Raw genomic sequence first — 57,671 nt, 5'->3', positions numbered from 1 at the left:
GGGGGAGCTCCAGCTCCCCTGATCGGAAATCGTGTCACCACTGGTTATAGAGCATATTCCTGATTTGTCAGGCTTTTACCGGTGTGTTGCGAGAGTTGCCGACAGACGCTCAACAACTTGCGCTTCAACGGCGCCTTCGTTGTCAACGTCATGAAACACCGCGCCACTGGCGGTGTATTCGCCTTGAACGCAACGGTAAACCGCCACGACGCTACCGGGGCCTGCGCCGGTGTGGCCGCTCAATATCAGGCCGCTGCTCACGCCACCCTGCATCAAGCCGAGTCCATAACCGGGCGATGTCCATGGACGTCCGGCAAGCGGTCCACCGAGTGCATGCACCGTTCGCATCTGACGTAAAAGTGAGTCGGGCAGAAGTTGACCGGCCATCAGGCGATCCAGGCACAGGGCGGCTTCTGCGAGCGGGCCTGTAAGCAAGCCGTGATAGACCCAACCCGGGTCATAACCGGATGTGCTGCCCATATTGACGTTCGCCAGATCGGCGCAGGTTTTTGCCAGGCGTACACGAGACAAGCCGAGGGGGGCGAAAATGCGCTGGTTCAAGGCTTCTTCGAGGCTGAGGCAGGTGGTGCGCTCAATCAATCGCACAATGTACAGATAACCGACGTTCGAATAGCGCCAACCGTCCCCGGGCGCGTAGCGCAATCGGGAAGCGTCAAGGCGTTGCAACATGTCTTCGGCCGACCACGGGGTTTCATGGCGGGCAACGGCAGCGTGGTAGTCGGCCAACTCGCCGTAATCGGCCAGGCCTGCCTCGTGCCGCAGCAATTGGCGCGGGGTGAACGGGCCTTCGGGCACGGTGCGATCAAGATCAATCAGTTTGTCGCGCACCAGCGACAGCGTGGCAGCCGCGAGCACGGTTTTGGTGAAGCTCCACCAGGGCACCGTGGTATCAGGCTGTTCAGGCGAAAGAAGGCAACCATTCAATACAACGGAAAAAAGCATGAGTCGCCTCAGGTGGGCACAGGGCACTCAATCTGCATGGCCTGTCTGACATCGGTCAAGCGTGAACCAGTGCAATCGTAAAAGAGACCACGATCATGCACGCAAAAGCAAAATTGATATTCATGAAGTTTCCATCCAAAGCATGAGTGACGGCGCCATTTTGAACAGGTCACAGAAAAATAAAAAATTCGGCGTAATGATTTGAAAAATCGAAAAAAATGATACCTGGGCGCGTTCGCCTGGCCGCCCGTTTGTGTTTATCCAACGCTTTGGTTAATCTCGCATAAACGCGCAATTTCACGCATAAACGAGCAAAAACATGCATGACAATCATTCTGCCGCCGAACTGCCGTCAGTGCGCCGGCAAAAAATCCTGTTGATCCTCGAGCGTGACGGCAAAGTCATGGCCTCGGAGTTGAGTCAGCATTTCGCGGTATCCGAAGACACCATCCGCCGCGACCTGGCGGAGCTGGCCAGCACCGGCCTGGTGCAGCGGGTGCACGGCGGGGCGTTGCCGCGACCCAAGGACACGGGCAAGGACTACTTCACCCGGATCAGCGAGACCGACGAGGTAAAAACCCATCTGGCGCAATTGGCCGCGCGACGGGTGCAGGACGGTCAGATCGTGGTGTTCGATTCCGGCACCACCACCTTGCAGATCGCGCGTTCGCTACCGGAAGACATCGTCATTACCGCGATCACTGCATCGCCGATGACGGCCATTACCTTGTCCGAATACAAGGGCATCAAGGTGATCCTGGCCGGCGGCCAGCTCAACCCGGCGACGATGTCGGCCAGCGGCCACGAAACCCTGCGGCTGCTGGCGGGGATCAAGGCCGATTTGCTGTTTACCGGGGTTTGCGCGATACACCCGCAGGTGGGTCTCAGCTCACTGCATTTTGATGAAGTGCCGGTGAAGCAGGCGATGCTCGACTGTGCTTCCCATGTCATCGCCGTCACCACGGCGGACAAACTCGGCGCGGTGGAACCCTTTGTCGTCGCGCCTTGCAACCGCGTGCATACGCTGATCACCGAGCGGCATGTGGCTTCGGGCAATGTCGAGGATTATCGGGGGCTGGGGATTGAGGTGGTGCAGGTTTGATCGTTTTTTGCTGGCGGGTGTATTGAATGTGCCGGCCTCTTCGCGAGCAGGCTCGCTCCCACAAGGGTTATTTGCCGGCCTCGATATTTGAAGTCGACATCAATCCCTGTGGGAGCGAGCCTGCTCGCGAAGACGCCAGCCCAGGCAGCACCCATGCTGAATGTATTGGCCAGTAACCTCAGCGCAACCGCTCAAGCATCTGGTAGTACCACATGCCCGCGGCGAGCATCGGGTTGCCCAGCAGGTCGCCCATGGGCACGCGGATGTGCTGGCAAGCGGCGAAGGTGTCGAACTGCTCCAGTTGCCCGGTGATCGCGCGGCCCATGATTTCACCCATGATGTGGGTGGTGGCGATGCCGTGGCCGGAGTAGCCCTGGCAATACCAGACGTTGTCCGACAGCTTGCCCAGTTGCGGGATGCGGTTGATCACGATGCCCATCGCGCAGCTCCACTGGTAATCGATGGCCACGCCTTTGAGCGCCGGGAAGGTCTGCTCGATGCACGGGCGCAGCTCGGCGGCGATGTCGCGTGAATCCTTGCCGCTGTAGTTGGCGCCGCCACCGAATAACAGGCGACCGTCAGCGGTCAGGCGGTAGTAGTCGAGCACGAAGCGACAGTCATAGACCGCCAGGTCTTCGGGGTTGATCTGTTTGGCCAGGTCGCCCAACGGCGCGGTGGTGACGATGCCGCCCATGGCCGGGAAAATTTTGCCCTTGAGCTTGCCCGGCTCCAGCTTGTGGTAGACATCGCCGGCCAGCAGCACCTGGTTGGCGTCGATGTGCCCGTGGGCGGTGCGTACGCCTGGCGTCGAGCCATGAATGATCTCCAGCACTTCGCTGTTTTCGAAGATCAATGCGCCCAGGCTTTCGGCCGCGCGGGCCTCGCCGATGCACAGGTTGAGCGGGTGCAGGTGCATGTTGCGGGTGTTCTTGATCGCACCGTGGTAGAGGTCGCTTTGCAGCAGGTCGCGTACCTGGCTGCGGTCAAGCAGGCTGACCTCGTCGCCCATGCCACGATGCACCGCCTCGTCGTAATCCTTGCGCAAGCCGACCATGTGCGCAGGTTTGTACGCGGCGTGCAGGTGGCCGTGCTTGAGGTCGCAGGCGATGCCGTATTTTTCCACGCGCTGCTGGATGATCTGGTGCCCGCGCCAGCGCAGGTTCCAGATGAAATCGTCGACGTCATCACCGATGGTGCGGCGCATCTGTTTGCGCATGGCCTCATCGCCCGACAGGCTGCCGGTGCCCCAGCTTAGCCGACTCAGATAATGTTGACTTGCTGAATAGTCAACAGTGGCATCGAGGGAGCGCCCACACCATCTACGCCGTTTGCGCTGGAGTCTCGGCTACCTCACTATGGTTTCTAATATCGGCATGAGCTATGTCGACGCTGGCGCCCCCTTTGTCACTTGGTGATATAGCCATGCACCAGATTTAATTTGACCGCAGGACAAACGATATCGTATTGATATTTAGGTCATGAACTCACACCTGTATGGCGCCACCCTTGATCACTCTGTCGTGTGAGTTAACGAGTTTGAGAAACCAAGATTCTCAAACCTGACCGCGTGTTTGGTGCTCAGAGGCTCGATAGGCGGTACGCCGAGGAGAAGCGTGGCCACTCTGATCAACGTGAGTGGTACCTTTGGGGCAACGAGCGTGGGTTCAGGAGGCGTCCCAAGGCGGTCCGCTCATGCCTCAATGCCTGTCGGGAGTAGACGTTTGTGATTCACTTCGAGAGCCGTGATGAAAGGTAAGCGCAAAGTCAAAACGAAAAAATGGCAGGTCGCTGAGCAGTTCAAGGCCGCGGCGCAGGCGGCGCTCAGGGCGCGCTCGGCACGGGCGAATCGATTCTTGGACGCCGCCCTGTTGGCGGGTAGAGACTTGGAGCCGGTCGGATTGCTGGCGGGAACCGGCCCGCGCCTTTCGTCCCATTTCACCAGTGCAGGCGACCAGTAGAAGTTAGTCCCAGGTACTGGCAACGTAGCGTCCTCCATTGCAGGGTGCGTTGCGCTTTGCTCAATTGAGTAGAGAGCAGTCGCTTAGTGCCTTGTTGCTGCTCAAGGTGGACGCGGAGTTGGTCGTGTTGTTGGGTGACAGCCCGCAGCTGCTTGTCGAGTTGGTGCGCGTGCTGTTGTTTGGTCGTGAGCTGCTGGATCAACGCTTCATTGTCACGCTTGAGCAGGACGAGCATTGCCTAGCTGGCCGTGTTTTGTCCCTGCACGTGACGCACCTTACCATTGCGTCACTGCAGCTGATGTTCGTTTTGCCACTTCAGTTGCTCGCGCAGTGCCTGACCCGGGTTCCGGTATTGCCCAGTTGCACCCGCACCGCATCGATGTTCGGATGCTGCCCCGGCTGCGCAACACCGTGCAGGTATCCTGTACCAGCGCCTTGTAAATGCCACCGCGGGCCATGGTCCACCTTCCGACATTTTCGTACTGTGTCACGCATCATGTAATTACTGGCTATGAACCCATCCCTGGTTGTTATGTCGCAGACGTTTACTGGCCCGGGGTAACTCCGGGGTTACCCCGTGTCAGGCGGTTTTTCATCGTATTGGCCGTGAAAAACCGTACACCGGCCCCCGTCGGGCAAGGGGGGGGCTGTTGTCCAAAATACGGTCAACGTGTCCGTGTTCAGCGGCGGTGTTGCACCGTCGGCGTGTCGATTCGTCGACCACCCAGCTCAGGTTGGAGGTGGCTGGCGAAGCCGTTTATAGGGAATTATAAGGAACTATAGAGTGATTATAGAGCGAGGCCCGTAGAGAGCTGCACGGCTACAGCCACGGGCCTAACCGAGCGATGTGGTCCGTATTTTTAGCGATACACCAATGGCGCCAGTCGTGTTAATCACACCGGTGAGGTGGCGGCACACGGCGGTTCATGCATGCAGGGCGCGCGCTCCCGGCCCGACCGAAGGGTTTCTGCCGGCAGCGGGGCCCAACCTGTGGTCGCTGGCAGATCGCGTTTTGCCCAAGTTCCGAGGCCGCGTGGTGCGGCTTGGCTGTTTCGGCGATCTGCCGCCCGTCAGTCACCCTCTTGCTCCTCCACCTTCCTGTTTCCGCCAGTGCAGGCAACTAGCCGCGGCCAGGTGGGGTTCCCAGGCCACCATCACGCACCGGCTTACCTCCCAAGCGACCTCGGGACTAGCCATCCAGTTGCCCCGCCACCTCTTCTTCCGCCGCGCCGCGCACGCGCTCCGGTGTCGATCGCAGCAGGTCTTTCGGGCGGTTGCCGCCCAACAAGTGGTTGCTCGAGGCGAACCAGAACGCCATGCCCCAGCCGTCCTTTTTTTTGCTCAGCACTTTGATCACCGCGCCGAATTCGGCGGTGGGCCGCCGCTCCGTTGCATCGCCAAACGCGAACACTGGAAAGTACTCTTGGCGCCGGTCGCTCACGCTGATGAGACGGCCGTCGCGCAGCCACGCCCGAAGGCCGGCTGCGAGCGCTGCAGGCTCGAGCCCGGTGAGTTGGGACAAGCCCGCCGCCGTGACCCAGTCGCCGTCTTGCAGGATCAGCTGCCGCGCCTCTGCCAGCATGGCCGCCTCCCTGAACAACGTGCGTGGGTTCAGCGTGCCGGGCGCGCCGAGGCCTGAGGTAGTTTCCTCGGAATCGTCCGCTGCCTGGGGCAGGGCGCCGAGAAATACACGGTTCAAGACCTCGAGGCAATCGAGGTACACCTCTGTTGCGTACCCGCTCATTGCGGGCAGTTCGATGTGGAGGTGGCTGCCGTCCGCCTGTTCAGGCGTCAGCGCGTGCCCGTCTGAACCGCGGTAGACTTCGATTTTCGTTGCAGACATGCTGCCTCCTAAAACACCGGCGATGAGGTTTACCGATCGTATCGAACGATAGGCGTTTTGCCGTGCCGGGTGCGTTGGCGCTGACGCCAGGTCGACCAAGGCCAAAGCGGCGAATCAGTGGGCGGTGGTCCCTGACCCTGACGTTAGCCGGTGTCGGGTCGATATGCCCCTACCGCTGACGCCGCCACCGCTGGTGCGCACTAGGGAATCACCCAGGCCAACGAGGCGAACCACCACCGTTCGCTCGCCATCGACGCCGGGAAAGCGTCTATGGATGTTACTGCGTCAGTCGCGGGCACGACGCTCTTTTTGTCACCGTCCGACTGACGCCGCTTTTTATCGAACTGGGCGCCTCCATCCGCTAGCGCGACCGATTGGCCACTTTGCGGGGCGCATGATGCTTGACGAGCCAGTGGGGCGTTTGGGAGGTGTTGGGCTCGCGGTGGGCGTCGGGTGGCGTGGCCATACGGTGTTTGATACGCTCGGAAGGCGAGCGAAAAAATGTGAAGGCCGTGAGTCTTACATGTGTGGCACGCAGGCCGGTAAGCCGTATGGTTGCTGAGTGTGCTCAGAATAAGATGTGAAATAAAATGTGAAGGGTGTGGCGGCACCGAACCACTGCGTTCGTCGACATGACACCGAACGAGAGGGTTCGTTTCAGCGCCAAATTCGTCCGAAACCATGGCGGGTATTCCAGTAGCCTTCGCGGTAGCCCGACCATAGCGTCACCAACCACTTCATTGACCGAATGCCTAGGATTCTAGACGCAACGACAGGTTTAACCCGGTAACGTCTAGAATGCCAGGCGTTATCCGTCCGCAGACTAGGTGTCGTTACCCCAGGTGTTGGGGCGTGCCGTCGGTGCGCAGAGGTCGCCGCATGGCGTGAAAAGGCTACTCTGTATCGAGATCTGGTCAGGGGTATCTGGTATGCGCACCTCCTACAGCAAAAGCCAGGCCCGGCGTCAGATGCGTCGCCTGCTGGTGTTGGTTGCACAAGGGCAGAGGTTCGTCATCACCCAGCAGGGGAAAGCGGCTTGCCTGCTGGTACAGGTCGAAGCACCAGGGAGTACACCTTGAAAAGGTGACTCGACAATCCTTAACCCTCAAAGGGCTGCGTCTTGATGGCTGCGCAACCCCTCCGCTGCACGTACGCTGATCAGCCATCAACAGTCAGTGCAGGCGTAGATCGAGGGCGAAGCCCATCGAGTCCTGCGGAAAGAGCCAAGATGGGCACGCACCGATTTTGTGAGGGGCGTGGCCCGTTTGGCTGACAGCCTCTGGGACGGCTGAGGGGCGACTCGCGTCGCCCCATGGTCGAGGACCATTGCATTACCCCACCCAACCTTAGGGCAGCCCACTTCATGCAAACTCCCAACCTTGAACAACTGCTCACCCAGACCATTGAGGTCGTTATTCGCGCCGGTCAGCTGCTGATTGCCGAGTGGGCGAGAGTGGACGGGCCACGGGGTCAAGGTGACAAGGCCGCCGTCGACGAAGAAATTGAACAGTTCTTACATCGACACCTGCTGACGCTTCTTCCTTGTGACTTCTGGGGAGAGGAAACCGGACATTGTCTGACCGGTCATCCATGGTGCTGGGTCGTTGACCCGAACGACGGGACGGCGGACTTCCTCAAGGGGCTCAAAGGCTCAGCCCTTTCCATCGGTCTGTTGCACAAACAAACGCCGGTATTAGGTGTGGTGTATGCCCCCGTCACCGTGGAGGGCGTGCCGGATTGCATTGCTTGGGCCGAAGGGATGGCCGAGGTGAGCCGTAATGGGCTGCCGATCGTGTCACAGCTTTCTATCAAAACGTTGTCGAGCGACGAGTTCGTGATGGTCAGTGCCGCGGCGATCAATAAACCTGAACTTAACCGCGAGCTCTGCCAACCCAGCTCTTTTGTGGCAATGCCATCCATTGCCTATAGGCTCGCCAAAGTCGCCGCCGGGGAGGGGGCCTGCGGTGTTTCGCTCTATCCAGTTTCTGCACATGACGTGGTCGCCGGCCACGCCCTCTTGAGAGGCGCAGGCGGCGTTTTATTCGATGAGCGAGGACAACCGATTACATACGTTACTGAAGCCCATATGCAAACGGTCTCACAACGCTGCTTCGGTGGTTCAGTGTCGGCGTGCCGCCTCTTGCTGGCCCGTGAGTGGGATCGTATTTTCACGTAATCCCCAACCAACCCGTTGCCCAGCTTATTCGAGCAACTGGTATCGCTTGTATTTGACCGCTGCAGCGGCACACAGTCCGCGAGCGTCCGACCGGAAATCTCGAATGAAACTTCCTTCCTGGCTAGAGGACGTGCCCACCAGGGCAGGTGCGTTCGGGTGACCTGTTGAATCAATCGGCGTTTCCGCTTTAGACGACGTGTAAATGTCGGAACTGGCGGCCGCGGCTAGCAGTGGATTTTCAACCACCTCTCCTTTGCATGCTGGCTTAGCCTCTGCGCCTACGGATGCCTTGGAACAAGGTGTTAACCGCCTCGATATCTCGCAACAGCTCGTCCGGTTGCGTAACAGCACGCTGCTGACCGGCCGCATGTGAATGCGCACGCACATTGCGGCAGCACCTATCATGCAAACGCTGCACTTCGCGGAATTCAGCCTCCTGCACGACCATCACGCCATCAAGCCGGCCGACCGAGATACCTTCGCGGAACCGCATTACGGTTCCGTTTAGAATTGTGTCCTCAATTCCAACTTCTAGCGTAACGCGAAGGTCATCGTACGCATTGCGGACCGCAATCCGCTCGTCATCCCCAGGGGGGTTATTGAACATAGCTGCAATCCGCTGCTGGTCGGCACGATGTTGTCCAATGCGTTCATTATGCCTTCGCATGTCATAAGGCAGTCCGGCATCAATGTAGCCAGGGCCTTCTGCGCGATAGCTGATCGACCTCACTTCAGGGACCAGCTGGGCATCTTGGCTCAGCGCAATCAACTCCCCAAAGAACACCGCATCGTGTGTGAACACAATGACTTGCCGGTTGGCGGACTCCTCAACGATCCGTCGTGCAACAGCGGTTCGATGATTGTGGTCAAGGCTCGAAACCGGATCGTCGAAAACGATTCCTGAGTAGGACCCTGACTGGTGGAGTTCCGCGAAGAAATAGGCGAGGGCACACATGCGCTGCTCCGCCTCACTAAGAACAAGATGCGGATCTAGCCGGCAATCGTGAAGTTGGACTCCAAGGCGAACTGAGCCTGCGTCACCGGTTGAACTGACCCTCGCCCTGATGTGGTAAAGATCCAACCCACTGAGTTCATCGTTCATCCGCCCGGCCAACGCCTCACTGACGTAAGTCCTCGCGAGCTGACCTGCAAGCACGCTAATCGAGCGCGTATTACCGATATCATCAAAGCAGTTCTGGAGCTTTGCCCTGTGGGCAAGATTCTCGATCACCTGGGCGATACCTTCGATATGCTCGGAAAGTAGCTGCCGTGCGTCCAACTCTTTTAGGCGAAGCCGCTTGGCCGATAGGGCTTCCGCATCGAGGTTCGCGCGCAATCCGGCCGCTTCGGTGCGAAGGCTCTCCGCAATTTGGCGGAGCGACGCAGTCGGGTTTGCGCCGCGATACGCTGGCCGGTCCAACCATTCCCCGTTGGCAACGCTAGTTCTGAGCCACTGAAGTCGAGCAATCAGGTCTTCTTGGAAGGTCCGGATCTCATCAGGCAGCGTTGCTATGCGGCCACGCAAGCTTTCCATCATGACAGGGGGGACGATGAAGGTGACGATCGCCAATCCGACATCGCGTACCGTCTGCTGCCAGACGTTGCGTGCGACTTGAGCGGCTTCAGCTGCCCTGTCCCGAATATATTGATCAAAGCGCTGCAATCGATCCTGCGCCGCATGAGTTAGCTCCTGCTGGCAAAGCACGCATACTGCATTCTCTTCTGTAACCGGGAAGGCTTGTCCCGGATACGCGGTAGTGGTCGAGTATTCGCGTGCGGCATTGAAGAGGAACGACCACGGGCCCTGCCCCGTTCCGGGCAGCAGCGGCGTAGCATCATCCGTCTGCAGCAGGGCAGATGCGGTGCTCTCGGCCGCTTCAGCTTCAACCAGTCTCCGATGCACCAACTGCGCGGCGCCGAGCGCATCATCAGACACGACGCCAGCGGTGATGGCGATGCTGTTGCACAACTCATCGATCCTCGTCGCGGCATTGTCGAGGTTCATCGCCTTGGCGCTAGGGTCCGCCTCGCTAATCTCCTGAGGAAGGCGCGCGTGTTCTGCTTGCTCATCCTGAGTGAACGTGGCCAGGGCGCGCGCGCGCGTCAGATTCGTGGCCGGCCCGATCGGATGCACTGCTTGGCCGGCCTCAGTACCGGCAGGGATGACATTGAACGGCGTAACGTCTGTGGCCAGACCTGAGATTTCTGCCTGAAGCCCTGGGCGTAGGGCCTGATTGAGGCCGTTGGCCAGTTGCTGGAGGTAGGTTAGGGCGGACGGTTGAAATGCGGCTGCCTCTTTCGACTGGAGGTAGTGGCGCGCGCAGTCGCCGTCGAACACGGAGATGCCTCTGAGTTCAGTCCGAGGGACATTACCGCGTTGACCGCTCCAGATAGCCTGCTCGGGGGCGCCGTCCAACTCAAAGTCGATAGTGGCGCTCGGTGTAAGCTGCTGGAAGTCTGGGGCATAGGCGTTCGCGTAGACGGTGCCCGGGCTCCTAGCTCGGCACGCCTGCTTCAGCACGCGCGCATAGCCGGATTTACCGGTGCCATTGCCACCGTAAGCGACGGTGAGCCCTCGCAACTGGAATTCCAGAGTCTGGTCGCTCGGGATTTTTCCAACATTCATCAGCGTATGTAGGGACGTGAGAACGACGGCCCGGTCCCTGTTCGCCTCGGCGGGAAAATGCTCTGCGGCGAACCTGATCGGCTGCGGCGCAGGCTCTATTGTGCTGCGGAGTCCGTGATGCTGTTTGGCGAGGTCGAGAATTTCGCCAAGGTCCGCTTCGCTCCAGCTTCCCTGAACACACAGGCGCCGTAAGGCGTCCTGCCTCCATGGTGGCAACCTTTCCGCCCATGCCAGCACTTCCTCGTAAATAGCCATCTCGACACTCCATATCGGCAAGGGGAAATACACACAGGATTATCACTATGCCATCAGACGAAGGGTCCCATGTGGAGATCTCATTTTCGTTGCGGCTAGCTCAGCATTTACCTCCTTGATTTTTCATGGCAACCAAACTTGGCGAAGCCTCCAGAGCAGCTTGAATATCCGCCAACGACTGCTTCTGGTCGAGGCTGTGTAAAAACGGTTTAGAGCAGGTTTGACAGTCAGAACCAGAACGAAAATCGCGTTCTATGCAAATTTCAGGTCCGCTGATTCACCAATCATTGGCAGATTTTACGTAGCGACGCAGACTTCAAAATAATGTCTGCGTTTTTTTTACACAGTCTGGGCCGAAAGTTGCCGATCAAGCACACAGCTACGCCGGAGATCATTTCCAGATTAGGTGATAGATAGTTGCTAAGGATAAATATTGGGGGATGTACAGCACGTCGACTTCAGCAAGAGTGTCAGCTCGTTCACGTCATCAAGGCCTAAGCCTAAGCTCGCAAGTAGTTCCGGTAGCAAATCGACGATCACGTCGCCACTTCCATCTGTTGTGTCTTGGCACCTGGCTGTCCAGCGTTGGCTGTCATTTATGATCTGACTCACGCTCCTTTGAGTCTGTAGGTGCGATTGCGCTTGATGCTTGGTTTTCGAAGTCTATCCGAGACAAGAACGCTAAACCCAGAGATGCCGGGGGTAGCGTGGAGGGGTTGATTTCTTTGTTTTGATTCTGAAGATAGAATAAAATACTGTATAAAGAATTGTGCAGAATGATTCGACTGCTAGTCGTGCCCTATAAAAACAAAAAACGGTAACCGCTATGTCATTCCTGAAAGGCTTCTCAATCGGCGCCAAGCTCCTCGTGCTTCCTTCCTTATTTGTGCTCGCACTGCTAGTCGTCTCGGGCCTGGCCTATCAAGGGCTGGCCAAGCAACAAGCTGTGATCGAAGAAATTGATCAGTTGCGGTTCCAGCAGTATCGCCAGGTACTGGAAACCGCAGCGGCCTCGCAGGCAGCAATGGTCGGCGCCTATGCCATAGGTGCACGCATCCTGGAATCCAATGGGCAGGCGTCTGCGGAGGAGCTGGAATCCTATCTGGAAGATATGCAAGCCAGTGTCGACGACATGCGGGCCGGACTGGACAAAGTAGCCCGTGAGACGCGTTTGGGTGATGAGGAAAAAGAACTTTACCGTGCAGTGCAGGACCAGGCCGCAGTGGTCGGTGAGGGGCTGGCCGAGTTCAAGCGCACAGCCTTGAGCGATCAGATCCAGGCTGCCTCGTTGCTGGGGCGAGTGCGCGCCGACAACAATGGTTTGCAAGGTCAATTCAATCGGCTGCTGGGACTTCAGGCAGAGCTCACCTCCGGCGCTTTTGCGGAAGCTGGTGCCACACAACGGCAGGTGTCACGAATGCTGGTCGTGGTGCTGCTGACCGCCACCGTACTGGCGGTGTTGGTCAGTCTACTGCTGCGCGCCCAGATCATCCGACCCATCCGGGAAATCGAGCAGGCGTCTATCGAATTGCGCGATGGTGACCTGACCCGGCGTGTAAGGGTGATGGGGCGAGATGAAGTGGCCCGCACAGCTCAAGCGTTCAACGAACTGATTGATAGCTTCCAACAGGCTATGCGCCAGGTTGCCGGAGTTGCGGCATCGGTCGGCGTCTCGGCCGAAGAACTGGTGGGGACCTCGGCGCGTGTTGCAGAGAGTTCCACGGCACAATCCGGCGCGGTGGGTGCCGTTTCGATGACCATCGAGCAGATGAGCAACGGGATGGCGGCCATTTCCAACCATGCAGAAAGCCTTCGCAGTTGTGCTGAGGCCAGTTTGCGCGGCACGGAGGATGGGCATTTGGCACTGTCTCGACTGCTCGAGAAAATCGAAAGCGTACGCTATGCATTTACAGCTATTCGCGGTTCGGTGGGCGATTTCGTCGAAAGTACTACAGCAATCACTGCCAGTATCGCTCAGGTCAAGGACCTTTCCGCGCAGACCAGTATGTTGGCGCTCAATGCAGCCATCGAGGCGGCGCGCGCCGGAGAGAGCGGGCGCGGTTTCAGTGTAGTGGCCGACGAAGTGCGTAATTTGGCGCAGCGCTCGGCGACGGCAGCCAACTCGATTAATCAATTGACGTTGAAACTGGAGAGCCAGTCCGAGACCGTCGATGACGCGTTGAACGCGGGTACAGTGGCACTGGATGACAGTGGCCGACTGTTGAGTGAGTTGGAAAATACCTTGCAGCAGGCGACCGAACTGGTGGGTGACTCCACGCGTGGGGTGGATCGGATTGCCGATGCGGTGAGTGTGCAGAGCGAAGGCGGGCGGGGCATCGTGGCCAACGTCGAGCGCATCGCGCGGATGGCTGGGGAAGGCGATGCGATCACCCATCAGGTTTCCGGGGCCGTAGTTTCTTTGCGCGAGCTGTCCCATGAACTCAATCTAGCGGTGGGACGTTTCCGCTTCGAGGTCTGACCTAAACGTCGGTGATCAGGTCGTTGTGCTTGCCTGGTTCTTTGGTGTCTTGAATATCAGCAGCAACGGTATGACGCCAATGGATAACCACATCAACAGCTTGAAGTCATTCAAATAGGCCACCCAACTGGCCTGCACGGTGATCATGCCGTCCAGCGCTGCACGCCCGGCGGCGGTGAGTGGATTGAGCTGGTGGCTGACAGGCCAGGCATCGAACAGGCGGTTGAACGGCGTAACGTATGCGCCGATTTCGGCATGATTGATCTGAGTGTTTTGTGCCAACAGCACGGTCACGATCGAAATGCCGACACTGGAACCGACGTTACGCGACAGGTTGTACAGGCCGGTAGCATCGCCACGCAAATGCGGGGGCAGCGTGGTGAAGGCTATGGTGGTCAACGGGACGAACAGCAGGCCCAGGCTGGCGCCCTGGACAAAGCCCACGTAGACAATCGTGTCGATAGAAACTGCTGGCGTCCAGCCGGTCATCATGTACATCGACCAAGCAGACAGTATCAGGCCGCAAAACAATATCCAGCGAATATCGACTTTGCCGATGATCTTCCCGGCAACGAACATGCTGAGCATCGTACCCAGGCCGCGCGGCCCCATGACCATGCCAGCGGTGAGCACCGGATAGCCCATGAGGGTTTGCAGGTAGGGTGTCATCAGCGCCAGCGAGGCCAGGTACGTGATGCCGATGATAAAGATAAACACGACGGCTACCGAGTAGTTGCGGTCCTTGAACAGCTTCAGGCTGATAAAGGGTTTGTCGTGGGTGAAGGTGTGCACGAGGAAAATGTAGGTGGCTACGGTCGCGACCAGTGCTTCAAGGATGATTTCCCCAGAGTCGAACCAGCCCAGTTGTTCGCCGCGGTCGAGAAACAGTTGAATCGCCATGATCGCCACGCTGAGCGAGCCAAACCCCAGCCAGTCCAGGCGTGCCGTTGTGTCGGCCGGTGTTTCCCGGACAAAGCGCGTCATGCCGATAAAGGCCAGCAAGCCGATGGGCAAGTTGATGAAGAATACCCAGCGCCAGCTGAGGTGTTCCGTCAGCCAGCCGCCGAGCATCGGCCCCAGAACAGGGCCGACCATGACCGAAACCCCAAACAGGGCCACTGCCGAGCCCCGGTCTTTAAGAGGGTAGATATCCAGCAAAATACCTTGCGACAACGGTACCAATGCCGCCCCTGCCAGCCCCTGCAGCAGGCGGAACAGGATGATTTCTTCCAGGGAGCGAGCGATGCCGCAGAGCACGGATGCCAGTACAAAACCGAAGATCGACCACAGCAATACACGCTTGCGACCGAAGCGTCGGGCAAGGAATGCCGAGGGCGGCGTCATGATGGCTGTCGCCACGATGTAGGAAGTCAGGACCCAGTTGATCTGATCGGCGCTGGCCGACACGCTTCCTTGCATGTAGGGCAGGGCGACGTTGGCAATGGTGGTGTCCAGCGCTTGCATGACCACTGCCAGCACCACGCAGAGTGTGATCAATATCCGCAGCGGCGAAGGCGGCAGTGGTCCGGTCACTTCATTCATGATGGAGGGCAAACAGGGCGGCCAGCGGTTTTGGCAGGCCACGGGCTTTGCCGGTATCGATATCGACCACGGCACTCATGCCATGGCGCAACGCTGGTTTGCCGGCGGTGTCGTCGATACGGATGCGTACCGGAATGCGTTGCACGACCTTCACCCAATTGCCCGTCGTGTTCTGTGCCGGCAGTAGCGAGAAACTGGCACTGGAAGCCGGGCTGATGCTGTCGACGGTGCCATGCCAGGTCACACCGGGGTAAGTGTCCACCTCGATGGTGACCCCTTGGCCGACCTGGGCGTTGGTCAGTTCTGTCTCTTTTGGCGAGGCGGCCACCCACAAGTGATCGCTGGAGATCAGGCTGAAACCTGATTGGGGTGGTTGCAGGAAGGCACCCACTTGCAACGCGTCAACGTTGGTCACGACGCCGTCGAAGGGCGCAGTCACGACGGAGTTGCGCAGATTGCGCTTGGCTTCATTCAGTGCCGCCAGCGCTTGCAGGTAAGAAGGGTGTTGCTCGAGAGGTCGGTCCAGCCGCCCGCCCAATTGGGCCAACGCGGCGGCGGCCTGGGCCTTGGCTATGGCAATCTGCTGGCGGATATTGTCGAGGTCACGATGAGCGTCGTCGTAGAGGGTCTTTGACACCGCGGCAACACTGACGAGTTTTTCCAGTCGTTGGAAATTGGTCTGGAAGTACGGGAGCCTGGCTTCCGCCTGGGCGATCTCAGCCAACGATTGGTTGTAGCTGGCCTTGAGATAAAGGATCTGGTTGCGCGCGTTTTCCAGTTGCGCCTGGGTGCTGGCCACGGCGATTTCAAAGGGTTCGGGTTTCAGGCGGAATAGAACCTGGCCCTTGCTCACGGCTTGATTATCAGCCACTTCAATGGCCGCGATGATTCCGGACACATCGGTGGAAACTCCCACCCGGTCAGCCTGGATGTAAGCATTGTCTGTGCTCACCGTCTGACCGCCAAACACATACCAGGCGGCACACGCCACGACGGCAATGGGCCCCAATGCAAACAGGCCGATACGCCAGCGTTGCCGTGTTGGCTCGGTCGGTTCTTGTGCATGCCCATCAGGGGCTGGGGATTCAGGTGTCTGCGGCGGTTTTTCCAGGGGATCGAGCGGTCGGGCCTCGGCGTGCACGGCAGGGCGCTGGAGTGTGGGCTCAGCCATGTTTCACCTCGCCTGCGCAGCCTGGAGCCTCATCCACCGGCTGGCCACAGGCCGTCAGCAGGTGTTCACGCATGCGTTCGAGGTATTGCAGCAATTGGTCGTGCTCCTGAGTGGAGAAATCCGCCATGGTTTCCAGTCGGGTCTGCTCGCCGATGGTGCGCATGAATTGCAACAGCGGATGCGCCGCGGGGGTGAGGAACAACAGGGAACAACGGCGATCCGTGGGGTGGTTGCGGCGCTCGACCAGGCCGCGCTCCTGCATTTTGTCCAGCAAGCGCACCAGGGTGACCGACTCGATTTCCAGCAGGTCGGCCAGGCCTTTCTGGTGAATGCCTTCATGGATGGAGAGCTTGGCCAGGACTTGCCATTGCGATCGCGTGAGGTCGGCTGCGCGTGCCCATTGCTCAAAGCGTTTACGCATCAGGCGGGCGACGTCATGGAGGACAAAGCCAAGGGTGGATTGGGACATGGTCAGCGCACCTTGAGGTCAATGAGCATGCTCATGGTAATCAGGCTTATGGATTGTCCGCTAGCGGTTTTTCATAAAAAATTGATCAGTATTAAAAATACTGTGCATAAAAAATCAAAAAACAAACTAAATATTCAAGGTTTATGGCTTTTACTCCGTACATATGGGCGTTTGCATGCTTTTGTTCTTGGGGTGAATTAATGTGAACAAAAAATAGATAAATGTCTATTTATGTTTGATCTATCTCCATCGGGGCGCTACCGTTAACGCGGACCGCGTTCAACGCATTTGCCCAAAAAACACAACAACAACAACGAGGCAGCTCGATGATGACTCCAGGCTGGTGGGCCATGGCGCTTTCCGAAGCCGTAAACGATCAAACGCCATTGGCCGTGGCCTTCGCTGGCGAGGAACTGGTCCTGTTCCGGGATGCCTCGGGCCAGGCCTTTGCCCTGGAAGACCGTTGCCCGCACCGACGCGTACCGCTGGCCCTGGGGCGGGTGGTGGGGTCCGGTTTGCAATGTGGTTACCACGGCTGGACCTTCGATGGCGCCACCGGCAGCTGTTCGCAGATTCCCAACTTGCATGCGGGTGAGCGCGTACCTGCCCGCTATGGTGCGCGAGCCTTTGCGGTCAATGAGGCGAACGGTTTTATTCATGTGTGGTTGGGCGAGGGCACGCCGCAAGGTGAATTGCCCAGCAGCGATTACCAACCGAGCGGACGCGAATTTACCGGCGCCACGATCGTCAACATGGAACATGACCAGTACCTGGCGGCGATGCTCGACGGTCCGCAGTGCCTGCTGGAGTTTTCCCATGTGCGCATGACCGACTTTTTCCTTGGCGATCTGCGCATTGAGCAGGGGCGCATGGTGTTGGAACGTGGCGCGGTGTGGAGCACTCAATTTCTGCCTTCGCAGTTTGTGTTGGATTACCCCTTGATTGTGCGCACTGCCGTGGCGTTGCAGGGCGGCATGATTTGGGTGGATCTGCTCAGCGAGGAAGAGTTGCCGCTGATCACCTTGATGATCTCGACGGGCGCCAATCGTCGCGGTACCACCAGCCTTTGTTGGCGTGGTTACGTGCATCAACAGGTACCGGCCAAAGCCCCTTTGCGCTGGCGTCTGGCACGCCTGCGCAAACAGCCACCATTGAACATCAATAGCCTGATTGACGGTGCGGCCATCGCAGCCTTGCTTGAGGCGTCGTCCCGCGAACTACGCACCCTGCGCCAGCCACACCTTATTCCCGTCAGCGCTGTCGTCTGAGCCCAGGAGAACTGACCATGCATGCCGTGCCTTCTTCCAATGACACCCTGCCAGGCAAAGTGCGGGGCGACTGGACGCCGGTCAATTATGACCTGCGCGACACCTGGTTCCCGGTGGCCCATAGCCGTGACCTGAGTGCGCGGCCGATCCGGCGCATTATTCACGCACAGCCCTACTACCTGTGGCGGGACAACGGACAGCCGGTGGCGGCTGAGTTTCACCCCCATCGGCCGGACAAGGCGCCGCAATTGACTGCGTTTACGGGAGGGCGGGGGTTTTACCCATTGGTCGAGCGTTATGGCTACATCTGGGTCTGGTACGGCAACCCGGACGCGGCCGACGCGCTGTTGTTGCCACACATTCCGTTTCTGCCGCTCGATGGCAGTCTGCCCGGCTATACCCAACGCACTGTGCGTTTTGACGCGACGTCGGCGCTGTCAGTGGAAAACCTGATTGACCTGACCCATGCCGACTTCCTGCACGCCAATACCATTGGCGACGGCATCAGTGAGTCGGATGTGGTGGAGGTGCAATGGACCTCCGAAACGGTCACCCGTACCCGTACGGTCGCGCAAAAATCAGTAGCGCCGATCATGCGCTGGGTGGGCGGTGTGCGCGCCAAATACCAGGACTTTCGCGCCGTGCTGCACATTCATTTGCGCAGCAACGTGTGCATCTCCTATCCGCGCTTTCGCCCCGGCTATGACGTGCCCAACCTGCAACCTTTCCTGCCGGTGGGCAAACACCGCTCGCGCTGTGACGTCACGTTCAATACCACCGCTGCACCCGCACCGTTCCGCTATGTGATGCCACGCATCAACTACATCATCCAGCCACAGGACAACTCGGTGGTGCGTCCGCAGAACCAACGTTACTTCGAGGCCGGCGAGCGTCGTGACCTGCATTCGCGTTTCGATACGCCGGGTACGCGTTATCGCTACCAGATGGAGCAATTGGCCGAACGCCAACGCGCGGGACAGTTCGCCTACGGCAGCGATGCCGAACCGGGTCGCAATATCAGTGCCTTGCTGGGCATGGATGACTGACGCACAAACACGAGGAATATCGAATGGATCTGGGCATAACCGGGCGCACGGCAGTGGTGTGTGCTTCTTCACGAGGGCTGGGCAAAGCGTGTGCGCTGGCCTTGGCGCAGGAGGGTTGTGACGTGCTGATCAATGGTCGCGATGCAGCGACCCTGGCGCAAACCGCCCAAGACATCCTGCGCAGCACCGGTCGACTGCCGCGCACGGTGGTGGCCGATCTGTCCACGGCTGAGGGGCGTGCGGCGCTGCTGGCCGCACGCCCGCAAGTCGACATTCTGGTGACCAACAACGGCGGGCCTGAGCCTGGGTGTTTTGAAGACTGGGATCATGCGGCCTGGCAGGCTGCCATCGAGGCCAACATGCTCTCGGGCATCTTGCTGATTCAGGCGGTGGTGGGTGGTATGCGTGCGCGAGGTTTTGGTCGCATCGTCAACATCACCTCGGCAATGGTCAAGTCGCCACGTTTGCCCTTGGGGTTGTCCACCGCAGCGCGAGCCGGGTTGACGGCCTTTAGCAAAGCCTTGTCGGTGGAGGTGGTGCGCGACAACGTGACCCTCAACAACCTGCTGCCGGAGCGCATTGAAACCGATCGCCTGCGCTACATGACCGAGCAGGTGGCCAAGCACCGCCAACTCAGCATGGAGCAGGCACGGGCAGAAATGTTGAGGCCGATAGCGGCGCGACGATTCGGGCAACCGAGTGAGTTGGCCGCCGCCTGCGCTTTTCTGTGTTCGGTGCAGGCCGGCTATATCACCGGGCAAAATCTGCAGGTCGATGGCGGCAGTTACGCCGGTTTGATGTAACCGCCTGCACGGACCTTCCAATCGGCAGGCGGCACTTCGCTGGCGTCGAAATCCAGCTCGACTTCAACCCCATTGGGGTCCTGCATGAACAACTGCCAGGTGCGCTGGTCGCCGGGTGCCCGAATCACCTTGAAGCGCACGCCATGGTGTTCGAGGTGTGCCCACATCGTCTGCAAGCCCTGGGTATGGAACGCCATGTGGTCGAGCACACCCCGTCGCGGCTCTGGCATCCGGGTTACGCCCACCACATGCAGTACAGGTTGACGACTCGCGTATAGCCACAAACCGGGGACGGGAAAGGGTGGGCGTGGCCCCTCGACCAAGCCTAGCACTTGAACATAGAAATCACGTGTTGCGTCCAGTCGGTCGGTGACGATGGTGAAGTGGTCCATGCGCAGGATCATGACGAGGTCCTTGGTCAGCTGAAGTGTGTATGTGAACAAATTCCAGATTGGTGTTCATTTCAAGACTTATGGTTCTATATTCGGAATTCTAATCTAGCTTTGGAATTAATGCGCGATGGCTTAGGGTGACGCCATGGATGCGTTCTGCAGCTCTGCTGCAGAACGCGATGGGCAGAACAGACACTCGAAGGTGCTGCATGAGCCAGGCAATCCTTGAAGGTATCCGCGTTATAAGCCTGTGTTCCGGCATTGCCGGTTCTGCTGCCGGGCTCCAGCTGAGCGAAGCCGGCGCTGAAGTGGTGATGGTCGAGCCACTGATCAACCCCGCCAGGGATCAGCAGGCACTGTTTGCCGCGCTCAATCGCGGCAAGCGCAGTGTCACGCTCAACCTGGAAAACGCCGCCGATCGCCAGCAGTTGCAGAGGCTGCTGGCTAGCGCCGATGTGCTGCTGCACGACTTCACGCCTGCGCAGGCGCAAGTCCATGGACTGGCGGACGAACAGCTCGCTGCAGACTTTCCTCGCCTGGTCATCTCCGCCATCGGTGGCTGGCCGCAACGTCATGCGCTGGCCAATGCGATTCCCCACGAGACGTTGATCCTGGCGCGCTTGGGCCTGCTGGACGAGCAACCGGCGCATCGTTCTGGTCCGACCTTCGTGCGCATGCCTTTTGCCAATTGGCTGGCCTGCTGGCTGTGTGTGATCGGGGTGATGGCGCGACTGCTGGCGCGTCAGCGTGATGGAAGTGGTGGCATTGCCCATACGAGTCTGGCCCAGGCCGCCCTGGTACCCATGACCATGCATTGGAACCGCGCCCAAACACCGACACCAGCCTTCGCCAAGGGCCTGGATAAACACATTCCGATTCCGTTGCACCAATGCGCCGATGGGCGCTGGTTGCATGTGCACTATTCTCCGGACAAATCACCCTGGATGACCGCAGCGCTGAGTGAACTCGGAGAAACCGAAGTCGCCCGCCTGAACGCGTTATGGCCCCCCAGCCATGTGGCGCCCAACTTCGGTGCCAATAAGGCGATCATTTCCACTCGGCCAGCGCAGGATTGGGTCGAGCATTTCTGGCAGCACGATGTTGCCGCGCAGATAGCGGCACCGTTTGGCGATATCTACTTGGACGAACAAGCCCGCGTGAATGGCTATGTGGTTGAAGTCGACGATGTGCAGTTGGGCAAGACCCTTCAGCCAGGGGCGGCCTGGAAGGTCCAGCCACCTGCGCGAACCGGCGCCAGTGCGCCGCTGATGGGGGAAGGGAACGCGGGACTGTTCGATGCAGTTGTCGAGATTCAGGCTCCGCAGTCGGGGGGCCGACCCGCGCCCTTGCCACCCTTGCATGGCCTGAAGGTGCTGGACCTCGGCGCCTACCTGGCCGGCCCGTTTGCTTGCATGTTGCTCGCGGACCTGGGGGCTGAAGTTATCAAGGTCGAAGCGCCCAAAGGTGATGCAATGCGACGCCTTGAACGGATTTTCAGTGGCACCCAGCGCGGCAAGCTGGGCGTGGCGTTGCAGTTGGGTGATCGGCAAACCGAGCCCGCTATGGAAGCGTTGGTGCGTTGGGCCGATGTGGTGCACCACAACATGCGTCTGCCGGCCGCGCGCAAACTCAAGGTCGATTACGACAGCCTCAAAGCGCTTAACTCGAAACTGCTGTATTGCCATGTCAGTGCTTATGGGCCGACCGGCCCGCGTGCGGATTGGCCCGGCTTTGACCAACTGATGCAAGCCGCCTGTGGGTGGGAGATGGAGCAGGGTGGTGAGGGTCAGGCGCCGATGTGGTTGCGCTTTGGTGTAGGTGATTTTTTTGCCGGTCTGTCTTCGCTCTATGCCTTGCTGCTTGGATTGTTTGAGCGCAACCGCAGTGGTGTGGGGCAAATGGTCAGCTCGTCATTGTTGGGCGCCACGTTGCTGTCGATGAGCGAAGCCGTGGTGCTGGAGGATGGCAGCCTCACGCCGGTCGCCCACATGGATGCCAATCAGACCGGGTTGAGTGACACCCACCGCATGTACCCGTGCAGCGATGCCTGGCTGGTGGTGGTCGCGCTGCAACCCGACGAGGCACAGCGTTTCCGGGCGCTGACTGGCGGCCAGCCTCATGCCTACTTTGCAGGTCTCACCCGGCAGGCGGCGCTCGCTGAATTAACCGCCAGGCAAATTCCAGCGCAGCCGGTGCTGGAAGCGCAAATGGATGCCTTTCTCGACAGTCCGGAACATGCCGCCGCAGGTCTGCATGCCCATTACGGCCATGCCGTCTACGGCGACTTGCAGCAGATCGGCGCGTTCTGGGATTTCGGCAATTTGCCGTTATCGCTGCGTCGTCCACCGCCAGCCCTCGGCCAACATACAAGGCAAGTGTTGGAAAGCCTCGGCATCGCCGGCAGTGAGCTTGAGCGCCTGGCCTCGGCAGGGCTGGTGGCGCTGTAGCCGCCTATTTTTTGATGGGCAGCCTTCATTGATACGCACAAGGAATACCTATGAACGAGTTGGATTTCAGCGGCAAAACCGTGCTGGTCATCGGCGGTTCCAGCGGTATCGGCAACGGCATTGCGCAGAGCTTTCGCCAGCGCGGCGCCGAGGTTCACGTGTGGGGCACGCGTGCCACTGCAGCGGCGTATCAGGACTCGGCCGACTCTGACCTTGAAGGGTTGCATTACGCCCAGGTCGATGTAGCGGACGCGGCGCTGATCGAGGCAGTCAGCGTGCCTTTCACGCGACTGGATGTGTTGGTGCAAGCACAAGGCACGGTGCTCTACGACCGCCAGGAATTTCTCACGGCAGGCTTCAAGCGTGTGCTTGACGTTAACCTCACCAGCCTGATGGTGTGTGCGCAGAAGTTTCATCCGCTGCTGATGGAGGCGAAGGGTTCGATGATCACGGTCAGCTCGGCAGCCGCGTTCCACTCGACGCGTGGCAACCCCGCCTACAACGCGTCAAAAACCGGTGCTTTCGGGCTGACTCGCACCTTGGCCGAAGCCTGGGCTCGCGACGGTATCCGGGTGAACGGCATTGCCCCGGGACTGGTGGAAACCAAGCTTACGCGGGTGACCACCAGCAACCCCAAACGCCTGGAAGGGGCGCTGCGCGCCATCCCGCAAGGGCGTCTGGGAACGCCCCGGGACATGGCCAACGTTGCCTTGTTTCTCGCCTCGCCGCTGGCCAGCTATGTGCTCGGCCAAACCCTGTTGGTCGACGGCGGCATGCTGCTGGCCTGATCGCTATTTGTTAGGAGTATCACCATGGCCTGGGACTTTCAGACCGACCCTGAATTTCAAGTGGAGCTGGACTGGATCGATCGGTTCGTCCGCACCGAAGTCGAACCCCTCGATCATGTGCTGGGCAGCCCGTGGAATATCCATGATCCGCGGTTCAAGCAGTTGGTCAAACCGCTGCAGGCGCAGGTCAAGGCGCGCAAGTTGTGGGCGTGTCACTTGGGGCCGGAACTGGGGGGCGCCGGTTATGGCCAGGTGCGCCTGGCCTTGATCAATGAAATTCTCGGACGCTCGCTGTTCGGCCCGATTGTCTTCGGCTGCCAGGCGCCGGACTCGGGTAACGGCGAAATCCTCGCGCACTACGGCACCCCGGCGCAGAAGCAGCGTTACCTGCAACCCTTGCTCGACGGTGATATCGTTTCCTGCTTCGCCATGACCGAACCCCAGGGCGGTGCGGACCCGGCCGTATTCACCACTCAAGCGGTGCGTGATGGGGATGACTGGGTCCTGAGCGGTGAAAAATGGTTTGCCTCCAATGCCCGCTATGCAGCGTTTTTTATCGTGATGGCAGTGACCGATAAGACGGTCTCGGTCTACGAAGGCATGTCGATGTTTATCGTTCCCGCCGAAGCACCCGGGGTCCACATTATCCGCAACGTCGGTATCGCCGATGATCCGGCGGCAACCCACGCCTACCTGTCATTCGAAAACGTGCGAGTCCCTGCAAGCGACATGCTCGGTGCGCCGGGTCAGGCGTTTGTGGTGGCCCAGGTACGCTTGGGCGGCGGTCGCGTGCACCATGCCATGCGGGTCATCGGTCAGGCACAGAAAGCCCTGGATGCGCTGTGCGAGCGGTCCCTGTCGCGCAGTACCCAGGGCAGCCGCTTGGCGGACAAGCAAATGGTCCAGGAAAAAATTGCCGACTCGTGGATCGAGCTGGAGCAGTTTCGCTTGTTGGTGATGCGCACGGCCTGGCGTATCGACCACTATCAGGATTACAAGCGAGTGCGCAAAGACATCGCCGCGGTGAAGGCCATCATGCCCAAGGTGCTGCATGACATCGCCGCGCGCGCCCTGCACGTGCATGGCTCGTTGGGCGTCAGCGAAGAAATGCCGTTTACCGGCTACATCGTCCGCTCCTTCCAGATGGGCCTGGCTGACGGGCCGACCGAGGTACACAAAGTCACGGTGGCCAAGCAGTTGCTGCGCGACTATCAGCCCTGCGACGAGCTCTTCCCCGATTATCACCGACCGACAGCGGCGGCCCGTGCCCGGGAAAAGTACGCCGACGTATTGGCCGGCCTGAGTGAGCTGGAGCCATGAGCGACTGGCAGCCACTGGTTGACCTTGAGCGTCTGGCGCAGTGGATGGACTCGATGGGCCTGGAAAGCGGGCCCATCGAGGCAGCCCGGCGCTTGACGGGCGGCACACAGAATTTGCTGCTGCGCTTTCGCCGGGGGCGGCGTGACTTTGTGCTGCGTCGGCCTTCTGCGGAACTGCGCGAAGTCGGCAGCAAAACCATTGCCCGCGAAGCACGTTTACTCAAGGCGTTGGCCGGTTCCCGAGTGCCCCATGCCGGACTGATTGCCGATTGTGTCGACCAGAGCGTTTTGGGGGCAAGTTTCTACTTGATGGAGCCGGTGCAGGGCTTCAATCCCAATGATGCCGCCGGTTTGCCAGCGCCCCATGCCGAACAACCGGCACTGCGCCGGCGTATGGGCCTGGCCATGGTGGATGCGCTGTTACGACTGGGTGAGATTGATTACGAGGCGGTGGGGCTGGCGGACTTCGGGCGGCCACAGGGTTTTCATCAGCGCCAGGTTTCACGTTGGCTGGCTCAGTTGGACAGCGTCAAAGACTACCCGGGTTGGCCTGGCGCAGCCGGTCTGCCAGGCCTCGAACGCTTGGCCAACTGGTTGAACGAGCATTGCCCGCAACAGTTTCAGGCCGGCATCCAGCACGGCGATTTTCACCTGTCCAACGTGATGTTCCAACCTGGCAGTGGGGAGCTGGCGGCCATCGTCGATTGGGAGCTGGCGACCATCGGTGACCCTTTGCTCGACCTGGCCTGGCTGGTGGTCACCTGGCCCGGTGCCGATGGTCGAGGCGCCGGCACAATCGAAGTGCACCCGTGGGACGGCTTTTGCAGCAGCGATGAATTGGTCGCGCATTACCGCGCCGGCAGCTCACGCTCGTTGGCGGACTTCAACTGGTACCTGGTACTGGCCGGCTTCAAGCTCGGCATCTTCCTTGAAGTCAGCCATGCCCGTGCCTGTGCGGGCAAAGCCCCGAAGATCACCGGTGAAAAGCATCATGCCTCGGCGTTACGCCTTTTCGAGGCAGCGTTGCAGCGCATTGATCAAACAGCCTGACAAAACCCAAACAAGAGGAACAGCTCATGCAACTGGCCGGTAAGCGGATCATCGTCACGGGAGGCGCCCGCGGAATTGGCGCGGCAGTGGTCAAGGCGTTTGTGGAGGAGGGTGCCTATGTCGTCAGTCTCGACTTGGGCGAGGCAGCCTCGATAACGGGTGACGGTGGTGGTTGGGCGCACACGCGAGTCTGCGACATCGCTGACAGCCAATCGGTAGACGCCGCTTTTGCCTGGGCCAACGAACAGCTCAATGGGCTGGACGTGCTGGTGCATGCCGCGGGCATCGCGCCCAATGCCAGCGCCGACAGCATCACGCTGGACGAGTGGGAAAAGGTCTTTGCGGTCAATACCCGTGGCACCTTCCTGACCAACCGAGCGGCCTATGAACTGCTCAAGGGCAGCGGCGGGCGCATCATCAATTTCGCCTCTGCAGCAGGCGTTCTCGGACAGCCGGGCAAAGCCCATTACGCCGCCAGCAAGGGCGCCGTACTGGCGTGGACGCGCACGGTGGCGCGGGAATGGGGACCCTTGGGCATTACCGTCAACGCCATCGCTCCGGCAATGTGGACGCCGATGTACGACGCCACCCGCGCGAGTATGAGCGCCGAGCAATTGCAGCAACACGATGCGTACATGGCCGGCCAAGTGCCAATCGGCGGAAAGCTGGGAGAACCGGCCCGGGACCTGGCCCCCGTGCTGGTGTTTCTTGCCGGCGACGGTTCACGGTTCGTCACCGGTCAGACCCTGATGATAGACGGCGGGATGCTGATGCTCAGTTGAATGGCAAGCAGTGTGCCTGGGCGAACCCGGCACACGCGCCTAGCGACCGCGGATCAGTTGCAAGAACTCCTGGCGGGTGTTGTACGACTCGCGGAACGCCCCGAGCATCACCGAAGTGCTCATCACCGAATTCTGCTTTTCCACACCGCGCATCATCATGCACATGTGTTTAGCCTCGATCACCACCGCCACCCCGGCGGCATCGGTCACCTGGGCAATGGCATCGGCAATCTGTCGTGTCAGGTTTTCCTGGATCTGTAAACGACGGGCGAATATATCGACAATCCGCGCGATCTTCGAAAGCCCCAGCACCTTGCCCGTCGGTATGTAGGCGACATGGGCCTTGCCTATAAAGGGCAGCAAATGGTGTTCGCACAGGGAGTAAAGTTCGATGTCCCGGACGATGACCATCTCATCGTTGTCCGATTCAAACAGTGCGCCGTTGACGATCTGTTCGAGACTTTGCTGGTAACCGTGACACAGGTATTGCATGGCTTTTGCCGCGCGTTTTGGCGTGTCCAGCAAGCCTTCACGTTCTGGATCTTCACCTACGCCGTGGAGAATCTCACGGTAATTTCTGGCCAGTTCTTCGTTCATGGTTTGACCTTGTTGAATTAACCAACATCCCGTGCGGCACACTGTGCAGCACGGGCAACGCTTACAGTTGAGTGACGGCGATTTTGCTGTTGCTCTGGCTGGCATCATGGAACTGCGCGGTGTTGCCATTACGCCACTGCACCAGCAACTGCGCCTGACGCTGTTGCGCGTGGTCGAGGAATCGCTCTTTCACCGGACCATAGCCGCGAACGCTTTCAGGCAGCTCTACCAACTCTTGAGCCAGGCCCAGTTTGTCGGCAGTCAAACCCGTCAACACTAGGTCGAGGATGCGTTCGTAGTTGGCCAACCAGTTGCGTTCCACCTTGCGTTCATGGGTATGGCCGAACGGATCGAGCCAGGTGTTACGCAGGAACTTGAGTTTGGCCAGCAGCTTGAAGCCTTGCAGCATCCACGGACCGAAACTGCGTTTTTTCGGTTCGCGGCCGGAGCCGTTATCGTTCAGCAGCGGCGGCGCCAGGTGGAAGCGCAGGCGGTAGTCGCCCTCGAAGCTGGCCTGGATTTTTTCCAGGAACTGACCGTCGGTAAACAGGCGGGCCACTTCGTATTCATCCTTGATGGCCAACACTTTGAAGTAGTAACGGGCAACGCTCGCTGAGAGCTTTCCAGGCTGTCCCAGCAGTGCTGTTTCCGCCTTGATGAATTGCTCGACGCGTTGCCAGTAGCGTTGGGCATAGGCGTAGTTCTGGTAAGCGGTGAGAAACTCCACGCGTCGTGCGAGGGTTTCTTCCAGGCTTTGCGACAGTAAGCGGTCCGGGCTTTGCACCTTGCCGGCTTCCAGTTTGCGTAATACCCGTGGCAGGTCATGGGCGCTGCAGCGGCCCCAGTCAAAGGCCGTGAGGTTAAAGGTCACCGCCGTGCCGTTCAGTTCGATGGCCTGTAGCAGCGCCGCTTTACCTACCGGCAACCAACCTTTCTGGTAGGCATAGCCAAGCATGAAGGTGTTGGTGGCAATCGAGTCGCCCATCAACGCCGTGGCAATTTTGCTTGCGTCGATAAAGTCCGCCTGGTCAGAGCCCACCGCTTCGGCAATTTGTGCCGACATGCTTTGGGTCTGGAATTTCGGATCCGGGTGCTTCTGCAAATCACCGCTTTCCGCTTGCTGGGCGAAGGTGCGCACAAAGGCGCTGGTGATGCTTTCCTCGCTGTTGATCAAGGCATGGGTATCACCGTGACGCAGCTTGGACAGGGTTTCGGTGTTGGCGCTGACCACCAGGTCGCAGCCCAGCAGTAAGGCCGCTTCACCTTCGGCAATCCGGGGTGCAAACAGCTGTTCCTGGTGCGCGGCAATGCGAATGTGCGACCACACCGCGCCACCTTTTTGTGCCATGCCGGCCATGTCCAGGTTGAGCGTGCCTTTGCCTTCGATGAACGCCGCCATCCCCAGCAGGGCGCCAATGGTCACCACGCCTGTACCGCCCACGCCAGTGACCAGGATGCTGTAAGGCTCATTCAGCGCGACGGTCGCGGGCGTCGGCAAATCCCACACGTCATCCTTCGCGGCCGCCAGGGCCTTGGGTTTGCGCAAGGAGCCACCTTCCACCGTGACAAAACTCGGGCAAAAACCGTTGAGGCAGGTGAAGTCTTTGTTGCAAGAGGACTGGTCGATTTCACGCTTGCGGCCGTACTCGGTTTCCACCGTCACCACCGACATGCAGTTGGACTTGCTGCTGCAATCGCCACAGCCTTCACACACCGCTTCGTTGATCACCACCCGACGTGCCGGGTCCGGGAATTTGCCGCGTTTACGACGCCGACGTTTTTCCGCGGCACAGGTCTGGTCATAGATGATTGCCGATACACTCTTGTACTGGCGCAACTGTTCCTGCACTTCGTCCATTTTGTCGCGACGCAGCACCGGCACGCCGTCTGCCAGATCACGGATGTGCTGGTATTTCTCGACATCGTCACTGACGACCACAATACGTTGCACGCCTTCGGCCGCGAGCTGTCGGCTGATCTGCGCAACGCTGAGGCTGCCGTCCACAGGCTGTCCGCCAGTCATGGCCACGGCATCGTTGTAGAGGATCTTGTAGGTGATTTGCACCTTGGCCGCGATGGCGGCCCTGATTGCGAGTATTCCGGAATGGAAATAGGTGCCATCGCCGAGGTTGGCAAACACATGCTCGGTCTTGGTAAACGGTGCCTGCCCGATCCATGCCACGCCTTCGCCGCCCATCTGGCTGAAGGTCTGGGTCTGTGGATAGATCCATGCCGCCATGTAGTGGCAGCCAATGCCGGCCAACGCTCGGCTGCCTGCCGGGACTTTGGTCGAGGTGTTGTGTGGGCAACCGGAGCAGTAGTGCGGCACCCGCTCCATCAGATTGCTGAACTGGTGTTTGCTGGCCAGTTGCGCATCCAGCACGGCCAGACGTACTTGCAGCGGGCCATTCTGATGCAGGCGCAAAATGCGCTTGGCCAGCGCACGGGCAATCATTGCCGGCGTCAGGTCGTTGACCGCCGGCAGCAGCCAACCGGTGTGCGGCAGGCTCCACTCACCCTTGTCGTCAAATTTGCCGACGATGCGCGGGCGGACGTCTTCACGCCAGTTGTAGAGTTCTTCCTTCAACTGGTACTCGATCATGTGGCGTTTTTCTTCCACCACCACGATCTCTTCCAGGCCTTCGGCGAACTGCCGCACCCCTTCAGCCTCCAGCGGCCAGACCATCCCGACCTTGTACACACGCAGGCCGATTTGCTGCGCCAGGGCTTCGTCGATACCGAGGATTTTCAGCGCCTGACAGACGTCGAGGTAGGACTTTCCGGACGTGATAATGCCGATTCGCGCTTTCGGTGAATCCATCACGATGCGGTCGATGCGGTTGGCGCGGGCGTAGGCGAGGGCGGCGTACAGCTTGTGCTCCAGCAGCCGCTGCTCCTGCGCCAGGGGCGGATCCGGCCAGCGAATATTCAGGCCGCCTTCCGGCAGCGGGATGTCCGGGATAACGGGCTGAACGCGATGGATGTCGATATCGACAACGGCCGCGCTCTCGACGGTATCCGCCACCGCCTTGAGTGCGACCCAGCAACCGGAATAACGCGACATGGCCCAGCCGTGCATGCCGTAGTCGAGGTATTCCTGAACGCCGGACGGTGCGAGTACCGGCATCATCACCGCTTTGAAAATATGCTCGGTCTGGTGCGGCAGCGAGGAAGAGCGAGCGCCGTGATCATCACCGGCAATCGCCAATACACCGCCAAATTGCGAGGTACCGGCAGCGTTGGCGTGACGGAACACATCGCCGCAGCGATCGACGCCAGGACCCTTGCCGTACCACATGCCGAACACGCCGTCATAGGTGGCGCCTTCGAAGATGTTGACCTGCTGCGTGCCCCAGATCGATGTGGCGGCAAGGTCTTCGTTCATGCCTGGATGGAACACCGTGTGGTGCTCCTTGAGATAGTCCCGGGCCTTCCACAATGCCTGGTCGAAACCACCCAAGGGCGAGCCGCGGTAGCCGGAAATGAACCCGGCGGTGTTCAACCCATTGGCCAGGTCGCGTTGCCGCTGCATCAGGGGCAGACGCACCAGCGCCTGAATCCCGGTGAGTAAAACTTTTCCGCTGTGCTGGATGTATTTGTCATCCAGGGACGGGGACGCACTCATGCTCATCCTCCAGGCTTTATTGTCGTGGCGACGCCAGGAGAGCGGCGTTGCCTTGTTATTGCGCCGAGTCTAGGGAGCGGTTTTGTCATCGTAAAATCACAAAAACTGCGGCTCGATATTGGTTATCCAGATAGCGTCAGCCAACCGTTGTGGTAAATATATAGACAAATAATCAAAATATGTTCAACTATTCGGCGAGATGCAGCCTTAAAATAAAACAGACAAGGAGAATGCCATGCGTGCCGCAATCATTTCCGAGCGCAATGCGCCGCCAGTAGTCGGCGAGTTTCGCGAGCCGAAGCCGCAAGACGGCGCAGTCCTGATCGATGTTGATACCGCTGGCCTGGGGGGCTGGGATGTACTGGGCGCCTACCGTCTGGGTGTTGAATACCCCTGTGTCATTCGCGGCGAAGGCGTGGGCCGTGCGCCGGATGGCCGCCGGGTGTACTTCGGCGAGCGCTCGGTATTGCCGTTTGGTGCCTTCGCAGAGCGAACCCTGGTGCCACAAGCCGAAGTGTGGGATGTACCGGACGACGTAGACGACAAAACCGCAATCAGCATGGGCATCGCCGCCACCGGTGCCATCATTCCCCTGGAAAAAGCCGCGATCCAGAAGGGTGAAAAAGTCCTGATTCTGGGCGCCACCGGCACCCTCGGGCAGATCGCCTTGCAACTGGCCCGCGGCATGGGGGCGGGCAAGGTGGTCGGTGCGGCGCGGTCGGCTGACGCGCTCGGGCGACTGAAGTCCCGGGGCCTGGCCGACGCTGTAGTGACCTTGGGTGGCAGTGATGATGTGGCTGCACTCAAGGATGCCGCCGATGGCGGATTTGATGTGGTGCTGGACCTGGTGTGCGGTCAACCCATGTTGACGGCCCTGAAAGCCACCAACTGGGGTGCGCGTATCATGACCATTGGCACTGGTGCCGGTCGCCAACTCAATCTGGACATTGCCGATCTTCTGTTCCGCAACCTGTCGTGCATCGGCACAGGCCAGCGCCCGCCCGCAGATCGTGAGCAGATCTGGCTGCGTCTGCTGAAGATCGCCAGGGAACAGCAGATCGAGGTGGATTACCTGGATTTCACCCTGGACCAGGCGGCTGAAGCCTGGGCCGCGCAGGTCAACGGGCCCCATGCAAAAATTACCGCCTCGATTCGTCGTTAAACAGGGTAGCGCGCAAAGGCGCCCTTGCCAGGGTGCCTTTCAGCACGGGTGCTGTGGGTGAAAATCCTCAGCCCAGACGCCCTTTGCTTTGTGGCATGCGGCATTGAAAGCGATGTTTTTTTTTGCGGCCCGCCCCCTGCTTGATCAACCTGCGCCAGGTATCACTGAATCAGATGACGAAAGGCAAAGATATTTCCATGCGCCAGCTGCGCTATTTTGTGGCCGCCGCCGATGCCGGGCAGTTTTCCCAGGCAGCATTGAAGGCACATGTATCGCAGTCGGCGATCACCGCGGCGGTGTTGCACCTGGAACACTCCATGGGCGTCAGTCTGTTCGACCGCCTACCCCACGGCGTGACCCTGACTGCTGAGGGCAACAAGTTTTCCCAGCATGCGCGGCACATCCTCGACACCCTGCAGGACGCGCTCAGCGAGCCGCTGTTTCTTGGCCATGCCATGCAGGGAACCGTGCGCGTGGGTGCCTCCTACACCGTACTTGGTTATTTTCTGCCGGCACTGCTGGCCCGTTTCAAACGTAGTTACCCGCAGGTCGAGATCGACCTCGTCGACATGGACCGCCAGAGCATTGAAGAAGCCCTGGGCAATGGCGACCTTGACCTGGGCCTGACGATTGTCTCCAACACACCGAACCTGGAGGGGCTGGCCCATCAGGTGCTGATTCGCTCCCGTCGCCAGCTCTGGCTGGCCAGTCAGCACCCGCTGATATCGGCGCCCTCAATCAATCTTGAAGACGTCGCGGAGCATGCCTACATCCTCGCCACGGTCGATGAGGGAGAAATTTCAACTTCGCGCTATTGGGAGTCCCGTGGCCTGGCGCCCAAGATTGCATTTCGCACCTCTTCCATGGAGGCATTGCGCGGCCTGGTGGGCCATGGTTTTGGCGTGACCATTCTCTCGGACATGCTCTACCGAGCCTGGTCCCTGGAAGGCAAGAAAATTGAAATCCGCCCGCTGGTGGACGTGATCCCGCCCATGGAACTCGGACTGATCTGGCTGCCCGATACCCGTTTGTCCGCACCGGCCCAGGCATTCCGGCAGTTCATGATCATGGCTTGCGCTTCGTAGTCTTACCCGCCGGCCACGCGCACGGCGTTGCCTGGTTATTGGCCGGAATCGAGGGAGGAGGGGATCGTTAAATCAAGCGAACTGTGCAGTGGTATTGGATATTCAGATACTGGAAGACACGTTGGTTTTGGCGACTTCGCAGAGGGGGCTGTCTACGCGTGGTACATCAATTTCAATTCGCTGGTTGCTTGATATCTCCGCAGAAAATATCGACGTAGCCATCGGCTGGAGTCGTCGTCACGACCACGGAGTAGTCTGTGGAAAACAGTTCCGACATGGCGACAGGCGCGCTGCGTGAATAGGTCCAGCCACCGGTGTCTGAAATGCGGCTGGTGTTGATCCGGTCATTCATCGTGTAGGCCACGGGCCCTGGCTGTTTGCAGCTGCCTTTACGGATAGAGGAATAGAGGTTCAAGGGACTGAGGGTACCGCTTGGAACCCCACTGATGATGAAGGTAAAGGCGGTCTCCTGGCCTTGGCTGGCCAACGTCACATTGGCAATCTCGCCGGTGTTGCGGGGCGTAGCCAGCAGAGGAATGGTCACTGTCTGGCTTGATGAATGCGTACAGCCAAACATCATCACAGTGACCATCAGCGCCGCCGACCGGTTTCTCATGTTCATGATCAACCTCCTGCTTAACAAATGTAGTACGGGGGGATTTTGGTATAGCGCATCGAGCGCTTTTTGGGGGAGATGCTGACGGGAGGGCGATGCTGTTCTAGCGGTTGTTTCTTGAACTGCCGGATCACCGTTGAGCGTTCCGACAGTTTCCGATCATGGCTCGCGCAGCCTGGCTTCGCTACTCACGAGTATTGCAGGCTGGCGGCCAGGTCCCGTTGTTCATCAGGCTGTCAAAGGTTGCGGTCATTTCCTGCGCCGAGTTCGGGTAGTCATGGCGCACCCACCACAGCCACAGTCCCGTCAGTGCTCCGACAAAACAGCGCACGGCGGCTTCGCCACGCATGTGTTCGACCTGATACAGGCCTTGCTTTCGGTAATGCTCTCGCACCTGAATGATCAGAATGTTTTCCAGGTGGGCGAGAATCACGTTCTGTCCCGGCCCGCTGAAAAACGCCGTCGTCAACGCGGCATGTCGTTCGGTCGCGCTGAACAGCCAGGTCGACACTTCCAGCACAACGCGGCGGTCGCCATCGACCTCGGTGACCTTCGTCGCGGGCATGCCTATGGCTTCGTATCCGGCGACGATCAGGTCTTCCTTGTCGCGAAAGTGCGCGTAGAAGGTCGACCGCGCCACGCCCGTGCTGTCGAGCAATTGCTGGACGGTAATGCCCTCGTAGCCCTTTTCCAGGGCCAGGCGATACATGTGGTCGAGCAGCAGTTCACGCGTGCGCTGGGAGCGCAGGGCATGGCGTTGATTGGAGATATTTTTGTCGAACATTTGCACACGAGCTAAGTGAGACATCCTTTACCTCTGCAGAGCTTTTTTTATTGGAGTCTTGGCGTCTGGCGCGGGTCTCGCCTGACGGTGATGGGTAAACCGTGGCCTGCGTTGTTTTATACCAGCAAGATATGTTTTAGAACATTTTTAACGAAAGTGTTAATGAAATGCCGGTTTGCCGAACAAATTCGCGGTTCTGTCCGTTGTGGCGACCACCCACCGGCAGTACCGTTTCTCCAGTCCGATAGAGACCCTGGAGAACAATAATGAACCCTGCTCCTGAGACGCCCGAGCCATTTCCCGCGCATGTCCCACCCCATTTGATCCGTGATTTCGATCTGTGGGCAGAGCTCACCGCCCAAGGTGAAAATGCCTATCAGTGGGCAGCGGCGCTGCACCAGACGACCCCACCGATTTTCTGGATTCCACGCCTGGGCTTTCTGCCCGGTACCTGGGTGCCGCGCCGGGCGGAAGACCTGCGGCGCATACTGCAAGACCCGCAAACCTTCAGCAGTGTCGGCCTTACGCCTTATTCGATGTTGCTCGGTGAAAGCTGGCGTCTGGCGCCGCTGGAAATCGATCCACCGGAACATGCCAAGTACCGCGCCTTGCTCAACCCGTTGTTCACACCCAAGAAGGTCGAGGCGCTGGAGCAGGACATTCGGCTGCTGGCCAATCAACTGATCGACGAGGTGATTGCCCAGGGCCGCTGCGATTTCAACGAAGCGTTCGCCAAACCCTTTCCAACCCTGATCTTCCTTACGCTCATGGGCTGGCCACTGGAAGACCGGCCGCTGTTCCAGCACTGGACGCAGACGCTGATCAAAAGCTTCGACATGCAAACAGTCACCGACAACGCGCGAGCCATTACCACCTGGATCCGCAACCATATAGCCGAGCGTCGCGCCAACCCTGGCGACGATTTCACCAGCTATCTGCTGGCCAGCCAGATCGATGGCCGGCTGCTGACCGACGATGAAATGCTCGGCATCAACTTCCTGATCTTCATCGCCGGCCTGGACACGGTGACCTCCTGCCTGGGCCTGTTCTTTCGCCATCTGGCGCGCCATCCCGAGCAACAGGCACAACTGCGCGCCAACCCTGAACTGATTGGCTATGCGGTGGAAGAACTGCTGCGTTCGTACTCCATCGTCAACATGCGCCGCACGGTCACCTGCGATGTGCAAGTCGGCGAAGCCACGATGAAGAAGGGCGACATGGTGTTGATCAGCACCGAGCTGGCCAACCTGGATCCTGAAGTGTTTGACGAGGCTGACAAGGTCGACTTCCAGCGCAGTGCCGGTGCATCGCCGCACATGGCTTTTTCCTACGGTGTGCACCGCTGCGTGGGTTCGCACCTGGCGCGTCGGGAGTTGCGAATCGCCATGGAGTTGTGGCTGCAACGCTTGCCACCGTTTCGCATCGCCGACAACAGCACGCCCAGGTTCAATGCATTCGGCGTGTTCGGCATGGAAGAACTGCATTTGCAGTGGGACCTGCCGGGGAATACCGCAAACGCTCGTTCCAAACAGGCGGCCAGCGCATGAAGGTAGTGATCGATCAACCCGGCTGCGTCGGCCACGCCCGTTGCCACAACGTCGCGCCAACACTCTATCCGCTGGATGACAACGGCTACATCGCCAGCAGCGGCTTTAACGTTCCCGAGGGGCAGGAGGGGCTGGCCCAGCGGGGCGCCCGGGCCTGCCCCGAGCGTGTGATCGAAGTGCGCGATGTACCGGCCGAAACCCGGCAAGTGCCACCCGAGGCTGACTGACCGCTGACGGTCGCAGGCTAACAGCAACCAGCAAAAAAGAAGAACAATAATGAGCAAAACCTACGACTACATCATCATTGGTGCGGGCTCCTCTGGCTGTGTGTTGGCCAATCGATTGTCCGCCAACTCGAGCATGTCGGTACTGCTGATCGAAAGTGGGCCGGACCACACCAGCCCATTGATCGCCATGCCGAGGGGCATCGGCAAACTGCTCAACCCCGGCAATCCCCACGTCTGGAGCTACCAGGCCGCGCGTGGCGAAGGAATGGCCGACGAGCAGTGGCTCAAGGGCAAAACCATTGGTGGCTCTAGTTCAGTAAATGGCATGGTCTACGTGCGGGGGACGCCAGCCGATTACGATAGCTGGGAAGCACAGGGCTGCACGGGATGGGGCTGGGCCGACATGGGGCGACAGTTCGTGGCCCTGGAAGACCACCAACTGGGCAAGGCCAAATGGCGGGGTGTCGGTGGTCCGCTCAAGGTCTCCATACACCCGACAAAACATGCCCTGTGCGATGCAGTCATCAGCGCCGCTGGCGAGCTTGGGGTGGCGCGGACAGACGACACCAACCATGTCGACTCGGTCCTGCACGGCGGCTTTGGTTATCAGCCGCAAACCACCTGGAAAGGGCAACGATTCAGTGCGGCGAAAGCCTTTCTCGAGCCGGTGCGTAACCGTCCCAACTTGACGGTAATGACCGGCACGGACGTGCAGCGCATTGAGTTCGACAAGCGCCGCGCCAGCGCCGTACAGGTCAGCAACAGCCAGGGCAAAAGCCGTTTCGAGGTGCGCCGTGAGGTGTTGCTGTGTGCCGGTGCCATCGAATCACCCAAGCTGTTGCAATTGTCCGGCATCGGTCCGGCCGAGCTATTGAATTCACTGGGCATCGAGGTGCTGCAGGACGCACCTGATGTGGGGCGCAATCTGCGTGAACACGTGTACATGGCCATGCAGTACCGGGTTACCAGTGGCAGCTTCAACCATTGTTTCCATGGCGTCGGTTTGCTGGGCGCGGTGGCGCAGTACTTCCTGCGCAAGAAAGGGCCGATGACCCATGCTGCCCACGAGGCCGGCGGCTTTATCAAGACCCGTCCGGAGCTGGACCTGCCGGATGCGCAAATTGGCGTCAGCCTCTATTCCATGGATGGCGACGGCAACAAGGTCGAAATCGACAAGCAGCCAGGCCTGACCATTGGCGGTTACTTCCTGCGCCCACAGAGCCAAGGCGAGGTGCGTATCCAATCGACGGATGCGTCCGTGCCGCCGCAGATCAACGCCAATTACCTGAGCGCCGACATCGATCGCTCCTCGGCCATTGCCTTGTTCCGCTGGTTCCGTCGCCTGGCCGAACAGCCGGTACTCAAACCCTTCATCGTTGGTGAGTTGACACCCGGCCCGCGGGTGGAAAGCGACGAGCAGATTCTTGCCGCTTTCCGCCGCTTCGGCCAAACCGCTTTCCACGTCTCCGGCACCTGCCGCATGGGCAGCGATAGCGCTTCCGTGCTCGACCCGCAACTGCGCGTGCGGGGTGTCGAGGGGCTGCGCGTGATCGACACCTCGGTGATGCCTTGCCTGGTCTCCGGCAACACCAATGCCCCGGCCATGGCCATCGCCATGCGCGCAGCAGAACTCATTACCGGCAAAACCTCAGGAATCACAACACGATGAACCAGAGCACTGTGAGTGTCCCCTTTACTCAACTGGACAAGCTGTACATCGACGGTGCGTGGGTGGGCGCCGACGGTCCGCGCGAAGCCGTGCTCAACCCGGCCACTGAAGCGGTGATCGGGCATGCGCCGACCGGTGATTTGCACAGCGCCGAGGCGGCCATTGCCGCCGCGCGCAACGCTTTTGATAACGGCCCATGGCCCCGCTTGAGCATGGCCGAGCGTGCCGGTTACATGCGACGCATGCACGCCGCGCTGGTGGCCAAGCGTGAACAGATTGCAGCGCTGATCATCGCTGAAGTCGGCTGCTCGCAAGGCGTGACGTATGCCATGCAGGTGGACATGCCGTTGGGCCATGTGCTGACGGCCATCGAGCAATCGGTGCACAGCGATAGCGTGCAGATTCCGGTGCAGGCCAATCCCAATCCGTTCAACCCGACGGGGCCGATGATTCTCGGCAGTGGCACGGTGGAGCGCGAAGCCATTGGCGTGGTCGCCGGGATCACCGGCTACAACTTTCCGTTTCTGCTCAACCTGGCCAAGGTGTTTCCTGCCTTGCTGGCAGGCAACACCCTGGTGCTCAAGCCATCACCCTTTACCCCGTATTCGGCCTTGCTGTTCGGGCAGATCGCCGAAGAAGTCGGCTTGCCAAAAGGGGTGCTGAACATCGTCACCGGTGGCGTTGAGGTGGGCAGCTTGTTGAGCAGTGACCCACGGGTGGACATGGTCTCGTTCACCGGCTCCGAAGCGGTGGGGGTGAGCATCATGAGCCAGGCTGCAGCGACCCTCAAACGCGTGCACCTGGAGCTGGGCGGCAAGTCGGCGTTGATCGTGCGCGCCGACGCGGACATTCAGGCCACCGCCCTGGGCGCTGTCGCCGGGCTTTCGGTCAACGCCGGCCAGGGTTGCGCACTGCTGACACGCTTTGTGGTGCATCACTCGGTGCGTGAGCAATTTGTGCAGTGCGCCAAGGCCATTGCCAGCCAGTGGAAGGTCGGCGACCCGACGGACCCGAGCGTGATGATGGGCCCGCTGATTCGTGAGTCGCAGAGGGCCAAGGTCGAGCACTTCGTTGCCAGCGGTCGTGATGCCGGGGCCACGCTGGTCTGTGGCGGTGGGCGACCGGCGCATCTGCGGCAAGGATTTTTCAGCGACATCACCCTGTTCGATGACGTGCGCAACGACATGCTCATTGCCCAGGAGGAAATCTTCGGGCCGGTGGGCGTGGTGATCGGTTTCGACAGCGACGACGAGGCCGTGGCCATCGCCAACGATTCGCGATTTGGCCTGAACGGTGCCGTGGCTTCGGCAGATGCCGCGACGGCCTACGCCCTGGCCCAGCGCATTCGTGCCGGTAGCGTTTACCTCAATGGCGGCAGCGGCAGCCTGCCGTATGCGCCCATCGGTGGCTACAAGCGTTCCGGGCTGGGCCGTGAGTTTGGACCGAACTGGCTCAATGAGTTCACCCAGGAAAAATCCATCATCTACCCCATCGGGCGATAGCTGCGACGCCCTGTGGTCAGGGCGTGGACGGGACGACTGACAATAAAAACAAAAGGTGGTTTGCATGAAACAGATGAGAAAACAGGGGCGTCTGCGGGCCCGGCGGGCGATGGTGTTGCTGGCAGTGGGCAAGTTGGCGTTGGGGTGCAGTGGTGCGGTAATGGCGGCGCCCATCGAGTTGTCCAACCCGGATTTCAGCCTGCGTTGGGATAACACCGTGCGTTACAACCTGGGCATGCGCATGGAGAATCAAGACCGGCGCATCATGAACAACCCCAACTACGATGAGTCCGACGGCAAGTTCGACAAGCATGACATCGTCAACAACCGAGTCGACATTCTCAGTGAAATCGATTTTTCCTATCAAAAGGACTGGGGCGCACGGCTCAGTGCCGCCGGCTGGTACGACCAGGCGTACCACGACAACGATGTGCGCAGTAACGTCCCAGGTTTCCAGACCAGCTACTTCAACGACCACTACAGCTCGGAAGTGAAGCGCTACGTCGAAGGCCCGTCAGGGGAGATTCTCGACGCGTTCCTGTGGAAAAACCTGCGCCTGGGCGATTCCACGGTGAACGTCAAGATCGGCCGCCACACCAACTATTGGGGCGAGGGGTTGCTGTTCGGCGCCCATGCGATTTCCTACTCGCAAGCCCCCCTCGACGGCGCGAAAGCAGTCTCCAGTCCCGGTATCGAAACCAAGGAAGTGTTTCTGCCTTTGGGGCAAATCTCTGCCAAGGTCCAGGCCACCGACAACCTGACCCTGGCCGCGCAGTATTTCTATGAGTGGGACTACACCCGCATTCCCTACGGTGGCACCTACTTCGGCGCGGCCGACCCGTTCTTCGAGGGCCCGGACCGCCTGCCGGTGGCGCCAGGTTTCTCCTTTGACCGGGAGAAATCCAAATACGGTCGTGACTCGGCCAACTGGGGGGTGATGGGCAAGTACGATGTCGAGGCGATTCAATCGACCATTGGTGCCTACTACCGCCAGTTCGACGACTACCAGCCCTGGCTGGCGCCGGAAGTTTCGGCCGCCACCGGTACCTATCGCCTGGTGTACCCACGCAGCGTCAAGCTGGTCGGCCTGAGTTTGTCGACGGTCCTGGACACGGTGTCGGTGGGCAGCGAGATTTCTTATCGCCAGAACGGAGCCCTGAATGCGGTGGGCGTCGATCCGACGGATAACGAAGGGCCACGCGGCGATACCTACCACTTTGTGGTCAACGCCGTTTACGGAGTGCCGCGCAACTTCATCGCGCCGAACGCCACGCTGATCGGCGAGTTCGCCTACAGCCACTTGCGCAAAGTGACCGAGCACGAAGAACTGTACCTGGGCAAGAACAGCCCCAACTGTGTCGATCCACGTGTGGGTACGCCCGGTTCAGGCGACAAGAGCGATGGCTGCTCGACCCGCGATTACGCAGCCTTCGCCGTTAACTACACACCTCAGTACCTGTCGGTCTTCCCGTCCTGGGACATGACCGTGCCACTGACCGTCAATTATGGCCTGTCGGGCAACGCCGCCAGCGCCGGTGGTGGTAACGAAGGTGCGCTGACCTGGTCTGCCGGTGTGCAAATGACCTACGCCCAGCGCTACGAATTCGGCCTGCGTTATTCCGACACCGACGCCCAGTCGAAGAACATTCCCGACGACACCGTCGGCGGTAACGGTGCTGTCGGCGGGACCGACCGTGGCTGGCTCAACTTCACCTTTAAAACCTCCATCTAAAAACGCCAAGAAGCGGAGTACCTGATCATGAAAGGACAATTTGCATGGGCGGTGGCGTTGCTGAGCATCGCCACCTGCAGCCTGGCAGCGGCACCGGCCGACCAGGTGGCACAAATCGGCAAGACCCTGACCCCGTTCGGCGCAATCATCGCAGGCAATGCCGATGGCAGCATCCCGCCCTACACCGGGGGGCTGCGGCAGATCCCGCCGGGTTTCAAGCCCGACAGTGGGTTCTGGGTCGACCCGTTCAAGGATGAAAAACCGATATTGCGCATCAACTCGAAAAACATGGAGCAGTACGCCGACAAGTTGAGTGGCGGGCAAAAAATGCTGCTCGGCAAATTCCCTGACTATTACCTGGATATCTACCCGAGCCATCGTACGGCGGCCTACCCGCAAGAGATCCTCGATGCCTCAGCACGCAATGCCAGTACTTGCCACACTACCGAGGACAACCTGGCGGTGGACCCGACCTGTCGTGGCGGCTTGCCGTTTCCGTTGCCGCAGAACGGCAACGAGGTGATCTGGAACCAGCAACTGCGCTACAAGGGGTCGGGCTACACCACCACGTCATCGTCCAATAGCTGGGTAGTGGACTCCCGAGGGGCGGTAACCAAGACCGCCGAGTCCGCCACCATGGAGGAGGCGCCGTACTATCAGGTCAAGCAGGCTGATCGTGATCCGCAGTTGTATTACCGCGCCTGGGCAATGGACAGCTACCCGGCCCGCAGTGCCGGGCAACTGATTATCCTCGCCGACTTCCTGAATCCGCAAAGCCAGCCGCGCCGCGCATGGAGCTACACCCCGGGCATGCGCCGGATCAAGTTGGCGCCTGAGTTCGCCTACGACACACCAGTGCCGAACCAGGGGGGCGTGAACCTGTTTGACGAGTTGCAAATGTTCTCGGGCAGCCAGGATCGCTTCGACTACAAACTGGTGGGCCGCAAGGAAATGTACATTCCGTACAACGCCTACAAGTTCTATTTCGGCTGCGGTCAGGATGAGCAGTTCATGGCGCACCACGCCAACCCGGCCTGCGAGCGTTGGGAACTGCACCGGGTGTGGGTGGTGGAAGCCACGCTGAAACCGGGCAAACGCCACGTCTATAGCAAGCGCACCTACTACCTCGACGAAGACACCTTTGGTGCCGGCCTGTATGACGCCTGGGACCAGGGCGGCGTGTTGTACCGGGCGCTGTTCCAGAGCGGCGTTCAGCTGTATGACAAAACCCTGCCATACACGGTGAAGAACGTCAGCTACGACTTCAACAAAGGTATGTGGTCATTGATCAACGATGGCCTCAAAGGCGGTTACCGGGTGCATGACCAACCCTTGTCCGAGCGCGACATGAAACCCGAATCCATTGTCGCCCAGGAAACACAACGCTGACCGCACCAATCGCACACACGTTTGCGGCCTGAAAGGGCCGCTTTTTTTTGCCTGTTTTTGCACGCTCCGGGTTTTTTTCCACGCTTGAAAAGGTGAATTCTCTTGTTAATTAACTGAACACAAATTAAAAATGTGTTTATATTTATGCTGAGGCATTCTTGTCTCAATTCAAGCCAGTCACCCGCCAATCGGTGATTCGGCGCGCTGGCTAATGACAATAAGGAGAACGCCATGCTGATTGATGTCCACGCTCATTTGCTGACCGAAGGCATGCTGAACCGCCACGAGTTCTGGGGACCTTTCATGAAGGTGCAGGGGCTGACCGTGGGGCACTTTTCCCTCGGCACCAAGCAACCGGCCAAGGCCGCGACCGATGCCGAAGCGCAGGCCAATATCCTGGCGCGCATGAGCCACGCCAGCCGTCGCAAGCTGATGACCGAGCGGGGCGTCGATAAACTGGTGATGTCCACGCCGTCCCACTGCTTTATGTATTGGGCGGGAGATTTCGCCAATGAATATGCACGCATCTGCAACGACGAGTTGTCGGCATTCTGCCGGGCCGATCCCGACCACTTCGATTTCTGGTGCCATGCCAACCTGGCGGACCCACTGAACGCTGCTAAGGAAATCGAACGTGCCGTGACCCAACTGGGCGCCAAGGGTGTGTGCGTGGGTGGGGCCAACTTCAATGGTCTGGAAGCTCACGACGAACGCTTGTTCCCTGTCTGGGAAAAGCTCACTCAACTCGACGTGCCGATCATGGTGCACGGCTTCAACCAGTCGATTTACTGGGGTGAAAAACACACCGACGACAAGTTTGAAACCACCTCGATCGTGGGGGATTGCGTCGATGAAACGTTGTTCTTCTGGTACCTGATCTGCGGCGGTGCGCTGGATGTGTTCCCAACCCTGAAAACCTACATCACCCATGCCGGCGGCATGGCGGTGTTCCAGTTGGGACGCTTGAGCGAACTCAACCGGGCCATGGCACCGGACTCGCGTAACAAGCGGCCACTGATGGAGTACATGCAGAATTTCTACTTCGACCTCGACGTGCATGCGCCTGGCTTGCGTCGTGGCGTGGCGGAGGTGGTGGGGGCAGATCGCTTGTTGTACGGCACCAATTTCGGCGGCGCCTATGACCATGGCGATCTGACAGAAGGTTTGGGCCTGTCCGCCCATGACCGCGAGCGGATTCGCAGCGGTAATGCCATCGAGTTGCTCAAGTTGAAAGTGCCGGCCAACGCCAATGTGGTGTTGACGCCGTGACGGGCAGCCTGCTGACCGTGCCCACCGGGCGGCCCTATCTGCAGCGTGACGGCCGCCTGCCGCGGCACCTCAGCGAGGTCACTGCGCCGTGGCTCACGCAGCTATTGCAGCCACGCTACCCCGGCATCGAAGTGCTGGCGTTGACAGCGGTGGAGGTGCGAAACGGGCACACCACCAAGTACCGCGTCAGACTGGAACTGAACGAGGTCGGACAACGCGCGGGTATACCCGCGCATGTTTGCCTGAAGTCGAACTGGTCCGAGGGCTTCGAAAGCGGCGATATCTGTGAGCTCGAATCACGCTTCTATCATTTGGCGCACGGCTGGTCCGACGCGCCATTGCCAAACACCTGGTTCACTGACTGGGATGCCGATGGCGGTGGCCGGGGTGTGGTGATGATGGAAGACCTGGGGCTTGCCACCGGGCAGTTCGGCCATAGCACCGATCACCTCGGTGTGGACGGTGTCGCCCGGGGGCTGGAGTCATTGGCCTCGCTGCATGCGGCGACCTGGGACCTGCGTGGTTTGCAGGCGCAGGGCTGGTTGCCGGTGTCGATGGCCAACCCGGTGGACAGCGACGGCCTGCTGCGCATGTACAACTACATCAAGGTCAATCTGCGCAAACCGGATTACCAGCGACTGCTGCCGAAGTGGATGTACGAGACACCGGAGTTGTTCAGCCATGCCTTCGATGAATTGGCGACCTTCGAACGGGAACAGATGTCGCCAAGTTGTGTGATTCATGGCGACTCGCATCAGGGCAACAGCTTCCTGCGCAGCGATGGCCAACGCATCTGGCTGGACTGGCAACTGGCCCGGCGCGGCCGGCCATGGCGTGATGTCGCGTATTTCATGATCGGCGCACTGACCGTTGCGCAGCGCCAGGCCGACGCCCAGAACCTGCTTCGGGTGTACCGGGAGAAGTTGATCAGCCTGGGTGCCGAAGGTGTACTCGATCAAGACGCGGCGTGGGCGCAACTGCGCCGTTGGCCGGTGTGGGGCATGCAGACGTGGATGTCGAACATGGATGACTGGGGGCAGGCAGGGTTGCCGATGGTGGAGCGTTTTTTTGCCGCCGCCGAAGATTTTGATACGGTGCGTTTGCTCACTCACGGTCGCAAGCCGCGCCGAACGCCGATACTGGGGCAGGGGGCACGGCCGTTGACGCAGGCCTATCAACATCTATTGGAGGATTGAGCGTGGTCCATCAGCAAACATTGCGGCTGCAGGGTGCCGACAACTTTCGCAGCCTCAAAGGCATGGTCGCCCGCTGTGGTCGTCGAATTGGCGGCGATGCTTTATTACGGGCAGACCAGTTGCACAGTTTGACGGCTGAAGACTGGCAGGCGCTGCAACGTCTGGGGTTGCGCACGGTCTGCGATTTACGCAGCGCCGGCGAGCGTGACCGGTATCCAAATCGTGTGCCTGACCCTGCCATCGAGCAACTTCACCTGGAGGTCCTCGGCGACGTGCGCGCCGACCCGCGTGTCGCGGCCATGCTGGCAGACAATCCGCAGACGGAGGACGCGCGGGGCATGATGCTCGAAGTCTATCGGCAACTGCCGGGCTTGTTGGCGCCGCTGTTGCCAGCGTTGTTCAAACTGTTCACCGAAGGCAAAGGCTCGGTGCTGATTCATTGCACGGCAGGCAAGGACCGCACGGGCGTGGCCGTCATGCTGCTGTTGCATGCCCTGGGTGTCTCTGCTGAACACATACTGGATGACTATTTGCGTTCGGCACGGCGTTTCAGCCAGTTGAACGCAGGGCGTCAGGAGGCAATAAGTCACGCGGTGAGCCGGATGGCCGGCCGCTCGGTCAGCGAAGCCGCATTGGACGCGGTATTGGATGCCCGACCTGAGTATCTGAATGCCGCCTATGCGGTTATCGAGTCCGAGTACGGCGGGCTGGATCGATATCTGCAACGCTTCAGTGGTTTGAGTTCCGCCGGATTTCAGACGTTGCGCGATACCTTGCTGGTTGCCTGAGTCACTGCGCGGGCCTTGACCCGCGTGGGTTTCCACTGCGCCAAGCCAATCCCCAGCAAAATCAACCCACCACCCACCGCGTGATACAGGTGCAATGTTTCCCCAAGCAGGCCGATGGCCAGGATGGCGGTAAACAGTGGCACCAGGTTCATCAACACCGCGGTTTTTTCTGCGCCCAGGTTTTGCAGGCCGCGCATCCACAGGCCAGGTGCCAGCGCCGAAGCGAACAGGCCGGCGAACAGGACCAGCGGGATGTTCCTGGCCGTCAGGGCGATCGATGGCGCCAGTAGAAAGGGCGGAATCAGCAACAGCGTGCCGCAGAAAATTTGCACATAAAGGCTTTCCCAGGTCGGCAGGGGAATCTGCCAGCGTTTCACCAGCACGCAGTACAGGGCATACGACAGCGACGCCAGCAACATCATCAGTTCACCTTGGCCCACGCCCTGTTGCCACAGCGACGGCAGGTCACCGGCTGCCAGTAACCAGGCCAGCCCGGCAAACGAGATCAGGGCGCCGATCAGCAACATTGGTGTCGGGCGCGCGTTCAGTACCGGAAAGGCCAGCAGCACGGTGAGCAGGGGCATGGTTGCCAGAATCAACCCCATGGACGTGGCAGTGACGGTGTGCGCGGCAAAATACGCCAGTGACTGATACAGCGACATGCCAAGCAGACCCAGCATTAACAGCTTGGGCAGATGAGGACGAATCTGGCGCCGCAAACGCCAAACCTTGGGTAATAGCACCGGTGACAAGACCAGCAGGGCAGTCAACCAGCGGTAGAAGGAAATCGCCGCGGGGTCGATAACCCCCACCGACAGGCGATTGACCACCGTGCTGGCGGCCCAGATCAGTGTGGCAAGAATAGGTAGCAGCAGGTTCATCGCAAGGCGCCGACGTGAAGGGTGCGCCGGGCGCACCGGACCGGCAGCCGCTCACACGGCTGTCGGGTGAATACCGCAAAGGGTGCGCGGGTTATTTGTCAGCCGCGTTGCGTGCCGCAATGGCCGCAGCAAAGTCACGCTTGAGCGTTGGGAAGTAAGCAATCTGCCCGCCCATGCCACCGGCGATGTCGATCGAGGCGGCGCTGATGAAACTGGCGTATTCGCTGGCGAGGAAAAGCGCCATACCGGCGACGTCTTCCGGTTTGCCGTAACGCCCTAGCGGCACGACTTTCATGACCATGGCGTCAAACTCCTCCCGACTGACCCCCGGCCCCATTTCCTTGTAGTGACGATCCCACTGGCCCGTATCGATCCAGCCCATGTTCAGGCTGTTGACCAGAATATTGTCCTTGGGCAAAGACATGCCCAGCGAGCGGGAGAGGGCGATACACGATGCGCGGTTGATCACCGAGGGGATACCGTCAGGCGTCGGAATCGCCCCGGCCAGCGCGTTGATTTCGATGATTCGTCCCCAGCGTTGTTCACGCATGTGCGGTACGACGGCCTGGACGAAGCGGAAATGCCCCATCTGCAGGATGTTGGCATGCTCGAGAATGGCTTCTGGCGTCAGGGTATCGATATTTCCGCTACGACCCTGACCTGCGTTGTTCACCAGAACATCAACGCCACCCCAGGTGGCTGCCACTTCCGCCACGAATGCTTTGACGCCTTCGCTGTCGGTCACGTCGACAGCCCGGGCAATCACCGCCTGAGCGTGTTCGGCAAGCAGTTCACCTGCTTCGCGGACGGCTGTCTCACTGCGGGCGCAGATCGCTACCCGTGCTCCTTCAGCTGCGAACGCCCGGGCAATGGCCAGCCCGATGCCCCGTGAAGCGCCCGTGATGATGACGCGTTTGGCGCTCAAATCAATGTTCATGGTGGCTCCTCTTGTTTTTTTTCTAAGGATTTCTAGCTCGTTTTTCCTGCCGAACACCGCGTATTCCGTGGGTGTGCGTGGGTCATTGAAAGCCTAAAGGTAAAAATCGTCAAAGTTTATTTGAACAATTATGAGTTATGTGTGCAGTATTAGGCCTGTCGTGACCTTTGAATGGGCCTGGAGGGCACAGTTTTAGGGATTTAATTCTGTATGGAGAATGTGAATCTTTATGTGGAATTTTAATTGATGATCCGCTAGGGTAGCTTTCAGCTGAGGAGGAAGGTGGTCCTGAAAGGGCGCCAAGCCTAGTGAGCGGAGTGTTTGGGCGGGTTTGCAACGATCCTGTGGGATTTCGCAGATCGCTGGAATGGATGTTTGTGTGCACTTAACGACTGAAAATAAAAATAAAAGGGTAGTGTGTATGAAAAAGAAGACCAAACAGGGTCGGCGGGTACTGACTCAAGGTGCGCTTACACTGTTGATGGTTGGCAGTGCACAGGGTTTGATGGCGGCCTCGTTCGACATGTCGAACCCAGACTACCGCGTGCGTTGGGACAATACAGTCCGTTACAACCTGGGTATGCGGACCGACAAGCAAGACAACAACATCATGAGAACGACGAACTTCGACGAGTCGGACGGGAAGTTCAACAGAAACGATATTGTGACAAATCGACTCGATGTGTTGAGTGAGTTCGATTTTTCCTACCTCAACGACTGGGGTGCACGCCTCAGCGCTGCCGGCTGGTTTGACCAGGCTTATGCTGACGACGATGTTCGCAGTAATGTCCCTGGCTTCGCGACCAGCTATCACAACAACAAATACAGCAATGAAGTGGATCGCTACATGCACGGTCCATCGGGCGAAATTCTCGATGCGTTCCTGTGGCGCAACTTCAACATCGGCGACATCCCGGTCAACGTCAAAGCGGGTCGTCACACGAACTATTGGGGTGAGAGCCTGCTCTTCGGCGCGCATGCCGTGTCGTATTCCCAAGCCCCGAGCGATGGCGTAAAAGCCTCCACCAGCCCGGGTATCGAAACCAAGGAAGTGTTCCTGCCGGTCGGACAATTATCGGCCAAGGCACAGGTCACCGATCACCTTTCCCTTGCCGCCCAGTACTTCTATGAATGGGAACCTACCCGGATTCCTTACGGTGGCACCTATTTCGGTGCGGCGGATCCATTGTTCGAAGGCCCGGACCAATTGCCGTTGGCTGCCAACGGCTCAACTCTGCAGCGCCAGAATTCGCGCTTCGGGCGTGATGGCCGGAACTGGGGCGTGATGGGCAAGCTCAACGTTGAAGAAATCGAATCGACCTTTGGCGCCTACTACCGTGAGTTCGATGACTACCAGCCTTGGTTGGCACCGCAGGTCAAAGCCGCATTGGGTTCTTATCGGGTGGTCTACCCACGCGGTGTGAAGCTGGCGGGCCTGAGCTTCGCCCGAGTCTTCAATACCGTGGCGGTCGGTTCCGAGTTGTCCTATCGCATGAACGGCGCGTTGAACGCCACCGGTGTCAGTGCTCTGGATGATGAAGGTCCTCGTGGCGACACGATCCACTTTATCGCCAACGCTGTGTACGGTGTGCCGCGTAACTTCATTTCGGACAACGCCACGCTGGTCGGTGAATTCGCTTACAGCCATCTGGACCGCGTAACCGAGCACGAAGAGTTGTACAAAGGGGTAGGCGAGGTCGGTTGCGTCAATGGCAACACGCCACGTATCGCCGGTTCCGGCAATGAATCCGACGGCTGCTCGACGAAGGATTATTCCGCTGTCGCTGTCAACTACACCCCGCAATACATTTCAATCTTCCCATCCTGGGATATGGACGTTCCGCTGACAGTCAACTACGGACTGGATGGTAATGCGGCGACGGCCGGTGGCGGCAGCGAAGGCGCATTGTCGTACTCTGTCGGCGTCAAACTCACCTATGCCCAGCTGTATGAGTTCGGCCTGCGTTATGCCGACACCAATGCCCAAACCAAAACCCTGAATAATGGCACCGTTTCCGGCAACGGCAACGTCGGCGGCACTGACCGTGGCTGGCTGGCATTTACCTTCAAGACCTCCTTCTGACAAATCCAATAAGAATCGGAGAACGTGTTCATGAAACGACAACTTGCCTTATCCATTGCCCTGATGAGCATGGCGACCTACACCCTGGCGGCAGGCGGTGACGCCTCTGATCTGGGCAAAAGCCTCACCCCGTTCGGGGCGATCAAGGCGGGCAATGCCGAGGGCACCATCCCTGCCTATGACGGTGGCCTGACCAAGGCCCCGGCCGGTTTCGTACCGGATAGCGGGTTCTGGATTGACCCGTTCAAGGATGAAAAACCACTGTTTCGCATCGATGCCAAAAACGTCGATCAGTACGCGGACAAGCTCAGTGAAGGGCAAAAGACCCTGATCAAGAAGTACCCGACGTATTACATCGACATCTATCCAAGTCACCGCACCACGGCCTATCCGCAGGCAGTGCTGGACGCCACCGTGCGCAATGCCAGCAGTTGCCAGATTCAGAAGGACGGTCTGGCGATCGATCCATCCTGCCGTGGCGGCTTGCCGTTCCCGATTCCGAAGACCGGCAACGAAGTGATGTGGAATCAGCAGGTGCGCTACAAGATTGGCACCGGCTACTCGACCACCTCTTCATCGAACAGTTGGGTTGTCGATGCCAATGGTTCGATCACCAAGACTGCTGAGCAGGCGACCTTCGAAGAAACACCGTACTACCAGGTGACACAGCCGGATCGTGATTCGCTGATGTACGCCCGGGTGTTTTCGCGCAACGACTACCCGGCGCGTCGCTCCGGCGAAGTGGTGGTGCTGACCGACTTCCTCGACCCACTGGCCAAGGCCCGTCGCTCCTTCAGCTACTCCCCGGGTCAGCGTCGCGTCAAGTTGGCGCCGGAATTCGCCTTCGATACCCCGGTGGCCAGCCAGGGCGGTGTCACCCTGTTCGACGAACTGCAAATGTTCTCCGGCAGCCAGGACCGCTTCGACTACAAGCTGGTCGGCAAAAAAGAGATGTACATCCCGTACAACGCCTACAAGTTCTACTTCGGGACCAAGCAAGAAGACCAGTTCATGCCGCACCACGCCAACCCGGCGAACGAGCGTTGGGAGCTGCACCGCGTGTGGGTCGTGGAGGCAACGCTGAAGCCGGGCATGCGCCACGTCTACAGCAAGCGGACCTACTACCTGGATGAAGACACCTTCGGCGTTGGCCTGTATGACGCCTGGGACAAGAGCGGCGCCCTGTATCGCTCGATCTTCCTCAGTGGCGTGCAGCTCTACGACAAGAACATTCCCTACAACGTGAAGAACGTCGTTTATGACTTCAACAAGGGCATGTATGCGTTGCTTAACGACGCGCTCAAGGGTGGTTACAAGTTCATCGACAAGCCGCTCAGCGAGCGCGACATGAACCCTGAAGCCATCGTAGCCCGAGTCACCCAGCGCTGACATTTGTCGCCTGTCCGGCCCGTCGGTTTGCGCATCAAGCCAAGCGGGCCGGGCAGGACGGTTTTATGCCGCGGGATGGTTGAGGAATAAAAATAATGACTAGCCCTTGCCCTGATTCTGTTTTTTTCTCTGCTTCGCGTCTGATGCTGGCGATCGCCTTGAGCGTTGGTGTGAGTGCATTGGTCACGACGACACCGGCCTTTAGCGCAATCACCGCGCCCGCTGACTCACTGGACGTGCCTGCGCCTCGGGTTGACGAGCGCTTGCCTGCTCCCTTGCTGTCGGTCGCCAGGGCCGGTGATGCGCTGGTCAGTGTCGGGTTGCACGGCTTGATCCAGCGCTCCACCGATGCGGGTAAAACCTGGCAACAGGTCAATAGCCCGGTGTCCAGTGATCTGGTGCAGGTTCGTTTTCGTGATGAGCGCAATGGCTGGATCGTCGGTCACGACGCGTTGATTCTGCACACCACCGACGGTGGGCTTAGCTGGCAAGTGCAACTCGACGGGCGCCGTTTGTTGACACTGCTCAACGCCTATTACGGATCACTTTCTGAAAAAGGCGATGAGTCTGCGGTGGCGTTACTCAAGGAAGTCGCCACGGCCGTCAGCACCTCGGCGACCCCTGGCGTGATGGCAGCCCCCTTTCTCGATGTGATGTTCGATGCCCAGGGCAACGGCTTCGCCGTGGGTGCCTTTGGCTTGCTGTTGCATAGCACTGACGACGGCCAACACTGGGAGCCGTGGATCGAGCGCAGTGACAACGACCGGCGCATGCACCTGTATGGGTTGGCGGAGCGCGCGGGCACTTTCTATATCAGCGGTGAACAGGGCCTGTTGCTGCGCCTCGATGCCCAGCAACAACGTTTCGTAAAAATCGACACGCCCTACACCGGCACCTACTTCGGTGTTCGAGCCTTCGATCACCTGCTGCTGGCCTACGGGCTGCGCGGCAACCTGTTTGCCAGCCGTGATGACGGTCAGCAATGGCAACCCGTGGAAACCCATCTTAATAGCAGCCTGGTCAGCATTGTCGAGCTGGGCAAGGCGTTGGTCATCGTGAGCCAGGGAGGGCAGTTGGCCAGTTTGGATCGACAGAGTTTGCAGGTCACCCCGCTGGCTGATGCGCGAGTGGGTGAGATCTATGCGGCCAGCGCCACCGAGCAGGCTGGGAGCCTGGTTGTAACGCGCTTTACCGGCGCCAAGGTCATCGATATTGCCCTGGCCAAATAACGCCGTCGGCACGACTCCTCTACGAGAAATAAAAAATGGTCGAGCAAAAATTCAACAGCGGGATGCCAGTGATTGCCAACCTTGAGGACTTCGACAAGAACTCCGGGGGCTGGTTTGAACGGGTGATTTTCCGTCACCGCCTGTTGGTCGTCATTGCCTGCCTGCTCGCTACCGTGGTGTTGGGCTTTTTCGCGACAAAGCTGCAGGTGAATGCCAGTTTCGAGAAGATGATTCCCAGCTCCAGCCCCTACATCAAGAATTACCTGGCCTACAAAGACCAGCTACCGGGCCTGGGAAACAGCATTCGCGTGGTGGTGGAAAACAAGACCGGTGATATCTACGACGCCGACTACCTGCTGGCGTTGCAGAAGGTCAATGACACGCTGTATCTGATTCCCGGTGTCGACCGTTCCTGGATGAAGTCGCTGTGGATGCCCATCGTCCGCTGGAAAGAAGTGACGGAGGAGGGTATCGATGGCGGTGCGGTGATGCCATCGGATTACAACGGCAGCGAGAAGTCGATCACGGCCCTGCGTCGCAACATCATGCGCGCCGGCATTGTCGGCAACCTGGTGGCTAACGACAGTAAGTCGAGCATGATTGTCGCGCCACTGCTCGATACCAATCCGCAAACCGGCAAGCCGCTGGACTACGGTGATTTTTCCCGGCAGCTGGAACACCAGATCCGCTCGCTGGAAAGCGACAAGGTCGGCATTCATATCGTCGGCTTCAGCAAGCTGGTCGGTGACCTGATCGACGGCTTGTATTCGGTGATGCTGTTCTTCGGCGCCTCTGTGGTGATTGCCGGTCTGTTTGTCTACTTCTACACCCGCTGCCTGCGCAGCACATTGCTGCTGGTGAGTGTGGCGGTGGCCGGCGTGGTGTGGTTGCTGGGCTTGATGCAAATACTGGGTTATGACCTGGACCCCTACTCGATCCTGGTGCCGTTCCTGATTTTCGCCATCGGTATTTCCCATGGCACCCAGAAGATGAACGGCATCCTTCAGGACATCGGCCGCGGTACCCACAAATACGTGGCGGCGCGTTATACCTTCCGCCGCTTGTTCCTCACCGGGCTGACCGCGCTGCTGACCAACATCGTGGGCTTTGCGGTATTGGTGATCATTGATATTCCGGTGATCCGCGACCTGGCCCTGACCACCAGCATCGGCGTGGCCGTGCTGATTTTCACCAAGCTGCTGCTGATTCCCGTCTCGCTGTCGTACCTGGGCGTCAGTAAGAAAGCCGCGCGAATTGCCATTGCCAAAGACCAGGCCGGGGAAGCCAACCGCGGTGTGCTCGGGCGTATCTGGCACAGCCTCGACCGTTTCACCGAGCGTCCGATGGCCACGGCGGTGATTGGCTTGTCGCTGTTGGTAACGCTGGCGGGCAGCGTGGTGATGATGCACCTCAAGGTGGGCGACCTCGACCCCGGTGCGCCTGAGTTGCGCGCGGACTCACGCTATAACCGCGACAACGCCTACATCACCGCCAACTATGGGCTTTCCAGTGACCAGTTCGTGGTCATCATGAAGACCAACGAAGACAGCTGCCGCCTGTACCAGTCCCTGCAAAGCATGGACAAACTGGCTTGGCGCCTGCGCCAGACACCCGGTGTGCAAACGACCCAGTCGTTGGCCGAAACCGTACGCATGATCAGTTCCGGCATGGCCGAGGGCAGCCCGAAATGGCTGAGCATCAGCCGTGACCAGGCCATCACCAACTCTGCGGTGGATGCTGCGATGATTTCCGCTCCGGGGATCACCAACCAGCAATGCTCGGTGACGCCGATCATTGCTTACCTGGCAGACCACAAGGCCGATACGTTGAGCCGGGTGCTGAAAGTCTCCGAAGATTTTGCCAAGGACAACAGCACGGCCGCAAACGCCGAGCAGCCAGTCGAGTTCCTATTGGCAGCGGGCAATGCCGGTATCGAGGCAGCGACCAATATCGAAGTGGAGAAGGGCATCATCACCATGTACCTGGCGGTGTATGGCGCCACGGCTCTGCTCTGTCTTCTGACCTTCCGCAGCTGGCGCGCAACCCTGGTGGCGCTGATTCCGCTGTTGATGACCACCATTATCTGCAAGGCGCTGATGGTCTGGCTGGGGATCGGCCTGAAAGTAGCCACCTTGCCCGTTATCGCTGTGGGCGTCGGCGTCGGCGTGGACTACGCGTTGTATCTGCTCAGTGTGCAACTGGCGGTGCAGGAACGCGGTGGCAGCCTGGCCGTCGCTTATCGCCGCTCGCTGGACTTCACCGGTCGCGTCGTCGCGCTGGTCGGCCTGACCATGGCCGCGGGCGTGATTACCTGGGCCTGGTCGCCGATCAAGTTCCAGGCCGACATGGGCATCCTGCTGACCTTCATGTTCCTGTGGAACATGCTCGGCGCACTCGTATTGATCCCGGCCTTGTCGCACTACCTGCTCAATCCAAAGGGCAACTCCAAGGAAGGGCTGACCCTCGACCTGGAAGACGCCCGCGCGCAGCAAGAGTCGCGCAAGCCGGCCACCGACACCCCCCATCACGCATTGACTGAGCTGGCCATGCCACGGCGCGCTCGCTGACTAACGCATAGCCGGGCACAGACCCGGGCTGACAACTGCAAGGAGAGGACGATGTTCGAGTTATTGATGAGTGCCGACATGATGGTTCCGGACCCGGACGGCATGACGGAAATGTTGGTCGACAAGCTTGGGATCTACAAACACGAACGCTGGCGCCAGGCGTTCGACAATCACCCGTACATCGCGCACTTTCTGCGGGTACACAAATCCCTCGCGGTGTCGCCAACGCGCATCGAGCCGCAGTGGCACCTGGATCGCCCCAACCCGGGCGACCCGTTGTTCCATGACTTTCTGGAAAGCCTGAAAACCTTCCAGGGCCACCATCGGCCGATGATCACCCACTCCATCGTCCTGGCCCTGCATGGCGACAAGTTCGACGCGCTGGTAGACAAGCTGATGCGCCGGCGCTTGCCGTTCCGCATGGCTCAACGCACGCCGGAGATGCCGTTCGACCGCCTGTGGCTGGGCGCGACGCCGGAGAAACCGTACTACCAACCTGACGTGGATGGTGGCCTGTGCATTGAAATCATGCCGACCGAGCCGCTGCAGATGCCAGCGGAAACCTACCAGTTGCCACCGATGCAACCACGCGATCTCAAACCGGGCGACATGGTCCGCGTGACGGCGCGCGGCTTCCTGGTCCGCGACCTTGACGAAACCCTGCGCAAGGTATCGACCAACCTGGACTGGGAGCCGAGCGGTCCGGTCGAGCACATCCGCAGCGAAGGTTACCGTCGTGCACGTATGGGCTTCACCGTCCCTAACAGCGCCACCCTGGATGTCATCGAAGCCACTTACTGGAACACCGACGCCGGCCATTACGTCAATAACTGGGGCCCGGGTCCGTACTACATCCGTATCGGTGTCAACGACCTGGCGGCGAAGGCAGAAGACCTGCGTGCACGCGGTACCCGCTTTCAGTGGATCGAGTCCTCGGAAGCGGTGGGCGGTCGTGCATTGATCAAGATCGACCCGCAGGAGCTCGATGGCCAGGTCTTCGAGTTCGAGGAGTGCCCTGCATGAGCACAGCGCAAAACCCGCAACACCCTGTGGTGATCAACGAGGCCGTGCGCCTGGAGCGCGATGCCAAGGTGGGCTGGGTGGTACTGACCCGGCCCGGGCAGATCAACGCCATCAACGACGACATTCGCCAGGGCGTTCCGCAGGCCTTGGCCCTCTTGCAGAAAGACCCCGAGATTCGCGTGATCGTGATTCGCGGGGAGGGCGAGCGAGGCTTTTGCGCCGGTGCCGATATCAAGGAGCGCCGTGGCCCGGAGTCCAGCCTGCAAGTGCGCCAGCGCATGGAAAACGTGCGCTGGATCGAATCGCTGGACCGCATCAGCAAACCGGTCATCGCCGCCATCCACGGTTATTGCATGGGCGGTGGGCTGGAACTGGTGCTGGCGTGTGACATTCGCTTCGCGGCACCTGATGCCGTGTTTGCCTTGCCGGAAACCGGTCTGGGACTGATCCCCGGTGGTGGCGGTACGCAGCGCCTATCCCGCGTGGTGGCGCCGGGTCAGGCATTGGACATGTTGCTCACTGGTGACCGCATGGACGCGGAACAAGCGCAACGCATTGGTCTGGTCAGTCGACTGGCCAGTGACAGCACCAAGCTGCTGGAAGAAGTACGGGCTTTCGCCCAGCGCATCGCCGGCAAGCCACCGACCGCATCGGCCTACGTCAAACAGGCGGCTCGCGCAGCACTGGAAATGGATCTGAAAAGAGGCCTGGACCTGGAGCTGGATCTGTTCGCCTTGCTGGCCCCGACCAAGGACGCCCGCGAAGCGGCGCAGGCCTTCAGCGAGCGGCGCGAACCACGTTTTACCGGCGAATGACACGTCCCCCAAAAAACAATAAGGAACGGACATGAGTACAGGAAAACTGGCAGGACGGGTCGCCATCATTACCGGCTCTGGCGGCGGCCTGGGTGCCGAGTGCGCCCGGGTGCTGGCGTCCCATGGCGCGAGCATAGCGGTGGTCGACATCAATTTCGAGGGCGCCACGGCTGTGGCCCAATCGCTGATTGCCGAGGGCCATCAAGCCCTGGCGATTGCCACGGACGTGTCGTCCGAAGACGCTGTGCGGGCGATGGTTGCCCAGGTGAAAGAACGCTTCGGTCGTATCGACATCCTGCACAACAACGCGGCAATCCTGAATGCCGAGCAGCGTCAGCTCGATCGCGATTTCGTCAACCTCGACATGCAGGCCTGGGACCGCGCCATCGCCGTCAACCTGCGTGGCGCCGTGTTGTGCACCAAGCATGTGATCCCGGTGATGCTGGAGCACGGCAAGGGCTCGATCATTTACGCCACCTCGGGCCTGGGGATGCAGGGCGATATGTCCCTGACCGGCTACGCCACGTCAAAAGCGGGCCTGATGATGTTGCCGCGCATGGTGGCATCGCAATACGGCAAGCAAGGTATTCGCGGTAACGCGGTGCAAATCGGCCTGGCGCCTTCAGAGCACGCCATGCCCGAGCCTTTGCTCGACATCCTGCGCGATAACCACTGTACCGCCGAACTCGGTACGCCTCGGCAGATTGCCGATGTGGTGGCTTTCCTGGCCAGCGATGAATCCTCCTTCGTCACCGGCACCACGTTGGTCGCCGACGGTGGTTTCAGCAGCCACACCCCCTCCCTGGTCGCGATGCGCGCGTTGTTCGCGCAGATGGGACGCACCGGCATGTAACGCTTGCCCCGGTTCGCCGGGGCGTATCTTCGCCACCACAGCCGCTGCGTGCCGCCGTGGTTGAATGACGTCATGGAAGCAAGTGATGAATCAGAACCAAACAGCGGGAAACACTGATTTCGATGTGATCGTGGTCGGTGGTGGCACCAATGGTTTGTCGGCGGCCTGCTACCTGGGCATGGAAGGCAAGAAGGTATTGGTCGTGGAGGCGCTGGACAAAGTCGGCG

At 59.7% G+C, this 57,671-nt stretch carries 45 protein-coding genes and 2 pseudogenes (1 of these 47 only partly in view); 32 read left to right on the top strand and 15 right to left on the bottom strand.

From position 1 onward, the window contains the following. Nucleotides 1-75 precede the first annotated feature (75 nt). Nucleotides 76-963 carry a serine hydrolase domain-containing protein gene (locus tag B0D71_RS05855; RefSeq protein ID WP_103393899.1) on the bottom strand — a complete coding sequence of 296 codons (888 nt, stop codon included), beginning with the start codon at nt 961-963 and terminating at the stop codon, nt 76-78. 319 nt (nt 964-1,282) lie between these two features. Here B0D71_RS05855 and B0D71_RS05850 point away from each other — a divergent pair, with 319 nt between their 5' ends. Further along, complete coding sequence (locus tag B0D71_RS05850) at nt 1,283-2,065, top strand: DeoR/GlpR family DNA-binding transcription regulator (RefSeq protein WP_103393898.1); 783 nt, start codon at nt 1,283-1,285, stop codon at nt 2,063-2,065. Between the two features lie 178 nt (nt 2,066-2,243). Here B0D71_RS05850 and B0D71_RS05845 read toward each other — a convergent pair. The 3 genes and pseudogenes from B0D71_RS05845 to B0D71_RS05830 form a co-directional block, all read right to left on the bottom strand. Continuing rightward, nucleotides 2,244-3,311 (bottom strand): annotated as a pseudogene (locus tag B0D71_RS05845) (NAD(P)/FAD-dependent oxidoreductase); the annotation flags it as partial. Between the two features lie 689 nt (nt 3,312-4,000). After that, nucleotides 4,001-4,258 carry a hypothetical protein gene (locus tag B0D71_RS31410; protein ID WP_103393896.1) on the bottom strand — a complete coding sequence of 86 codons (258 nt, stop codon included), beginning with the start codon at nt 4,256-4,258 and terminating at the stop codon, nt 4,001-4,003. Between the two features lie 954 nt (nt 4,259-5,212). Then, the gene (locus tag B0D71_RS05830; protein ID WP_103393895.1) at nt 5,213-5,866 is read right to left on the bottom strand and encodes a hypothetical protein; all 654 of its coding nucleotides are present in this window, start codon (nt 5,864-5,866) and stop codon (nt 5,213-5,215) included. Between the two features lie 929 nt (nt 5,867-6,795). Between B0D71_RS05830 and B0D71_RS31405 the strand changes: the two genes are divergently transcribed. Together B0D71_RS31405 and B0D71_RS05825 are read left to right on the top strand one after the other, a co-directional pair. Next, on the top strand, nt 6,796-6,945 hold the full coding sequence (locus tag B0D71_RS31405; protein ID WP_165798690.1) for a hypothetical protein: 150 nt from the start codon (nt 6,796-6,798) through the stop codon (nt 6,943-6,945). Nucleotides 6,946-7,229: 284 nt separating this feature from the next. Beyond that, the gene (locus tag B0D71_RS05825; protein ID WP_103394033.1) at nt 7,230-8,042 is read left to right on the top strand and encodes an inositol monophosphatase family protein; all 813 of its coding nucleotides are present in this window, start codon (nt 7,230-7,232) and stop codon (nt 8,040-8,042) included. A 265-nt stretch (nt 8,043-8,307) separates the two neighbouring features. Here B0D71_RS05825 and B0D71_RS05820 read toward each other — a convergent pair whose 3' ends face one another. Further along, a complete protein-coding gene (locus B0D71_RS05820; RefSeq protein ID WP_103393894.1) occupies nt 8,308-10,923 on the bottom strand; it encodes an AAA family ATPase in 2,616 nt (871 codons plus the stop codon). 826 nt (nt 10,924-11,749) lie between these two features. On the opposite strand from B0D71_RS05820, the pseudogene B0D71_RS32300 reads away from it, so the two are divergent. Next, nucleotides 11,750-12,538, top strand: a pseudogene (locus B0D71_RS32300) (HAMP domain-containing protein); the annotation flags it as partial. A gap of 18 nt (nt 12,539-12,556) precedes the next feature. Next, entirely contained in the window at nt 12,557-13,402 is an 846-nt protein-coding gene (locus B0D71_RS32295; RefSeq protein ID WP_420825129.1) for a methyl-accepting chemotaxis protein, read from the top strand. Between the two features lie 15 nt (nt 13,403-13,417). Here the strand turns inward: B0D71_RS32295 and B0D71_RS05810 are convergent, their stop codons facing one another. Genes B0D71_RS05810 through B0D71_RS05800 form a run of 3 tightly spaced genes read right to left on the bottom strand, consistent with a single transcriptional unit; the run spans nt 13,418 to nt 16,584 of the window. Next, nucleotides 13,418-14,944 carry a DHA2 family efflux MFS transporter permease subunit gene (locus B0D71_RS05810; protein ID WP_103393892.1) on the bottom strand — a complete coding sequence of 509 codons (1,527 nt, stop codon included), beginning with the start codon at nt 14,942-14,944 and terminating at the stop codon, nt 13,418-13,420. Next, the gene (locus tag B0D71_RS05805; RefSeq protein ID WP_103393891.1) at nt 14,937-16,115 is read right to left on the bottom strand and encodes an HlyD family secretion protein; all 1,179 of its coding nucleotides are present in this window, start codon (nt 16,113-16,115) and stop codon (nt 14,937-14,939) included. Before B0D71_RS05805 ends, B0D71_RS05810 begins: the two co-directional genes overlap by 8 nt. Next, entirely contained in the window at nt 16,108-16,584 is a 477-nt protein-coding gene (locus B0D71_RS05800; protein ID WP_103393890.1) for a MarR family winged helix-turn-helix transcriptional regulator, read from the bottom strand. The genes B0D71_RS05805 and B0D71_RS05800 overlap by 8 nt, the downstream gene beginning before the upstream one ends. A gap of 326 nt (nt 16,585-16,910) precedes the next feature. Here B0D71_RS05800 and B0D71_RS05795 point away from each other — a divergent pair, with 326 nt between their 5' ends. Genes B0D71_RS05795 through B0D71_RS05785 form a run of 3 tightly spaced genes read left to right on the top strand, consistent with a single transcriptional unit; the run spans nt 16,911 to nt 19,701 of the window. After that, entirely contained in the window at nt 16,911-17,852 is a 942-nt protein-coding gene (locus tag B0D71_RS05795) for a Rieske 2Fe-2S domain-containing protein (protein WP_103393889.1), read from the top strand. Nucleotides 17,853-17,869: 17 nt separating this feature from the next. Next, the gene (locus B0D71_RS05790) at nt 17,870-18,898 is read left to right on the top strand and encodes an aromatic ring-hydroxylating oxygenase subunit alpha (RefSeq protein WP_103393888.1); all 1,029 of its coding nucleotides are present in this window, start codon (nt 17,870-17,872) and stop codon (nt 18,896-18,898) included. A gap of 23 nt (nt 18,899-18,921) precedes the next feature. Further along, nucleotides 18,922-19,701, top strand: a complete 780-nt coding sequence (locus B0D71_RS05785; protein ID WP_103393887.1) for an SDR family oxidoreductase — start codon at nt 18,922-18,924, stop codon at nt 19,699-19,701. Here B0D71_RS05785 and B0D71_RS05780 read toward each other — a convergent pair. Continuing rightward, nucleotides 19,683-20,105 carry a VOC family protein gene (locus B0D71_RS05780; protein ID WP_103393886.1) on the bottom strand — a complete coding sequence of 141 codons (423 nt, stop codon included), beginning with the start codon at nt 20,103-20,105 and terminating at the stop codon, nt 19,683-19,685. The two genes, B0D71_RS05785 and B0D71_RS05780, sit on opposite strands and share 19 nt — an antisense overlap. Nucleotides 20,106-20,302: 197 nt before the next feature. Here B0D71_RS05780 and B0D71_RS05775 point away from each other — a divergent pair, with 197 nt between their 5' ends. Genes B0D71_RS05775 through B0D71_RS05755 form a run of 5 tightly spaced genes read left to right on the top strand, consistent with a single transcriptional unit; the run spans nt 20,303 to nt 26,479 of the window. Beyond that, the gene (locus tag B0D71_RS05775; protein WP_103393885.1) at nt 20,303-22,540 is read left to right on the top strand and encodes a CoA transferase; all 2,238 of its coding nucleotides are present in this window, start codon (nt 20,303-20,305) and stop codon (nt 22,538-22,540) included. Nucleotides 22,541-22,590: 50 nt separating this feature from the next. After that, the gene (locus B0D71_RS05770; protein ID WP_103393884.1) at nt 22,591-23,328 is read left to right on the top strand and encodes an SDR family NAD(P)-dependent oxidoreductase; all 738 of its coding nucleotides are present in this window, start codon (nt 22,591-22,593) and stop codon (nt 23,326-23,328) included. Between the two features lie 24 nt (nt 23,329-23,352). Then, nucleotides 23,353-24,648 carry an acyl-CoA dehydrogenase family protein gene (locus B0D71_RS05765; protein ID WP_103393883.1) on the top strand — a complete coding sequence of 432 codons (1,296 nt, stop codon included), beginning with the start codon at nt 23,353-23,355 and terminating at the stop codon, nt 24,646-24,648. After that, nucleotides 24,645-25,697, top strand: a complete 1,053-nt coding sequence (locus B0D71_RS05760) for a phosphotransferase family protein (RefSeq protein WP_103393882.1) — start codon at nt 24,645-24,647, stop codon at nt 25,695-25,697. The genes B0D71_RS05765 and B0D71_RS05760 overlap by 4 nt, the downstream gene beginning before the upstream one ends. 26 nt (nt 25,698-25,723) lie before the next feature. Continuing rightward, nucleotides 25,724-26,479 (top strand): SDR family NAD(P)-dependent oxidoreductase, encoded by a 756-nt coding sequence (locus B0D71_RS05755; protein WP_103393881.1) that lies wholly within the window; start codon nt 25,724-25,726, stop codon nt 26,477-26,479. Between the two features lie 39 nt (nt 26,480-26,518). Here B0D71_RS05755 and folE read toward each other — a convergent pair whose 3' ends face one another. Both folE and B0D71_RS05745 read right to left on the bottom strand, forming a co-directional pair. Further along, a complete protein-coding gene (folE, locus tag B0D71_RS05750) occupies nt 26,519-27,076 on the bottom strand; it encodes a GTP cyclohydrolase I FolE (protein ID WP_103393880.1) in 558 nt (185 codons plus the stop codon). Nucleotides 27,077-27,137: 61 nt separating this feature from the next. Beyond that, on the bottom strand, nt 27,138-30,701 hold the full coding sequence (locus tag B0D71_RS05745) for an indolepyruvate ferredoxin oxidoreductase family protein (protein WP_103393879.1): 3,564 nt from the start codon (nt 30,699-30,701) through the stop codon (nt 27,138-27,140). Nucleotides 30,702-30,936: 235 nt separating this feature from the next. On the opposite strand from B0D71_RS05745, the gene B0D71_RS05740 reads away from it, so the two are divergent. Continuing rightward, nucleotides 30,937-31,863, top strand: a complete 927-nt coding sequence (locus tag B0D71_RS05740; protein WP_103393878.1) for a quinone oxidoreductase family protein — start codon at nt 30,937-30,939, stop codon at nt 31,861-31,863. A 173-nt stretch (nt 31,864-32,036) separates the two neighbouring features. Next, nucleotides 32,037-32,948: a LysR family transcriptional regulator gene (locus B0D71_RS05735; RefSeq protein WP_103394032.1), complete on the top strand. Its 912-nt coding sequence runs from the start codon at nt 32,037-32,039 to the stop codon at nt 32,946-32,948. A 172-nt stretch (nt 32,949-33,120) separates the two neighbouring features. Here B0D71_RS05735 and B0D71_RS05730 read toward each other — a convergent pair whose 3' ends face one another. Next, nucleotides 33,121-33,570 carry a hypothetical protein gene (locus B0D71_RS05730; RefSeq protein WP_103393877.1) on the bottom strand — a complete coding sequence of 150 codons (450 nt, stop codon included), beginning with the start codon at nt 33,568-33,570 and terminating at the stop codon, nt 33,121-33,123. A 178-nt stretch (nt 33,571-33,748) separates the two neighbouring features. Then, the gene (locus tag B0D71_RS05725; RefSeq protein WP_240635671.1) at nt 33,749-34,348 is read right to left on the bottom strand and encodes a TetR/AcrR family transcriptional regulator; all 600 of its coding nucleotides are present in this window, start codon (nt 34,346-34,348) and stop codon (nt 33,749-33,751) included. A 266-nt stretch (nt 34,349-34,614) separates the two neighbouring features. Between B0D71_RS05725 and B0D71_RS05720 the strand changes: the two genes are divergently transcribed. The 9 genes from B0D71_RS05720 to B0D71_RS05680 all read left to right on the top strand — a co-directional run bounded on the left by B0D71_RS05720 (nt 34,615) and on the right by B0D71_RS05680 (nt 45,667). After that, nucleotides 34,615-35,895, top strand: a complete 1,281-nt coding sequence (locus B0D71_RS05720) for a cytochrome P450 (RefSeq protein WP_103393875.1) — start codon at nt 34,615-34,617, stop codon at nt 35,893-35,895. Next, nucleotides 35,892-36,122, top strand: a complete 231-nt coding sequence (locus B0D71_RS05715; RefSeq protein WP_103393874.1) for a ferredoxin — start codon at nt 35,892-35,894, stop codon at nt 36,120-36,122. The genes B0D71_RS05720 and B0D71_RS05715 overlap by 4 nt, the downstream gene beginning before the upstream one ends. 49 nt (nt 36,123-36,171) lie before the next feature. Continuing rightward, on the top strand, nt 36,172-37,791 hold the full coding sequence (locus tag B0D71_RS05710; protein WP_103393873.1) for a GMC family oxidoreductase: 1,620 nt from the start codon (nt 36,172-36,174) through the stop codon (nt 37,789-37,791). After that, on the top strand, nt 37,788-39,293 hold the full coding sequence (locus B0D71_RS05705) for an aldehyde dehydrogenase family protein (RefSeq protein WP_205885968.1): 1,506 nt from the start codon (nt 37,788-37,790) through the stop codon (nt 39,291-39,293). Before B0D71_RS05710 ends, B0D71_RS05705 begins: the two co-directional genes overlap by 4 nt. 64 nt (nt 39,294-39,357) lie before the next feature. After that, a complete protein-coding gene (locus B0D71_RS05700; protein WP_103393872.1) occupies nt 39,358-41,025 on the top strand; it encodes a DUF1302 domain-containing protein in 1,668 nt (555 codons plus the stop codon). 27 nt (nt 41,026-41,052) lie between these two features. Next, nucleotides 41,053-42,414, top strand: a complete 1,362-nt coding sequence (locus B0D71_RS05695) for a DUF1329 domain-containing protein (protein ID WP_103393871.1) — start codon at nt 41,053-41,055, stop codon at nt 42,412-42,414. Between the two features lie 231 nt (nt 42,415-42,645). After that, nucleotides 42,646-43,683 carry an amidohydrolase family protein gene (locus tag B0D71_RS05690; protein ID WP_103393870.1) on the top strand — a complete coding sequence of 346 codons (1,038 nt, stop codon included), beginning with the start codon at nt 42,646-42,648 and terminating at the stop codon, nt 43,681-43,683. Further along, nucleotides 43,680-44,879, top strand: coding sequence for a phosphotransferase (locus B0D71_RS05685; RefSeq protein WP_103393869.1), 1,200 nt, complete (start codon nt 43,680-43,682; stop codon nt 44,877-44,879). The genes B0D71_RS05690 and B0D71_RS05685 overlap by 4 nt, the downstream gene beginning before the upstream one ends. A 2-nt stretch (nt 44,880-44,881) precedes the next feature. Then, on the top strand, nt 44,882-45,667 hold the full coding sequence (locus B0D71_RS05680; RefSeq protein WP_103393868.1) for a tyrosine-protein phosphatase: 786 nt from the start codon (nt 44,882-44,884) through the stop codon (nt 45,665-45,667). On the opposite strand, the gene B0D71_RS05675 is transcribed toward B0D71_RS05680, so the two are convergent. Both B0D71_RS05675 and B0D71_RS05670 read right to left on the bottom strand, forming a co-directional pair. Then, nucleotides 45,634-46,548, bottom strand: coding sequence for a DMT family transporter (locus tag B0D71_RS05675; protein ID WP_103393867.1), 915 nt, complete (start codon nt 46,546-46,548; stop codon nt 45,634-45,636). The genes B0D71_RS05680 and B0D71_RS05675 overlap by 34 nt on opposite strands. A gap of 91 nt (nt 46,549-46,639) precedes the next feature. Beyond that, complete coding sequence (locus B0D71_RS05670) at nt 46,640-47,485, bottom strand: SDR family oxidoreductase (protein WP_103393866.1); 846 nt, start codon at nt 47,483-47,485, stop codon at nt 46,640-46,642. 421 nt (nt 47,486-47,906) lie between these two features. On the opposite strand from B0D71_RS05670, the gene B0D71_RS05665 reads away from it, so the two are divergent. The 8 genes from B0D71_RS05665 to B0D71_RS05630 form a co-directional block, all read left to right on the top strand. Then, nucleotides 47,907-49,568 carry a DUF1302 domain-containing protein gene (locus tag B0D71_RS05665; protein ID WP_103393865.1) on the top strand — a complete coding sequence of 554 codons (1,662 nt, stop codon included), beginning with the start codon at nt 47,907-47,909 and terminating at the stop codon, nt 49,566-49,568. Nucleotides 49,569-49,598: 30 nt separating this feature from the next. Next, nucleotides 49,599-50,957: a DUF1329 domain-containing protein gene (locus B0D71_RS05660; RefSeq protein ID WP_103393864.1), complete on the top strand. Its 1,359-nt coding sequence runs from the start codon at nt 49,599-49,601 to the stop codon at nt 50,955-50,957. Between the two features lie 95 nt (nt 50,958-51,052). Further along, a complete protein-coding gene (locus B0D71_RS05655) occupies nt 51,053-52,186 on the top strand; it encodes a YCF48-related protein (protein ID WP_103393863.1) in 1,134 nt (377 codons plus the stop codon). A gap of 35 nt (nt 52,187-52,221) precedes the next feature. Continuing rightward, nucleotides 52,222-54,753 (top strand): efflux RND transporter permease subunit, encoded by a 2,532-nt coding sequence (locus B0D71_RS05650; RefSeq protein ID WP_103393862.1) that lies wholly within the window; start codon nt 52,222-52,224, stop codon nt 54,751-54,753. A 51-nt stretch (nt 54,754-54,804) separates the two neighbouring features. Next, the gene (locus B0D71_RS05645) at nt 54,805-55,776 is read left to right on the top strand and encodes a VOC family protein (RefSeq protein ID WP_103393861.1); all 972 of its coding nucleotides are present in this window, start codon (nt 54,805-54,807) and stop codon (nt 55,774-55,776) included. After that, nucleotides 55,773-56,591 (top strand): enoyl-CoA hydratase/isomerase family protein, encoded by an 819-nt coding sequence (locus tag B0D71_RS05640; RefSeq protein WP_103393860.1) that lies wholly within the window; start codon nt 55,773-55,775, stop codon nt 56,589-56,591. The genes B0D71_RS05645 and B0D71_RS05640 overlap by 4 nt, the downstream gene beginning before the upstream one ends. Before the next feature lie 31 nt (nt 56,592-56,622). Next, complete coding sequence (locus B0D71_RS05635) at nt 56,623-57,444, top strand: SDR family NAD(P)-dependent oxidoreductase (RefSeq protein WP_103393859.1); 822 nt, start codon at nt 56,623-56,625, stop codon at nt 57,442-57,444. Between the two features lie 85 nt (nt 57,445-57,529). Continuing rightward, on the top strand, nt 57,530-57,671 hold the 5' end (the start) of the coding sequence (locus B0D71_RS05630; RefSeq protein WP_103393858.1) for a phytoene desaturase family protein. It continues 1,463 nt past the right edge of the window; the window shows 142 of its 1,605 coding nt (coding positions 1-142); the start codon lies at nt 57,530-57,532; its stop codon lies beyond the right edge, outside the window.

The sequence above is a fragment of the Pseudomonas laurylsulfativorans genome (genome assembly GCF_002906155.1).
Classification (GTDB): domain Bacteria; phylum Pseudomonadota; class Gammaproteobacteria; order Pseudomonadales; family Pseudomonadaceae; genus Aquipseudomonas; species Aquipseudomonas laurylsulfativorans.
The sequence above is the reverse complement of the archived record's forward strand: the minus strand, read 5'-3'. Positions and strand labels throughout refer to the sequence as shown.

What these genes read in the sequence shown, in the direction of transcription:
- B0D71_RS05800 (WP_103393890.1), bottom strand. Translation starts at nt 16,584, where the DNA reads ATGTCCCAATCCACCCTTGGCTTTGTCCTCCATGACGTCGCCCGCCTG.
- B0D71_RS05650 (WP_103393862.1), top strand. Translation starts at nt 52,222, where the DNA reads ATGGTCGAGCAAAAATTCAACAGCGGGATGCCAGTGATTGCCAACCTT.
- B0D71_RS05825 (WP_103394033.1), top strand. Translation starts at nt 7,230, where the DNA reads ATGCAAACTCCCAACCTTGAACAACTGCTCACCCAGACCATTGAGGTC.
- B0D71_RS05645 (WP_103393861.1), top strand. Translation starts at nt 54,805, where the DNA reads ATGTTCGAGTTATTGATGAGTGCCGACATGATGGTTCCGGACCCGGAC.
- B0D71_RS05760 (WP_103393882.1), top strand. Translation starts at nt 24,645, where the DNA reads ATGAGCGACTGGCAGCCACTGGTTGACCTTGAGCGTCTGGCGCAGTGG.
- B0D71_RS05640 (WP_103393860.1), top strand. Translation starts at nt 55,773, where the DNA reads ATGAGCACAGCGCAAAACCCGCAACACCCTGTGGTGATCAACGAGGCC.
- B0D71_RS05690 (WP_103393870.1), top strand. Translation starts at nt 42,646, where the DNA reads ATGCTGATTGATGTCCACGCTCATTTGCTGACCGAAGGCATGCTGAAC.
- B0D71_RS05720 (WP_103393875.1), top strand. Translation starts at nt 34,615, where the DNA reads ATGAACCCTGCTCCTGAGACGCCCGAGCCATTTCCCGCGCATGTCCCA.
- B0D71_RS05715 (WP_103393874.1), top strand. Translation starts at nt 35,892, where the DNA reads ATGAAGGTAGTGATCGATCAACCCGGCTGCGTCGGCCACGCCCGTTGC.
- B0D71_RS05785 (WP_103393887.1), top strand. Translation starts at nt 18,922, where the DNA reads ATGGATCTGGGCATAACCGGGCGCACGGCAGTGGTGTGTGCTTCTTCA.
- B0D71_RS05725 (WP_240635671.1), bottom strand. Translation starts at nt 34,348, where the DNA reads ATGTTCGACAAAAATATCTCCAATCAACGCCATGCCCTGCGCTCCCAG.
- B0D71_RS05775 (WP_103393885.1), top strand. Translation starts at nt 20,303, where the DNA reads ATGAGCCAGGCAATCCTTGAAGGTATCCGCGTTATAAGCCTGTGTTCC.
- B0D71_RS05790 (WP_103393888.1), top strand. Translation starts at nt 17,870, where the DNA reads ATGCATGCCGTGCCTTCTTCCAATGACACCCTGCCAGGCAAAGTGCGG.
- B0D71_RS05830 (WP_103393895.1), bottom strand. Translation starts at nt 5,866, where the DNA reads ATGTCTGCAACGAAAATCGAAGTCTACCGCGGTTCAGACGGGCACGCG.
- folE (WP_103393880.1), bottom strand. Translation starts at nt 27,076, where the DNA reads ATGAACGAAGAACTGGCCAGAAATTACCGTGAGATTCTCCACGGCGTA.
- B0D71_RS05850 (WP_103393898.1), top strand. Translation starts at nt 1,283, where the DNA reads ATGCATGACAATCATTCTGCCGCCGAACTGCCGTCAGTGCGCCGGCAA.
- B0D71_RS05655 (WP_103393863.1), top strand. Translation starts at nt 51,053, where the DNA reads ATGACTAGCCCTTGCCCTGATTCTGTTTTTTTCTCTGCTTCGCGTCTG.
- B0D71_RS05765 (WP_103393883.1), top strand. Translation starts at nt 23,353, where the DNA reads ATGGCCTGGGACTTTCAGACCGACCCTGAATTTCAAGTGGAGCTGGAC.
- B0D71_RS05855 (WP_103393899.1), bottom strand. Translation starts at nt 963, where the DNA reads ATGCTTTTTTCCGTTGTATTGAATGGTTGCCTTCTTTCGCCTGAACAG.
- B0D71_RS05730 (WP_103393877.1), bottom strand. Translation starts at nt 33,570, where the DNA reads ATGAACATGAGAAACCGGTCGGCGGCGCTGATGGTCACTGTGATGATG.
- B0D71_RS32295 (WP_420825129.1), top strand. Translation starts at nt 12,557, where the DNA reads ATGCGCCAGGTTGCCGGAGTTGCGGCATCGGTCGGCGTCTCGGCCGAA.
- B0D71_RS05755 (WP_103393881.1), top strand. Translation starts at nt 25,724, where the DNA reads ATGCAACTGGCCGGTAAGCGGATCATCGTCACGGGAGGCGCCCGCGGA.
- B0D71_RS05770 (WP_103393884.1), top strand. Translation starts at nt 22,591, where the DNA reads ATGAACGAGTTGGATTTCAGCGGCAAAACCGTGCTGGTCATCGGCGGT.
- B0D71_RS05735 (WP_103394032.1), top strand. Translation starts at nt 32,037, where the DNA reads ATGACGAAAGGCAAAGATATTTCCATGCGCCAGCTGCGCTATTTTGTG.
- B0D71_RS05745 (WP_103393879.1), bottom strand. Translation starts at nt 30,701, where the DNA reads ATGAGTGCGTCCCCGTCCCTGGATGACAAATACATCCAGCACAGCGGA.
- B0D71_RS05670 (WP_103393866.1), bottom strand. Translation starts at nt 47,485, where the DNA reads ATGAACATTGATTTGAGCGCCAAACGCGTCATCATCACGGGCGCTTCA.
- B0D71_RS31410 (WP_103393896.1), bottom strand. Translation starts at nt 4,258, where the DNA reads ATGCTCGTCCTGCTCAAGCGTGACAATGAAGCGTTGATCCAGCAGCTC.
- B0D71_RS05820 (WP_103393894.1), bottom strand. Translation starts at nt 10,923, where the DNA reads ATGGCTATTTACGAGGAAGTGCTGGCATGGGCGGAAAGGTTGCCACCA.
- B0D71_RS05805 (WP_103393891.1), bottom strand. Translation starts at nt 16,115, where the DNA reads ATGGCTGAGCCCACACTCCAGCGCCCTGCCGTGCACGCCGAGGCCCGA.
- B0D71_RS05705 (WP_205885968.1), top strand. Translation starts at nt 37,788, where the DNA reads ATGAACCAGAGCACTGTGAGTGTCCCCTTTACTCAACTGGACAAGCTG.
- B0D71_RS31405 (WP_165798690.1), top strand. Translation starts at nt 6,796, where the DNA reads ATGCGCACCTCCTACAGCAAAAGCCAGGCCCGGCGTCAGATGCGTCGC.
- B0D71_RS05660 (WP_103393864.1), top strand. Translation starts at nt 49,599, where the DNA reads ATGAAACGACAACTTGCCTTATCCATTGCCCTGATGAGCATGGCGACC.
- B0D71_RS05700 (WP_103393872.1), top strand. Translation starts at nt 39,358, where the DNA reads ATGAAACAGATGAGAAAACAGGGGCGTCTGCGGGCCCGGCGGGCGATG.
- B0D71_RS05780 (WP_103393886.1), bottom strand. Translation starts at nt 20,105, where the DNA reads ATGATCCTGCGCATGGACCACTTCACCATCGTCACCGACCGACTGGAC.
- B0D71_RS05675 (WP_103393867.1), bottom strand. Translation starts at nt 46,548, where the DNA reads ATGAACCTGCTGCTACCTATTCTTGCCACACTGATCTGGGCCGCCAGC.
- B0D71_RS05635 (WP_103393859.1), top strand. Translation starts at nt 56,623, where the DNA reads ATGAGTACAGGAAAACTGGCAGGACGGGTCGCCATCATTACCGGCTCT.
- B0D71_RS05795 (WP_103393889.1), top strand. Translation starts at nt 16,911, where the DNA reads ATGATGACTCCAGGCTGGTGGGCCATGGCGCTTTCCGAAGCCGTAAAC.
- B0D71_RS05810 (WP_103393892.1), bottom strand. Translation starts at nt 14,944, where the DNA reads ATGAATGAAGTGACCGGACCACTGCCGCCTTCGCCGCTGCGGATATTG.
- B0D71_RS05710 (WP_103393873.1), top strand. Translation starts at nt 36,172, where the DNA reads ATGAGCAAAACCTACGACTACATCATCATTGGTGCGGGCTCCTCTGGC.
- B0D71_RS05695 (WP_103393871.1), top strand. Translation starts at nt 41,053, where the DNA reads ATGAAAGGACAATTTGCATGGGCGGTGGCGTTGCTGAGCATCGCCACC.
- B0D71_RS05665 (WP_103393865.1), top strand. Translation starts at nt 47,907, where the DNA reads ATGAAAAAGAAGACCAAACAGGGTCGGCGGGTACTGACTCAAGGTGCG.
- B0D71_RS05740 (WP_103393878.1), top strand. Translation starts at nt 30,937, where the DNA reads ATGCGTGCCGCAATCATTTCCGAGCGCAATGCGCCGCCAGTAGTCGGC.